A 43,614-nucleotide genomic window follows, 5' to 3' on the forward strand; every position below is an offset into this window, starting at 1 on the left:
GCCGACGGTAGGGGCGCCGCTCCCGCCGTTCTCGCCGGGAGGGCTCTCGCTGCCGGATCGTCACGGGATCGACAAGCGCGACCGCGCGCGGCCCGCCCGGTCGCCGGCCCCGCTCAGCGCGCGGCGGGGGTGAGCGTGCGCAGGAGCGAGCCGGTGAACCGGTGCGCCGCCGTGCGCCGCGCGGCCTCCAGGGCCAGCACGTCGTCGCCCGCCGCACGCGCGCGCGGCAGCAGGTCCTGCGTGGCGTCCAGCACGGCCGCGCGCAGCTCGGTGTTGACGTTGACCTTGCCCAGCCCGGCGGCACCGGCGCGGGCGAGGTCCTCCTCGGGCAGGCCGGAGGCCCCGTGCAGGGCCAGGGGGACCGGGCAGCGCTCGCGGACCGCGGCCACCAGGGGCCAGTCCAGCTGCGGCTCGCCCGCGTAGCGGCCGTGGACGTTGCCGACGGAGACCGCCAGCAGCTGCGCGCCGGAGTCCGCCACGAACCCGGCGACCAGCTCGGGGTCGGTCTTGCCGGTGGCGTGCACGCTCAGGGCGCGGTCCTCGTCCCCGGCGATGTCGCCCAGCTCGGCCTCCACGACGGTGCCGGAGGCGGCGGTGAGCTCGCGCACGCGCGCCACGAGGGCGGCGTTCTCGGCGGGGGGCAGCTTCGAGCCGTCCGCGAGCACCGCGTCCACGCCCGCTGCCACCGCAGCCAGCACCAGGTCCACGTCGGTGGCGTGGTCGAGCTGGACGCTGACGGGGACGCTCGCGGCGTCGGCCAGGCCCCGCAGGGCCGCGATGAACCGGGGGCCGTGCCGGCCGCCGGCCACGGTCGGCGGCACGAGCAGCGCCACGGGGGCGCCGGCGTCCTCGGCGGCCTCGACGACGGCCAGGGCGGTGCCGAACTCGTAGCAGCTCAGCGCCGGCAGCGCGGCTCCCACCGCGAGCCGGCCGGCGACGAGCTCGTCCAGGCGCGCCCTCACCCGGCGTTCCCGCGCCGGGGGGAGACGACCTCGATCACCGAGGAGTCGTCGTCAGCGCCCCGTCCCTGCGCGGCCCCCAGCAGGTACAGCTGCTCGGCGGCGGAGGCCACGGGGGTCGGCAGGCCCGCGGCGCGGGCGGCGCGGGTGACGATGCCCATGTCCTTGACGAAGATGTCGAGGCGGCTGAGGACCTCGGCGTCCTCCTCCTGCAGCGCCTGCAGCATGCGCGGGCCGCGGTTGGCGAGCATGAAGGAGCCGGCGGCGCCGGCCGAGAGGGTCTCCAGGGTGGCCGCGGGGTCCAGTCCGAGCCGTTCGGCCAGCGCGAGCGCTTCGGCGCCGGCGGCGATGTGCACTCCGCACAGCAGCTGGTTGACGGTCTTGAAGGCCTGGCCCTGGCCGGGCTCGTCGCCGATGACGCTGAGCGTGGAGGCGAGCAGGTCCAGCACCGGCGCCGCCTTCTCGCGGGCCTGCGGCGCGGCGCCGACCACGATCAGCAGGTCACCCGCGCCAGCGCGGGCGGGGCCACCGCTCAGGGGCGCGTCGACGAGGTGGACGTCGTGCTCGGCGAGGCGCCGGGCGACGTCGACGACGTCGTCGATGCCGACGGTGCTGGTCATGACGACCACGGCGCCGGGGGCCAGGACGCTCGCGACGCCCTGCTCGCCGAAGAGCACCTCGCGCAGCTGCGCGCCGTCGCGCACGGCCAGCAGGACGGCGTCGGCGCCGGCGGCGGCCTCGGGTGCGGAGGGGAAGGCCTGCACGCCGGCTCCGGCGGCGAGCTCGAGCCGCTCGGCGGAGATGTCGAAGCCGTGGACGGTCAGCCCCTCGGTCAGGCGGGTCGCCATGGGCAGGCCCATGGCGCCCAGGCCGAGGACGGCGACGGTGTAGCCGGGGGTGGCGGGCATCGGGTGCTCCTGGGTGTTCGCGGGGGTGTTCGCGGGGGTGTTCGCGGGGGTGGTCACGGTGCGGTGAGGGTGCGCACGACGGCGGCCAGGGAGCCGTCGTCGCCGACGTTGCCGGCGAACACCACGTAGGGGGTGCCCACCGCGGGGCCGTCGACGGGCTCCCACAGCGAGACGATGCCGGGCAGCATCGGCCCGCGCACGAGCGCGCGCCGGATGCCGAGGCCGTGGGCGGCCACGTCGCTGGAGGTGATGCCGCCCTTGGCGATGACGAAGCGCGGCGGGTGGGCGGCGAGCACGCGCTGCACGACCTCGACGACGGCCGCGGAGACGCGCCGGGAGATCCCCAGGCTCTCCGCCGGGTCGTCGGTGCGCCGCAGGTCGCGGCTGGTGTGCACGACGACGTCGCCGTCGGCCAGCAGGCGCGCGGCCTCGGCGGCGACCGCGGCCACGTGCTCCTCGGCGCGCGCGTCGTCGAGGACCTGCGCCACCTCGACCACGAGGGAGCGCACGTCGGGGCGCTCGGCCTGCAGCACGGCGAGCTGGCGGCTGGTCAGGCCCACGTGCGAGCCGACGACGACCAGCCCGCCGCCGGGACGCGCCGGGTGCTCGGCGAAGACCTCCGCGGCGGTCAGCGGGGGGTGCACCTCCTGCCCGGTGCGGGCGCGCACGAAGGGCGGGCCGACCCGGTACAGCAGCTCCTTGCCGGCCTCCTCGGCCCGCGCCAGGCCGAGGGAGAGCAGGCGCATGTCGTCCTCGGTGACGGCGTCGGCGACCACGGGGGTGGCGCCGGCGACGGGGGCCAGGGCGGCGGCGACGGCGGCGGGGCCGGCGCGCACGACGCCCAGGTCCAGCACGAGGACGTCCTGCGCGCGGGTGCGCCCGCCCGTCTTCTCCTCGACCCAGGCGCGCAGGTCGGAGCTGCGGTACCCGAAGGTGGCGTCGCGGGCGAACTCCGTCTCGCCCGCCGGCACCAGCCCCTCGGGGGTGCGCAGGTGGTGCACGCCGCCGACGGTGATCCGGCCGGCGTCGGGGAAGGCGGGCACGAGCACCACGCCGTCCACGGGGCGCTGCCCGTGCTCGGCGAGGGTGGCGGCGATGACGTCGGTCTCCAGCGGGAAGTGCCCGCGCAGGGTGGAGTCGCCGCGGCTGACGAAGCGGACGCGGGTGCCGGTGCGCTCGGCGGCGGCCAGCGCCGCCGTGACGACCTGCCGGTTGCGCTCGGCGGCCTCCCGGGGGTCGAGGCTGCGCGTGTTCGTGAGCACGTAGACGGCGCGGGCGCCGGTGCCCAGGGCCCAGGCGAGGTCGTCCTCCTCCCAGGCGGTCAGGACGGGCAGGTCCGCGACGGACTGGGTGCCGGTGGGGTCGTCGTCGAGGACGACCAGCACGGTGCCGGTGCGGTCTACGGCCTCGGCGACCCGCTCGGCGGGGACGGCGACCGGGGAGGGGTAGCGCTGGAGGAGGGTGCCCTCGTCCACCATGAGAACTCCTTCGTTGTCAGATGTCAGACATCTTAGGCTCCGGAGCGGCCCCTGTCGAGGGCGGGGCGCTCAGGAGGAGGGGTCGAGCACGTAGCGGCGCAGGTCCTCCGCGGTCTGCTGCAGGTGCGCGTCCATCGCCCGGCGCGCCCGCTCCGGCTCGCCCGAGCGCACCGCCGCCAGCACCAGGGCGTGCTGCTCGACGGCGTGCGCCTGGATCTGCGGGACGGCGGAGGTCTGCTCGCGCTTCTCGCGCAGCACCCGCGAGAGCGGGTCCAGCAGCACGGCGACGAACGGGTTGCGCGAGGCGCGCAGCAGCACGTCGTGGAACGCGATGTCCGCGTGCACGAACCCGTCCACGTCGCCGTGCCGGTGCGCGGTGCGCATCCGCTCCAGCGACTCCTCCAGCCGCTCCAGGTCGGCGTCGTCGCGGCGCGCGGCGGCCAGCGCGGCGGCGCCGGTCTCGATCATCCGGCGCACCTCGACGAGCTGCACGGACGTCGCGTCGTCCCCGACGCCGGCGGAGGTGGCCCGCAGCACCGCCTCCAGCCCCGTCCACCGCTCCACCGGGTTCACGTAGCTGCCCACGCCCGGCGCGGCGCGCACCACGTTCTGCGCCTGCAGGGTCTTCAGCGCCTCGCGCAGCGTCATGCGGCTGACGCCGTGCGCCTCGCAGAGCTCGGCCTCGGTGGGCAGCAGCTGCCCGGCGGGCAGCTCGCCGCGCACGACCTGCTCCAGGATCGTCTCGGCGACCTGGGTGACCAGCGACGTGCGCGCCAAGGAACGGACCCTCCCCACCCGGCGCCGCGGTCCGGCGACCGGGCGCCGGGCGACTCTACCGGCGCGGCCCGGGCTCAGCGGTCGGCGGCCAGGCCGTGCTCGAGGCGCTGCAGCAGGGTCAGCGCGCCCGCGACGCCGGTGCCGTCGCCGTCCAGCGCCCGGTGCAGCCGCCCGGCCCAGTGGGTGCGCAGCAGGCCGATGTTCCGCGCGGCCAGCGCGGTGGGGTGCAGCGCCACCGCGCGCCCGTCGTGCCCCTCGTGGGAGCGCTCGACGAGGCTCTTGGCCTCCAGGGAGCGCACGGCCGCGCTGAGGTTGCTGCGCTGCATGCCGGTGGCCGCGGCGGCGGCACTGGGGGAGGTGCCGGGGTTCCGGTCGAGGTGGCGCATCACGGTGGTCTCGGTGGCCGTCAGCGCGACGACGCCCTCGAGCGCCCCGTGCCGGTGCTGCAGGTCGCGCGCGACGGTCATCAGCAGGTCGGCGAGGTCGGCGAGGTCGGCGAGGTCGGCGTCCTGCGGTGGCGGCGTCGCCGCGGTCTGTTCCACGTCCCCAGGGTACGCAGGTGGTTGTGGGGTTATAGTTATGGAACCATCACCGACAGACGAGGAACCCCGTGCCCGCTCCCGCGCCCGCCGGCGTCACCGGCGCCCCCGCGCTCCCGCCCGTCGAGGGCCACCGCGGCCTGACCCGCGGTCTGCTGCTCGTGCTCGCCCTGCTGTTCGCGATCGCCCCCTTCGCCACCGACCTGTACCTGGCCGCCTTCCCGCAGATGACCGGCGACCTGGGCACCGACGAGACCGGGGTCCAGCTGACGCTGACGGCGTTCCTGGTCGGTTCCGCCGCCGGCCAGCTCGTCTTCGGCCCGCTGTCCGACCGGTTCGGGCGCGTCCGCCCGCTGATCGCCGGAGCCGCGCTGTGCGTGCTCGCCAGCGCCGCCGCGGTCTTCGCCCCCACCGTCGGGCTCCTCGTCGCCGCCCGCGTCGCCCAGGGCCTGGGCGGGGCGGCCGGCATGGTCATCGGCCGTGCCGTGGTCGCCGACCTCGTCACCGGCCAGGCGGCCGCGCGCGCCCTGAGCCTGCTGATGATCGTCGGCGGCCTCGCCCCGGTCGTCGCCCCGCTCGTCGGCAGCCTGCTCGTCGACCCGATCGGCTGGCGCGGCATCCTCGCCGTCGTCCTCGCCCTGGCCGTCGTGATGCTCGTCGCGGTGCTCGCCGTGGTGCGCGAGTCGCACCCGCCCGCCCGGCGCGCCGCCGCCCGCGAACTGCGGGCCCGCTCCGGCTCCACCGCGCGCGACCTGCGCTCGCGCACCTACGTCGGCAACACCGTCGCGTTCGCGTTCGGGTTCGCCGTGATGATGGCCTACATCTCCGCCTCGCCGTTCCTGTACCAGGAGCTCATGGGGCTGGGGGAGGTGCAGTACGGCCTCGTCTTCGGAGTCAACGCCCTGCTGCTCGCCGCCGTCAGCGGCGTCTCCGCCCGACTGGCGGGCGAGCACCCCGTGCACCGGCTGCTCGGTGCCGGCCTGGGCCTGTCCCTGGCGGGTTCCGCGGCGCTGCTGCTGCTCGTGCTGCTCGACGTGCCCGCCCGGTGGTTCGCGGTCCCCATCGCGGTCGCCGTCGCCGCCCTCGGCCTGGTGCTGGGCAACGGCACCGCGCTCGCGCTGGCCGCGGTGCCCCGCGCCGCCGGGTCCGCCTCCGCGCTTCTCGGGGCGCTGCAGTTCGCGCTCGCCGCGCTGGTCACCCCGCTGGTCAGCCTCGGCGGCGGCACCAGCCCGCTGAACCTCGCGGTGGTCATGCTCACCTCGGCCGCCGTGGCCCTCGGCGGTTTCGCCCTGGGCAACGCCGGGCGCCGCCGGGCCGGCGTGCCGGCGCAGCGGCAGCACGGCTGAACGCGGTGGCGGGGCCCCGCGCCGGGCCCCGCCACCGGGTGCTCACGCCCGCCCGGCCGCGCGCACCGCGAGCGGCAGCGCGCGCAGCACCGCCTCCACGTCCGCCTCCGTCGTCGACGGCCCCATCGAGAACCGCACCGCGGTGCGGGCGGTGTCGGCGTCCAGGCCGGTGGCCAGCAGCACGTGGGAGGCGTCCTCCGAACCCGCCGAGCACGCCGAGCCGCTGGAGCACGCGATCCCCGCGGCCTCCAGCTCCAGCAGCACCGTCTCCCCGCCCACGCCCGCGAAGCAGAACGAGGCGTGGTGCGGCAGGCGCCGCACCGGGTGGCCGGTCAGCCGCGCACCCGGCACGGCGTCGAGGACCCCGGCGACCAGCCGGTCGCGCAGCGCCCGCAACCGCGCCGACTCCTCCTCGCGGGCCGCCTCGGCCAGGCCCAGGGCGACGGCCGTGCCGACGGCACCGGCGACGTCCACCGTCCCCGAACGACGGCCCTGCTCCTGACCGCCGCCGTGCAGCAGCGGTTCCAGCGGCACGGCGCCCCGCACGAACAGCGCGCCGGACCCGCGCAGCCCACCGAACTTGTGCGCCGAGACGGACAGCGCGTCCACCCCCAGCTCACCGGTGTCCAGCGGCAGGTGCCCGGCGGCCTGCACCGCGTCGGTGTGCAGGGGGACCCCGTGCGCCCGGCAGATCCGCGACACCTCCGCCAGCGGCTGCACCGTGCCGACCTCGTTGTTGGCGTACATGACGGAGACCAGCGCGGTGCCGTCGTCGACGAGCCGCTCCAGCTGCTCCAGGTCCACGACGCCGAACCCGTCGACGCCCACCTCGTCCACCCGGAAACCCCGCTGCACGAGCGCGCGGGCCGTCTCCAGCACCGCCGGGTGCTCGATCGCGGAGACCACGACGCGCCTGCGGTGCGGGTCCGCGCCCGCGATCCCGGTGACGGCCAGGTTGTCGGCCTCCGTGCCGCCACCGGTGAACACCACCTCCCCAGGCCGGCAGCCGAGGACCTGCGCCACCCCGGAGCGGGCCGCGTCCAGCCCCGCCCTCGCGGCGCGGCCGGCCTCGTGGGCGCTGGAGGGGTTCCCCGTGACGCTGGTCAGGTACGGCCACACGGCCTCCAGCACCTCCCGGCGCGGCGGGGAGGTCGCGGCGTGGTCCAGGTAGATCACGGTGCGACCCCCGCCGGGGCCCCGGCGGCCACCTCGACGTCCAGGCCGAGGTCGAGCGTGCGCGAGTTCTGCGTCAGCGCCCCCACCGAGATCAGGTCGACGCCGGTGCGGGCGATCGCGGCGACCGTGTCCAGCCGGACCCCGCCGCTGGCCTCCACCAGCGCGCGCGAGACCGCGCGTACCCGGCGCACGCCCTCGGCGAGGTCCTCCAGGGAGAAGTTGTCCAGCAGCACCACGTCGGGGTCGGCGGCCAGCACGGCGTCGAGCTGGTCGAGGCGGTCCACCTCCACCTCCACCGCCGTGGTGTGCGGGACCCGCTCGCGCACCCCGCGCAGGGCCGTGGTCACGTCCACGCCCTCGGCCAGCAGCACCGCCAGGTGGTTGTCCTTCACGAGTACCGCGTCCGACAGCGACCAGCGGTGGTTGCGGCCGCCCCCGGCGCGCACGGCGGCGCGCTCCAGCGCGCGCAGGCCCGGGGTCGTCTTGCGGGTGTCGACGATCCGCGCGCCCGTGCCCGCGACCGCCGCGACGAACTCCGCGGTGCCGGTGGCGGTGCCCGACAGGTGCTGCAGGAGGTTCAGGGCGACGCGCTCGGCGCGCAGCACGCCGCGGGCGGTGCCGCTGACGCGGCCCAGCACGTCGCCGGCGGCGAACCGGGTGCCGTCACCGGAGAACTCGCAGCGCAGCAGCGCGCCGCCGCTGAGGGCGGCGGCCTGCTCGAACGCGGCGACCGCGCAGGCGGTCCCGGCCAGCACGCCGGGCTCGCGGGCGCGCAGCTCCGCGTGCGCGACGGCGCCGGGCGGCAGCAGCGCCTCGCTGGTGACGTCCCCCCAGGGGGCGTCCTCGGCCAGGGCGGCGGCGACGACCGCCGCGGGGTCGGTCGGGTGCGTCACGCGGTCCTCCGCAGGGTTCGCCGGCGCGGCGCGCCGGGGGTCTCGGGGTGGTCCTGGCGGTGGTGCGCGCCGAGGCTCTCCGCGCGCAGGGTCGCCGCCGTCACGAGCAGGCGGGCCACCAGCAGCAGGTTCGCGTCCTCGTGGGCGCGGCGGTCCGCGCCGGGCACGTCACCCAGGTCCAGGGGGTGCTCCTCGGGCGTGAGCAGCTTCGCGGCGACCTGCAGGCCGGCCTCGTCGCGGAACAACCCGGCGTGCTCCCACAGCGCCGCGCGCAGGTCCCGGCGGGCCACGTGCGAGGCGAGCACGCCGGCGTCGCCGGGCAGTCGCACCACCTCGTCGGCGGCGAACGACGGCGGTGCGCCGTCCGACCCGGCGGTCACCGCCGCGACGTCGGCGGCCACCCGGGAACCGGTGACCAGCGCCTCCAGCAGGGAGTTCGACGCCAGCCGGTTCGCGCCGTGCACGCCCGTGCACGCGACCTCGCCCGCGGCCCACAACCCCGGCACCCCCGTGCGGCCGCGCGCGTCCGTGCGCACCCCGCCCATGAGGTAGTGCGCGGCGGGGGTCACCGGCACCGGTTCGCGGTCCGGGTCGATCCCGGCCGCCGCGCACATCGCGGCGATCCCGGGGAAGCGCTGCGCGAAACCCCTCCCGGTGCGGGCGCGCAGCCCGGTGGCGTCCAGCAGGGCCGGGCGGCCCCCGTGCGCGGCCACCGCCCGGGCCGTGGCGCGGGCCACGACGTCGCGCGGGGCGAGTTCCGCGCGCGGGTGGAGCGCGGGCAGGAACCGGTGCCCGGAGGCGTCGAGCAGCACCGCGCCGTCGCCGCGCACGGCCTCCGAGACGAGGAACGGCTCGTCGACCGCTGCGACCGTGGGGTGGAACTGCACCATCTCCAGGTCCGCCAGGCCGGCGCCCGCGCGCCACGCGGCGGCCAGGCCGTCGCCCGTGGCGACGACCGGGTTCGTGGTGCGGCTGAACAGCTGCCCGGCCCCGCCGGTGGCGAGCACCACCGCGGCCGCCTCGACGCGGTGCGGCGCGTCCTGCCCGTGGGCGTCGCGCAGCAGCAGGTCGGCGCCCACCACCCGGCCCCCGCGCAGCACCAGGCCGACGAGGAACGCCTCCTCCCGCACGACGACGTCGCTGCGGCGCACGGCCGTGGCCAGCGCCGCAGACATCGCCGCGCCGGTGCGGTCCCCACCGGCGTGCAGGACGCGCGGGCGCGAGTGCGCGGCCTCCAGGCCGAGGGCGAGACCGCCGTCGCCGTCGCTGTCGAACCGCGCCCCGCGCTCCAGCAGCGCCCGCAGCGCCGCCGGCCCCGCCGCGCACACCGCCTCCACCGCGGCCGGGTCGCACAGCCCGGCGCCGGCGGCCAGGGTGTCGGCCACGTGCGCGGCGACGTCGTCCGCGTCCGCGGCCACGGCGATGCCGCCCTGCGCCCACCGGCTGCTGCCGTCGCCGAGGACCGTCTTGGTCGCCAGCACGACCGATCCCGTGCGGGCGGCGTCCAGGGCCGCGGTCATCCCCGCGACGCCGGCGCCGATGACGAGGACGTCGCAGGAGGAGGCCGCGGGGTTCACGGCCGGACGGCCAGCATGCGCTCCAGCGCGGTGCGGGCGTCGGCCGCCACCTGCGCCGGCACGCTCACCCGGTTCACCACCTCGCCGCGCACCAGCGACTCCAGCACCCACGCCAGGTAGGCGGGGTGGATGCGGTACATCGTCGAGCACGGGCACACCACCGGGTCCAGGCAGGTGACGGTGAGGTCCGGGCGGGTGTCGGCCAGGCGGCGCACCATGTTGACCTCGGTGCCGATCGCGAACGCGGTCCCGGGTTCGGCGGCGTCCACGACCCGCTGGATGTACTGCGTGGAACCGCTCTCGTCCGCGGCGTCCACGACCTCCACCGGGCACTCCGGGTGCACGACGACCCGCACGTCCGGGTTCGCGGCCCGGGCCGCCTCGATCTGCTGCACCGTGAACCGCTGGTGCACCGAGCACCAGCCGCGCCACAGCACCACGCGGGCGTCGGTCAGCGCCTCGGGGGAGTTCCCGCCGCGCGGCTTGCGCGGGTCCCACAGCGGCATGGCGTCCAGCGGCACGCCCATCGCCTTGGCGGTGTTGCGACCCAGGTGCTGGTCGGGGAAGAACAGCACCCGCTGCGCGCGCTCGAACGCCCACTCCAGCACCTCGCGGGCGTTGGAGGAGGTGCAGACGATCCCGCCGTGCGCCCCGCAGAACGCCTTCAGCGCGGCGGCGGAGTTCATGTAGGTGACGGGCAGCACGGGAACCCTGCCGTCGGCGTCCGGTTCCGTGCCGTACAGCGCGGTGAGCTGCTCCCAGCAGGCGTCCACCGCGTCGATGTCGGCCATGTCGGCCATCGAGCACCCCGCCGCCAGGTTCGGCAGGATCACCGGCTGCTGCGGCGTGGTGAGCAGGTCGGCCGTCTCGGCCATGAAGTGCACCCCGCAGAACACGACGGCCTCCGCCTCGGGGTGGCGCTGGGACTGCTGCGCCAGCTGGAAGGAGTCACCGACGAAGTCGGCGTACCGCACGATCTCGTCGCGCTGGTAGGCGTGCCCCAGGATCGTCACCCGGTTCCCCAGGTGCTCCTTCGCGGCGCGGATCCGGCGGTCCAGCTCCTCCGGCTCGAGCAGGCGGTACTCGGCGGGGATCTGCTGCTGCACCGGGGTGGTGGCCGGGGCCGGGTCCTGCCGTGAGGCGCCCGCGCCGTACGTCGGTGCGGGCAGCGGCAGGCCGGGGACGGCGTCGAACTGCCAGGGGCCGCTGGGCAGGTCGGGATCGCACGTCTCGCTGTCCACGCTCCCCGGGGTGCGGGTGAGCAGGGCGATCTGCGTGGGGACGGACGCCATGGCGAGCTCTCTCTCGGGGTCAGTGGTCACCGACGGGCGGGCCCGTGGGTCCCGGTTCCTCGGCGGGGTTTCGGGGGTCTGGTCAGGCGAGGGGGCCGGCGGTCTGCAAGGGGCCGGCGGAACCCTCGGGGACGACGGCGCGGTACAGCTTGGGCGGCCGGTGCCTGCCACCGGTCTGCCGCTCACCGGTCGGCACGATCGTCCCCGAGTGCTCCACCTGGCGGCGGAAGTTCGCCGGGTCCAGCGGGCGCTGCAGGATCGCCTCGTGCACCTCGCGCAGTTCCGCCAGGGAGAACCTCTCCGGCAGCAGGTGCAGCGCGACGTGGGCGTGTTGCACCTTGGTGCGCAACCGCCACAGCGCGTACCGGACGATCTCGTCGTGGTCGAACGCCAGGCCGGTGCAGTCGTCGGCGGCGGTCCAGCGCACGTTCTCGCCCTCCACGGCCGCGGCCGCCAGGTGGCTGCGCACCAGGGCGGAGTACACCACCGAGACCACGCGCCGGCCGGGGGATCGGTCGGGGCGCCCGAACGTGTACAGCTGCTCCAGGTAGCTGGGCCGCAGGCCCGTCGTCTCCGCCAGGGTGCGCCGGCCGGCGTCGCTGAGGCTCTCGTCGCCGCGCACCCAGCCGCCGGGCAGCGCCCACTGCCCGCCGAACGGGTCGCGCGTGCGGCGCACCAGCGGCAGGTGCACGCGCCGCTCGCCGTCGCGGTCGGGGAGCAGCGCGAAGATCACCGTGGAGACGGCGACGAGGATCGCCTGCTGGGACTGCGCCACCGTGGACCCGCCGCTCCCTCGTGCCCACCCGGCCCCGCCGCGGGGGAGTAAGGGTGGTTCTGACAACAACTGCGGCGAGCGTAGGGCAGCGCCCCGCCGGCTGACAAGCGCCCCGCGTCGCCGCCGTGTTCAGCCGTGCGGCTCCTCCAGCCGCAGGAACCGCCACACCGGGTCCTGACCCCCGGCCAGCTCGGCCAGCAGCCCGGTGCCCACCGGCAGCCGGTCCAGGTGGTGCACCCCCGCCGGGGCGTCCCCGGCGGCCAGCGCCAGCGCGGTGCGGGCGACGACCTCGGCCGTCGCGCGGGTCTGCTCCACGCCCGCCACCGCGAACGCGGCGTGCGCGCGCCCGTCCGGCGACCAGGCGTCGGCGCGCGCGGCGTACTCCCGGGTGCCCACGTGGACCTGCGACAGGGCGCGCACCAGCGCCGAGCGCACCCGCGGCGAGGTGCCGGCCCGGGTGCCGCGCAACCGGCCCAGCGCGAACAGGGCGGCCCCCGCGGCGGCCGGTTCCAGCACCAGGCGGGTCGTCACGTCCGCCACCCCCAGGCTCGCGCGCACCGCCGGGGCGTCGGCGACGGCGAACGGGCGGGCGGTGCGCACCCGCACCCGCCCGGACGGCGAGGCCGGCGGCAGGGCCGTGCGCCGCGCCGCTCCCGGTGCACCGTCCAGCAGCGTGTCCACCGTCCAGCGCACCCCCTCGCGGCCGTGGCGCTCCCCGGCGCCCAGCAGCACCGTGATCGCCACCCGCCCCGCGCCGCCGACCGCCTCGTGCGCGGCCCGTGCCAGCAGGTTGGTCGCCCCCGGTGCCAGCCCCACCGACAGCGCGGCCGTCGCGCCGGTGCGGCGGGCCAGCGGGTCCAGGGCCTCCAGGCGGGCCAGGTGCGCGGGGGTCGCCCCCACGTCGACGACGGAGACGCCCGCGCCCAGCAGCGCGCGCGCCGCCGCGTCGTCGCCCGCCTCCAGCGCGAGCACGGCGACCCGCGCACCCGCGGCCGCCCGCACCAGCGCCGCGGTGTCGCGCACGTCGACGACCGCGCCGCGCGCCCCGAGCTCGGCCGCCCGGGCGCGCACCCGTCCCGCGCCGCGACCGGCGACCACCAGGCGCCGCCCCAGCAGCGGGGCCAGCCTCCCGCTCACCCGTCGGCCCGCGGCGCCCAGCGCGCCCAGCACCACCACGTCCACCGGTCCGTCCTCGACGATCACGGACGTGATCGTGCCGCCCCGGTGGCGCTGCGGGGCAGGCGGTTCCGCGACCGGCGAAACCGGCGTGACAACCCGCGGGGGGCGGACGTACCGTCGAGGTACACGGGAGAGGAGGTGGTCCGGTACATGAGTTCTCATCGGACGCGTGAGGTGGCTGCCCGCTAGCAGCCGCGCGATGGACGCGGACCGCTCTGGTCGCCCCGCGCGGCGCGGCGAAACCACGGCAGTCACCGGGTCCCCGGGCGCCGGCCCGTCCAGCCGGCCCTCACCCCGCCACGCGGGGGAGGAAGCGCCCGGGGGCCTTCTCCTGTCCGGGGGCGGCGGGCGTGCTCACGGGCCCCCTCGGCCGTGCTCGGCGCGGCGTGCCCCCACCGTCCTGCGCGCCCCGCCGTTCGTCGGTGCCGGGGCGGTGGACCGGTGCGGGCGGGCGCGGCGATGGCCGATGATGGACGCCGTGAGCGACCTCATCGACACCACCGAGATGTACCTCAAGACGGTCTTCGAGCTGGAGGAGGAGGGCATCGTGCCGATGCGCGCCCGCATCGCCGAGCGCCTGCACCACTCCGGCCCCACCGTCTCGCAGACGGTGGCGCGCATGGAGCGCGACGGGCTGCTGCACGTCGGCACCGACCGCCGCCTGGAGCTCACCGACGCCGGCCGCACCAAGGCGATGCGCGTCATGCGCAAGCACCGGCTGACCGAGCGGCTGCTCACCGACGTCATCGGCCTGGAGTGGTCCCTCGTGCACGAGGAGGCCTGCCGCTGGGAGCACGTCATCTCCGAGGAGGTCGAGAAGCGCCTCGTCGACATCCTGGACCACCCGCACTCCTCGCCCTACGGCAACCCGATCCCCGGGCTGGAGGAGCTGGGGGAGACCGGCTCCGCGGAGGACTTCCGCGCCGGTGTGCAGCCCCTGACCGCGGCCGGCGCCGACGGTGGCGCCCTCGTCGTGCGCCGCCTGGGCGAGCCGCTGCAGACCGACGTGGCGCTGCTGGCGCGCTTCGCCGAGGCGGGCCTGCGGCCGGGGGCCGAGGTCGTCGTCAAGCCGTCCGCCGGGGGCTTCGGGGTGGCGCTGGGCGAGGTCGTCGTGGAGCTGAGCACCGCCGAGGCGTCGCACCTGTTCGTCGCCGCCCGGGACTGACCGCCGCAGCGCGTTCGTCGCCGGTTCGTCACGCGACTGCCACGCGGACGTCACCGGGTCGTGACATCGGGGGTCCGCAGGGGTTATGGTCCACCCGCTTCCGTGAACGCTCACGCGGGAGCCCTCGAGCGGACGCCGAGCCCTGCCACCGCGTCGAGGTCCCACGCACACGTGTGGCAGGGACGGGGGAACCAATTTCCCGGGCGCGATCCGACGGCCAGCCGGGCCGGGGTGAGCGTCCTTGGGGTGAAGCCGGTGAGAACCGGCCGGGCGATGCTCCCGCCCGAACCCGACAGCTCACCTCGCAGGCGTCGGAGAGGCACACCACCTTGACGACTCGTGTCCAGGCGCGCCACCGCGCCGACGTCCGTCCCCGCACGACCCTGACCGACCTCGGTGAGGCCCTCAGCCGGCACGCCGGCGGTGTCGGCCGCGCCGGCGCCGTCGCCGCGGCGACCGGTGGCCTCCTGGCCACCGTCGCCCTGCCGGCCGCGGCCGTCCCGGCCGCCGCCCCCGCCGCCGCCGTGGCGAGCGTGGGCACGGTCAGCACCGCCGTCAGCGCCGGGCTGACCACGGCCGTCGACTCCGCCTTCGGCACCACCGCCGTCGGCGTGGTCTCCGCGCCCGCCGGGGCGGCCGCCGTGACCACCCTGACGGCCTTCAGCACCGTGCCGACCCCGGCGCCCCCGCCGCCGCCGGTCGTCGTGGTCGAGCGCAGCGAGCGCAGCGCCGCCGACGCACCGGTCGTGGAGGCCTCGGTCCACCAGTCCGCCGTCGACGCGGCCCTGGCGGTCGAGGCCGTCCAGGCCGCCGCCCCGGCCCCCGCCCCGGCCCCCGCGCCCGCACCGGCTCCGGCCACCTCGCTGGGCCAGCAGATCCTCGCCGTGGCCGACGACTACGTGGGCGTGCCGTACGTGTACGGCGGCAGCACCCCCGCCGGCTTCGACTGCTCCGGCTACACCAGCTACGTCATGCGCCAGGTCGGCGTGTCCCTGCCGCGCACCGCGAACGCCCAGCTGGGCGCCAGCGCGCGCATCTCCCGCGGCGAGGCCGTGCCCGGCGACCTCGTCTTCTTCACCGACGGCGGCCGCGCCTACCACGTCGGCATCTACGCCGGCGACGGGAAGATGTGGGACGCCCCCCGCAGCGGCAAGCCCGTCCAGCTGCGCTCCGTGTGGAGCGACTCCGCGGTCTACGGCCGCGTCGCCCCCGTCGCCTGACGACGGCCCCCGACCGGGCCCGGCACCTCGAACCGAGGTGCCGGGCCCGTTCCACGTCCACCGGCACCCGCCGCGCACCGCGGCGAAACACGTGTCCTCGAGCCCCCGCGCGACGTACAGTGCGGTCACGACGGCGGGAGGAGCGGAGGCGAGCATGAGCAGTCCCACGACCGCGCGGTGCGCCGGCCCCGCAGCCCCCCGCCCGTACCTGCCCCCGATGACAGTGGGGGTACCCGCGGTGCGCCGGTGCGCGCACGTGCGTCAGCACGTGCATCCCGCCGCGCACGTCGTCGCTACCAGAGGCGTCGTCCCCACCGGGGACGGCGCCTCTCGTCGTCCGTGGAGGTGGATGTGCGCACCCTCGTGCTGAACGCCGGTTACGAGCCGCTCGCGGTGGTGTCCTTCCGGCGCGCCCTCGTCCTGGTCCTCGCCGGGAAGGCCTCGGTCGTGCTGGCCGACGCCGATCCCGTCGTGGGCGCGACCGTGAGCCTGGAACGCCCCTCGGTGATCCTGCTCACCCGCTACGTGCGGGTGCCGCGGGGCAGCGTGGTGCCGGTCAGCCGCCGCGGTGTCCTGCGGCGCGACCACCAGCGCTGCGCCTACTGCCGCGGCCACGCCGCCACGGTCGACCACGTCCTGCCCCGCAGCCGGCGCGGCCCGGACACCTGGGAGAACCTGGTGGCCTGCTGCGTGCGCTGCAACAACGCCAAGGGCGACCGCACCCCGGAGGAGATGGGCTGGACGCTGCCGTTCCGCCCGGCACCGCCGCGCGGCGCGTCGTGGGCGGTGCGGGGCGCGGAGCAGGCCGACCCGCGCTGGGACGAGTACCTGGCGCAGGCGGCCTGAGGGGCCCGGGCGGCGCCCGGCGGAAAAGGGCGGGCTGCCCACCGCCGCGCGCCGCTAGCGTCGAGCGGTGCCCACCCCGGTCCCGGTCCGTCCCCGGCGCGCCCGTCCCGCGCGCCCGTCGCCCCCGGGGCGCCCCGCCGCGGCCGCCCGCCGCGCCCCGGACCCGCGCAGCCTGACCGCGGCGCGGCTCGCCGGGCCGCGCGTGGTCGTCGCGACCGCCCTCGCCGTGCTCGCCGCCGCCGGGGAGACCCTCGCGAGCGTCGTGACGGGCCGCCTCGCCGCCGGGCCGACCACCGGCCTCGTCACTGCCCTGGGCGTGCTGCTCGTCGGCGCCGCCCTGCTCGACACCGCGGGCCGCACGGTGTTCGCCACCCGCGTCGGCCGCGCCGAGGGGCGGCTGCGCGCCGACCTGCTCGACGCCGCGCTCGCCCAGCCGCTGCCGGTGCTGGCCGAGCAGGCCGTCGGCGAGGTCATCGACCGCGTCGACGACGACCCGCGCCAGCTGGCCCGGCTCCTGCGCGAGACCGGGTGGTTCCTGGGGCGCGCCCTGCTGCGCTCCGCGCTGGCGTGGGTGGTCGCCGGGCTGACGTGGTGGCCGGCGTGGTTCGCCTTCCCCCTGGTGGCGGTCGCCGCGCTGCTGGTGGCCCGGCCGCTGACCGCGGAGGTCGCCCGCCGCAAGCTGGCCGAGGAGGCCGCCTGGACCGAGCACGCCGCCCAGCTGGAGGAGGCCGTCGCCGCCCGCGACGACGTGCGCGCCGCCCTGGGGCGCCCGCACGTGCTGCGCCGCTACGCCGAGGGCGCCGCGGTCGTGCTGCGCGCCGTGGGCGCGACCAGCCGCACCGCCTCCGCGGTCGGGCTGCGCACGGCCCTGGTGCTCTCGCTGCTGCTGGTGGCGCTGGTGCTGGGCGGGGTGGTGCTGGTGCGGCGCGGTGACCTGGGCGTCGCCGACCTCGTGACCACGTGGCTGCTGCTGGCCGGGTTCGTCGGCGCGCTCACCCAGGTCAGCGACCGCCTGCCGGAGGTGCAGGCGGGGCTGGGGGCCCTCCAGCGCACCCGGGCGCTGCTGACCTCGCCGCCGGAGCCGGCCGGCGGGGACCCGCTGCCGGCCGGGCCCCTGTCCCTGGAGGTGAGCCGGCTCGACTTCGCCCACCCCGGCGGGTTCGCGCTGCGCGGGGTGGACCTCACGGTGCCCGCCGGCACCACCTGCGCGCTCGTCGGGCGCAGCGGCTCGGGCAAGTCGACCCTGGCGGCGATGTTCTCCCGCGCGGTCGAGCCGCCGCCCGGTGCCGTGCTCGTGGGCGGGCGCGACGTGCGGGAGCTGGACCTGCACCAGCTGCGCCGCGCCGTGGGCGTGGTCACCCAGCGCACCGAGCTGCTGGCGGCGACGCTCGCCGAGAACGTCGCGCTGGCCGCCGACGTGCCGCGCGCCGCCGTGGAGGACGCGGTGGACGCCCTGGGCCTGCGGGAGTGGGTGGACGCCCTGCCGCAGGGCCTGGACACCCCCCTCGGCCCCGGCGGCACCACCCTGTCGGCGGGTGAGGAGCAGCTGGTGGCGTTCGCCCGGCTGCTCGTGCGGGACGTGCGGGTCGTCGTCCTCGACGAGGCCACCGCCCGCATGGACCCCGTCACCGAGCACCGCGTCACGGCCGCCGCCGAGCGGCTCCTGGCGGGCCGCACCGGCCTGCTCATCGCCCACCGCCTGGGCACCACCGCCCGGGCGGGCTCCGTCGCCGTCCTCGACGGCGGCCGCCTCGTGCAGCGGGGGCCGCGCGCCCGGCTGGCCGCCGAGCCCGGTCCCTTCGCCGACCTGCTGGCCGCCGCCGGCTCCACCAGCCACCCCGACCACCCCGACCACCCCGGCCCCGCGGAACCCGCTGGGCCAGCCGGACCCGCCGACCCCGCGCTGCGGCGCCCCGCCTCCGCACCCCGACCGCGCCCGGCCCCGCCCGTGCCGGCGCCGCGCCTGGCCCGGGCCGTGCTGCGCGCCGTGCGCGTGCACCCGGGGTGGGGGCTGCGCGGCGCCCTCCTGTTCCTGCTGGTGTCGCTGCTCGGCGCCCACGGCGCGGTGACCGGCAAGCTGTGGGGCGAGGTCGTCGCCGGGGTCTCCGGGCCCGGCCCGGCGTCCCCGGGCGGTGCGTGGCCGTGGGCGCTCGCGGTGTGCGCCGCCCTCGTCGCCGGGCCGTTCGCGCTGCGCGGCGCGCTGCGGGTGTACTTCTCCTGGTGGAACGCGGTCGCGCTGCGGACCCGCTGCGCGGTGCTGGCCGGGCAGACGCGCCCGCACCGGCTGCCGCGCGTGCCCGCCGGGGAGGTCACGGCCCGCTGCCTGGACTCCGACCGCTTCGTCCTCTACGTGGACCGCTGGGTCGACGTCGTCATCGGCGGCTGCGTCGTGCTCGTCACCGCCCTCCTGGCGGGCAGCGCCGCGGCGGGCGGCGTCGTCGCGGGGGTCATGGCCGTCTCGGCGCTCGTGTCCGTCGCCGGCGCCGGGACCGCCGGCCGCAGCGCCACCCGCGCCGGCGACACCCGCGTGCGCTTCGGCCGCTCGCTGGGCTCCGCCGTGGACGCCGCCCGCACCGTCAAGCTGGCCGCCGCGGCGCCGGACGTGCTCGCGCACCTGCACCGCGTGGACGACGCGCGGGTGCGCGCGTCGCTGCGGGAGTTCCGGGTGCGGGCCGTGCTGGACGGCGTGCCCGTCGTCCTCGTCCAGCTGGGCCTGGTCCTCACCTGGTGGCTGCACCTGCGCGGCACCTGGGACCTGGCGACGGCGCTGCTGGTGTCCACGGCCGTGGCCGGCTCCACTTACTTCGGGCAGGTCGCCGGCGCGGTCGTGACCGAGGCGCCGGTGGCGCGCGGGTGGCTGCGCGCCGTCGCCCAGCTCGCCGGCACCGCCGACGTCCTGCACCCGCCCACCGGCGTGGACCTGGTGGCCGGCACCGCCCCCGCACCGCCTCCGGTGGCCCGCACCCGGCTGCGCGCGCTGGAGCTGCGGGGCTTCACCGCCGTCCACGACGACGGCACGGTCGGTGTCGAGGGGGTGGACCTGCGCGTGGCGGCCGGGGAGCTGGTGCTGCTGACGGGACGGGTGGGCTCGGGCAAGTCCAGCCTGCTGGCCGCCCTGGCGGGTCTGGTGGATCACGAGGGGGTGCTGCGCTGGAACGGCGAGGAGGTCGCCGACCCGCAGGACTTCCTGCGCCCGGCGCGGGTCAGCCACGTCGCGCAGCTGCCGCGCGTGCTGTCGGGCTCGTTCGCGGACAACGTGGCCCTCGACCACGCGGGGGCCGCCCGGCGCCTGCCGGAGGCGCTGGCCGACGCCCGGCTGGCGCCGGACGTGTCGGCCGCGGGCGGTCCGGGCGCCCTCATCGGGCACCGGGGGGTGCGGCTGTCGGGCGGTCAGGTGCAGCGGCTGGCGCTGGCCCGCGCCCTGGCGTCGGGAGCGGACCTGCTCCTGGCCGACGACGTCTCCTCCGCGCTGGACGCGCGCACCGAGCTGGAGCTGTGGCAGGCCCTGCGGCACCGGGGCACCACGGTCCTCGGGGCCAGCTCGAAGCGCGCGGCGCTCGCCGTGGCGGACCGCGTCGTCGTCCTGGCCGACGGGCGGGTCGCCGGCTGCGGGCCGTGGCGCGACCTCGCGCCGCGCTGGGGCCACCTCGCCGGCTGACGGCCGGCTGACGGGCCGGCGCCCGCCCGCCGCCACCCGGCGGCGGGCGGGACGCCCTCAGGCCTGCTCGGCGACGAGCGTCACCGGCACGTTGCCGCGGGTGGCCTTGGAGTACGGGCACAGCTCGTGGGTGCGCTCCAGCAGCCGCTGCAGCTCCTCGGTGCCCATGCCCTCCACGCTGGCGCGGATGGTGGCGGTGACGGCGTAGCTCTCGCTCTCCGGCCCGAAGCCGACCTCGACGTGCAGGGTCGACCCCGAGGCGTCCACGCCCATCTCCTTCGCCGCCAGGCCCATCGCGCCCTGGAAGCAGGCGCCGTAGCCGGCGGCGAACAGCTGCTCCGGGTTGGTGCCGCCGCCGGGGCCGCCGACCTCCTTCGGTGCCTGCAGCACCACGTCGAGGGCACCGTCGTCGGAGACGGCGCGTCCTCCGCGCCGGCCGCCCGTGGTGGTCACGCGCGCCGTGTAGACGATCTTCTCGGGGGTGTTCACCATGCCCGCGACGTTAGGTCGATCCGCTCCGGGCCGCACGGGGGAGGCCGGCGCCGTTCCGGGGTGCGAGGGTGGGGGCCACCACGACGGTGGACGTGCGGTGGACACGACGAGCAGGGGGAGGCCTCCGTGGGCGACGGCAGGGACGAGAGCAGGAGCAGGCAGAGCGCCTCGATCGACGCGGTGCTGCGCGAGGTGCTGCGCCAGGGGCGCCTGGACCCGGGCGCCGAGCGGCTGGCCGCGCAGGGCGTGGACCGGCTGCGCACCTTCCTCGCCGGCGACGCGTCGGTGAACGACGGGACCGGGCGGGCGGCAGCGGCGGAGGCCACCGCGGAGGCGGTGGACGCGGAGGCGGTGGACGCGGAGGTCGTCGAGGAGGCGGGGGGCGTCGGCGCGCCGGAGCAGCGGCTGCGCCACGTGGTCCCGCTGCGCGGCGGTGAGCGCGTGGAGGTGGTGGTGCCCGAGCGCTTCACCCGCGCCGACGCCCGGCGCGTCGCCGCGGTCCTGGAGGCGCTGGCGCTGGACGACGACGAGGAGGAGGCGCAGGCGTGAGCGCCCAGCGCGACGTGGAGGTCACCGGCACCGTGCGGCTGGGGCAGTTCCTCAAGCTCGTCGGCGCCGTGGACTCCGGCGGTGAGGCCCGTGAGGTGCTGGCGGCCGGTGAGGTCAGCGTCAACGGCGAGGTCGACGACCGCCGCGGCCGGCAGCTCTCCGACGGTGACGTCGTCGAGCTCGGCGGGCAGGAGTGGCGGGTCCTCGTCGGCTGACGGGCGGAGCCGTCGACCGGTCTCACCGCCCGGGCAGCCGCCACGCGGACACGTGGGAGGTGCTCGCGGCGGTGAACGGCGACTCGTCCCAGTCCGCCCACCGCCCGGCCGGTTCCATCCCGGCCAGGCGGGCCATGAGGTCCAGCTCCGAGGGCCACACCCAGCGGTGCGGGGAGCGGAACAGCGACCCCGCGCCGTCGCGCACCCGGTAGTGGTGCGACACCAGCCGCTGGTTCAGCACGTCGATGGTGTCGACGCCGACGTGGTGCTCGCCGACGTGGAAGGGGATCGCCGTCTGACCCGGCGGCAGGCGCTGCAGCGGCGGGACGAACACCTCCACGACGAACACCCCGCCGGGTTCCAGGTGCCGTGCGGCGTTGCGGAAGCACGCGACCTGCTCGTCCTGCGTGAGCAGGTTCGTGATCGTGTTGTAGACGAGGTAGACGAGGCGGAAACCCCCGCAGCCGGGGGCGGTGGCGCTCGCCATGTCCCCGATCGCGACGGGGACCGCGTCGGCACCGGGTTTCTCCCGCAACCGCGCGGCCATGTGCTCGGACAGCTCGACGCCCGCCACCGGCACGCCCCGCGCGCTCAGGGGGAGGGCGACGCGCCCCGTCCCCACCGCCAGCTCCAGCGCGGCGCCGTCGGCGGCGCGCCGGGCGAGGAAATCCACCGTCGGCCCGAGGACCTCGGGGGTGGACGTGAACGCCGACGCCTCGTCGTAGTCCCGGGCCACCTCCGGGCCCCACAGCTGCTCGGTCGCGCTCACGCCCCGACGCTCCCACCGGGCGGCGGCGGACCACCAGAGGTTTTCCGGGGGCGGCCGCGGGGGGTACGCCCGCGGGGCCCGAGGGGCTAGCGTGCGCGGTGCAGGAACCGCGCCGCACACGCCCGGCGCGGGCCTCGAGGACGAGGGAGGAGGACCGGTGCACGCGCACGTCCAGCCCGCGGTCACCACCGGGAGCGCCGCCGCCGAGGAGGTTCCCGCGTGAGGGAGCACACCGTCCGCGTCCGCCGCAGCGCCGAGGAGTTCGGCCGCGAGGAGGAACTGGCCTGGAAGCTCGCCGAGGTGGCCACCGACCCGGTGCCAGTGGACGACGAGGTGGTGGCGATGGTCGTCAACCGGGTCCTCGACGACGCCGCCGTCTCGGCGGCCGCGCTGCTGCGCGGGCCCGTGGTGGCCGCCCGCGCGCAGGCCCTGTCGCACCCGCCCTCGCGCGGCGGGCGCGGTGGCCTCGTCGCCGGCACCCGCGAGGCCGTGTCGGTGGAGTGGGCGGCGTGGGCGAACGGCGTCGCGGTGCGTGAGCTGGACTTCCACGACACGTTCCTGGCCGCGGAGTACTCCCACCCCGGCGACAACGTCCCCGCCCTCGTGGCGGTCGCCCAGCACGCCGGGTGCGACGGTGCCGCCCTGCTGCGGGGGATCGTCACCGCCTACGAGGTGCAGGTGGACCTGGTGCGCGCGATCAGCCTGCACCGGCACAAGATCGACCACGTCGCCCACCTGGGGCCCTCGGTGGCCGCGGGGCTGGGGACGATGCTGGGCCTGAGCACCGAGGTGGTGCACCAGGCGATCGGGCAGGCCCTGCACACCACGACAGCCACCCGCCAGTCCCGCAAGGGCGCCATCTCCACCTGGAAGGCGCACGCCCCCGCGTTCGCGGCCAAGGCCGCGGTGGAGGCGGCGGACCGCGCGGTGCGGGGGCAGACCAGTCCCGCGCCGATCTACGAGGGGGAGGACGGGGTCATCGCCCGGCTGCTCGACGGCCCGGACGCCGTCTACGAGGTGCCGCTGCCGGAGCGCGGCGAACCCCGCCGGGCGATCCTCGACACGTACACCAAGGAGCACTCCGCGGAGTACCAGGCGCAGGCGCTCATCGACCTGGCCCGCCGGCTGCACCGGGAGCACCCCGAGCTGCGCGAGGCCGCGAACGTCGCCTCGATCGTGCTGCACACCTCGCACCACACCCACACGGTCATCGGTTCCGGGGCGAACGACCCGCAGAAGCACGACCCCACCGCCAGCCGGGAGACGCTGGACCACTCGGTGCCGTACGTCTTCGCCGTGGCGCTGCAGGACGGCACCTGGCACCACGAGCACTCCTACGCCCCGGGACGCGCCGCCCGCCCGGACACGGTCGCGCTCTGGCGGCGGGTGAGCACCGTCGAGGACCCGGAGTGGACCGCCCGCTACCACGAGAGCGACCCGGCGCGGAAGGCGTTCGGGGCGCGCGCGGTCATCACCCGCACCGACGGTTCCACCCTCGTCGACGAGATCGCCGTCGCCGACGCGCACCCGCTGGGGGCGCGCCCGTTCGGCCGCGAGGAGTACCTGGCGAAGTTCCGCACCCTGGCCGCCGGGGTCCTCGACGGCGCCGAGGTGGAGCGGTTCGCGGGCCTCGCGCAGCGCCTGCCGGAGCTGGACGCCGCCGGTGTGCGGGAGCTCGGGATCGTCGCCCCGCCCGGGTACCTGGAGGCCGTACCGCTGCCGGAGGGGCTGTTCTGATGCTGTACTCCACCACCACCCCGGCCGCGAAGCGGAAGGCGCTGCGCGCCGGCCTCGCCTCCGGGGGACTGCTGCGGTTCCCGGGGGCCTTCAACCCGTTGTCGGCCAGGTTGGTGCAGCGCAAGGGGTTCGAGGGGGTGTACGTCTCCGGTGCGGTGCTCTCCGCCGACCTGGGGTTGCCGGACATCGGGCTGACGACGCTGCCGGAGGTCGCGGGTCGCGCCGCCGAGGTCGCCCGGCAGACCGACCTGCCCGTCCTCGTCGACGCCGACACGGGTTTCGGTGAGCCGCTGAACCTGGCGCGCACCGTGCAGGCGCTGGAGGACGCCGGGGTCGCCGCGTTCCACGTCGAGGACCAGGTGAACCCCAAGCGGTGCGGCCACCTGGAGGGCAAGTCCGTCGTCGACGACGCCGCGGCCGTGCGCCGGGTCAAGGCCGCCGTCGACGCCCGCCGCGACGGCGACCTCGTCGTCGTCGCCCGCACCGACGTGCGCGGGACGATCCCCGGTCCGGAGGGCCTGCGGGCCGCGGTGGAGCGTTCCCGGATGCTCGTGGACGCCGGCGCGGACGTCCTCTTCCCCGAGGCGATGGCCGACCTCGCGGAGTTCGAGGCGGTCTGCTCCGCCGTCGACGTGCCGGTCCTGGCGAACGTGACGGAGTTCGGCCGCAGCGACCTGTTCACCCACGAGCAGCTGCGCGACGCCGGCGTGCGCCTGGTCATCCACCCCGTCTCGCTGCTGCGGCTGGCGATGGGCGCCGCCGACCGCGCCCTGGACGCCCTGGCCGCCGAGGGGACGCTGGCGGGCCGGATCGGGCAGATGCAGACCCGGGCGCAGCTGTACGACCTGCTCGACTACGCCTCCTACGGCGAGTTCGACTCCGGGGTCCACGACTTCAGCCTGGAGGGCAACAGGGACGGCTGACCTCCCGGGTCGGCGCGGGCGACGCGAAGGGGCGTGGCGTGAGCACGAGGGAACAGGGCGGGCCGGAGGTCCGCAAGGGGCTGGCGGGCGTGGTGGCCGACACCACGGCGATCTCGAAGGTGAACCCGGAGACGAACTCACTGCTCTACCGGGGGTACCCGGTGCAGGAGCTGGCGTCCTCCTGCTCGTTCGAGGAGGTCGCCTGGCTGCTGTGGCACGGCGAGCTGCCCTCGCCCCAGGAGCTGGCCGGCCTGCGCGAGCGGGAACGCGCGCACCGCGCGCTGGACGCGCCGGTGGCGCGCGTGCTGGGGGAGCTGCCGGTCGACGCGCACCCGATGGACGTCGTGCGCACGGCCGTCAGCGCGCTGGGCGCCCTCGCCCCCGACGCCGCCGACTCCTCCCCGGGGGCGGAGCTCGCCAAGGCCGAGCGGCTGTTCGCCGCCCTGCCGGCGGTCGTGGCGCTCACCCAGCGCCGCAGGCACGGCCTGGCAGCGGTGGCGCCCCGCGACGACCTCGGGTACGCCGCGAACTTCCTGTGGCAGGTGCTCGGCGAGGAACCCGCACCGGAGGTCGTACGGGCGTTCGAGGTCTCCCTCGTCCTGTACGCGGAGCACTCCTTCAACGCCTCCACGTTCACCGCGCGCGTGGTCGCCTCCACGCTGTCGGACCTGCACTCGTCCGTCACCGCAGCGGTGGGGGCGCTCAAGGGGCCGCTGCACGGCGGGGCCAACGAGGCGGTGTGGGACGTGTTCGAGCGGATCGGCCCGGGGGAGGGGGCCGGTGAGCGGGCCCGCCGCTGGCTCGCGGACGCCCTCGCGCAGCACCGCAGGATCATGGGGTTCGGGCACCGCGTCTACCGCCACGGCGACTCCCGGGTCCCCACCATGCGTGCCGCCCTCGGCGAGCTGGCCGCCCACCTGGGGCGGTCGGACGTCCTCGACCTCTACGACGCGCTGGAGGCGGCGGTGCGCGAGGAGAAGGGGATCGAGCCGAACCTGGACTTCCCCGCCGGGCCGACCTACCACCTCGTCGGGTTCGACACCCCCGTGTTCACGCCGGTCTTCGTCGCCGCCCGGGTCACCGGCTGGACGGCGCACGTGGTGGAGCAGCGCGCGGCCAACTCCCTCATCCGCCCGCTGTCGGCCTACGACGGGCCCGCCGAACGGCACCTGACGGGCTGACCCGAGGCGGCGACGTGCGGCGGCGCGGTCCCCACCGCCGGCGGGACGGTGCGGCTCAGGCCCGTGCGGCGCGCTGGACGATCTCGACGGCGGTGCCGCGCAGCTCGCGGTCGGCGTGCTGCGACGGCGACGGCGACGGCGCAGTGCGTCGACCGCACCCCTGTCCGCATCGGGAGCCGGCCGCGAGCACGGGGCTCGACGGGGCTCGACGGGGCCCGACGGGGCCCGACGTGGCCCGGCACGCCTGCGCGGGCGCCGTCTGCTTCGCCGGGGCACCCTCCGGGAGCCGTCCGTGCGGCGGCACGGGCCCGTGAGCGCGCCGGGTCGAGGCGCGGCGGGCAGCGCCCCCGGCAGGATTCGAACCTGCGACCGTCGGATTAGAAGTCCGGTGCTCTGTCCGCTGAGCTACGGGGGCCCGGGCCCGTGCCGGGCCCGGGGGCACCCTACCGAGGGCGGAGCGCGCCCGGCGACGACTCGACTAGCCTGGGGCCGTGCCGGAATTCATCTACGTCATGTCGAAGGCGCGCAAGGCGCACGGGGACAAGGTCATCTTGGACGACGTCTCCCTCTCCTTCTACCCGGGGGCCAAGATCGGGGTGGTCGGCCCCAACGGCGCCGGCAAGTCGAGCGTCCTGAAGATCATGGCGGGCCTGGACCAGCCCTCCAACGGCGAGGCGCGACTGGCGCCCGGCTTCAGCGTCGGCATGCTCATGCAGGAGCCGCCGCTGGACGAGTCGAAGACGGTCCTGGAGAACGTGCAGGACGGCCTGGGCGACCTCAAGAAGAAGATGGACCGCTACAACGAGATCACGGCGTCCTTCGAGGACCCGAACGCCGACTACGACGCCCTGATGGAGGAGATGGGTCGGCTGCAGGAGGACCTGGACCACGCCAACGCGTGGGACATGGACTCCCAGCTGGAGCAGGCGATGGACGCGCTGCGCTGCCCGCCCGGCGACGAGCAGGTCACCCACCTCTCCGGTGGGGAGAAGCGCCGCGTGGCGCTGTGCAAGCTGCTGCTGGAGGCGCCCGACCTGCTGCTGCTGGACGAGCCCACCAACCACCTGGACGCCGAGTCGGTGACGTGGCTGGAGCAGCACCTGGCGAAGTACCCCGGTGCCGTGCTGGCCGTCACCCACGACCGCTACTTCCTCGACAACGTCGCCCAGTGGATCCTCGAGCTGGACCGCGGCCGCGCCTACCCGTACGAGGGCAACTACTCCACCTACCTGGAGAAGAAGGCCGCCCGCCTGGACGTGCAGGGCAAGAAGGACGCCAAGCTGCAGAAGCGGCTGAAGGACGAGCTGGAGTGGGTCCGTTCCAACGCCAAGGGCCGCCAGACGAAGTCGAAGGCGCGCCTGGCCCGCTACGAGGAGATGGCCGCCGAGGCCGAGCGCACCCGCAAGCTCGACTTCGAGGAGATCCAGATCCCCGCCGGGCCCCGCCTGGGCAGCGTGGTCATCGAGGCCAAGGACCTCAAGAAGGGCTTCGGGGAGCGCACCCTCATCGACGGGCTGTCCTTCTCGCTGCCGCGCAACGGCATCGTCGGCGTCATCGGCCCCAACGGTGTCGGCAAGACCACGCTGTTCAAGACGATCGTCGGCCTGGAGCCCCTGGACGGCGGTGACCTGAAGATCGGCGACACCGTCAAGCTGTCCTACGTGGACCAGTCCCGCGGCGGCCTGGACCCGAAGAAGACGCTGTGGGAGGTCGTCTCCGACGGCCTGGACTTCATCCAGGTCGGCAACCAGGAGATGCCCTCGCGCGCCTACGTCTCCGCGTTCGGCTTCAAGGGACCGGACCAGCAGAAGCCCGCCGGTGTCCTCTCCGGTGGTGAGCGCAACCGCCTGAACCTGGCGCTGACGCTCAAGGAGGGCGGCAACGTCCTGCTCCTGGACGAGCCGACCAACGACCTCGACGTCGAGACCCTCGGCTCGCTGGAGAACGCCCTGCTGGAGTTCCCCGGCTGCGCCGTGGTCGTCAGCCACGACCGCTGGTTCCTCGACCGCGTCGCCACCCACATCCTCGCCTACGAGGGCACCGAGGAGGACCCGGCGAACTGGTACTGGTTCGAGGGCAACTTCGCCGGCTACGAGGCCAACAAGGTCGAGCGCCTCGGCCCGGACGCGGCCCGCCCGCACCGGGTGACGTACCGCAAGCTCACGCGCGACTGACGGAGGTGCTCGTCGCGTCGTCGCCGGCCACCGGCGCCGTCGCGGCGGGCACCACCCTGTCGCGCCCGCCCTCCTTCGCGGCGTAGAGGGCGGCGTCGGCCCGCCCGAACAGCTCCACCGGGCTCTCCAGCCCGCTCCACTGCGCCACCCCGGCCGAGAAGGTCTGCCCCGCCGGTGTGCTGGTGCGCAGGGCGTCGACGAGGTCGACGGCCTCCTGGAGGTCGTGGCCCAGCAGCAGCAGGACGAACTCCTCGCCGCCCCAGCGGCCCAGCATCGCCCCGCGGCCCGGGCCCACGCCGGCGTGCGCGGCGTCCAGCCGACCGCGCCACGCGCCCGCCGCCGCGACGAGCAGGCTGTCGCCGGCCTGGTGGCCGAAGGTGTCGTTGAAGGCCTTGAAGCGGTCCAGGTCGAGGACCGCCACGCACAGCGGTGACCCCTCGCCCCGGGCGCGGGTCTGCATCCGCTCCAGCTCCGCGTCGCTCGTGCGGCGGTTCGGCAGCCCCGTCAGGGCGTCGGTGCGGGCCATGTCCGCCAGCCGCGACGCCTGCTGCTCCAGGTGGCGCAGCAGCCCGGACATGCGCGCGACGACGAGCAGGAAGAGCACCACCGACGTCAGCGCGACGGCCCACGCCTCCAGCCGGACGCCCAGGGCGAGCTGGACCAGCAGCGTGCAGGGCGACAGCAGGCTGGCCAGCGTGAGCGCGGCGAGCCGGCCGCGGGTGAAGCGGGTGTCGGCCTCGGGGGCGGCGTCCGCGTCGGTGAGCCGGCGCATCGAGGGGTGCACCGCCGCAGCGGCGAAGCTCACGTACGCGAGCAGGAACGGCAGGTCGCTGAGCCTGTCGTCCAGGGAGTGCATCGTCGTGTACTGGTAGGTGCAGTCCGCCGCCAGCAGCAGCGCGTTCGCCGCCACCAGCCAGCGGAAGGCCACCGCCCGCGCGCCGGCCGTCGTCAGCAGCCGCACCAGCAGCGCGAGCAGCAGCACGTCGCCCAGCGGGTAGGCCGCCGCCAGCGCCCGGGCCAGCGTCGAGGAGTCCGCCGACTCCAGCCCCGGTCGCATCAGCAGGACCCAGCTCATGAGCAGGAACCCGACGGTGAAGATCAGCGAGTCGATCACGCCCTCGCGGTCGCCCTCGCCGCGGCGCGCGTGCACGAACCGCGCGAACCCGGCGGCGAGGAGGACGTAGCTGGCCAGGTACAGCGCGTCGGCGGGGGAGGGGAAGGGGTCCGTGTCCAGGACCCACGTGTAGACCACCCACAGCAGGTCGGCCAGCGCCCACAGGCCGACGCCGGCCGTCGTCAGCCACCACCCGCTCGCCGCCAGCGGCCGGTGCCGCCGGACCCCGACGACCATGGTGGCCACGCACCCGAACGCGATCGCCGAGTACAGCGCGTCGCTCCACGCGCTCTCCGGGAGCGCGACGCAGGCCACCGACAGCACGCCACCGACGACCAGGTGCAGCCGGAACAGCGTGTCGCCGCGGAAGATGCCCACGCGTACCCATCGGCCGGGTCCCTGCCGCGGCTGAACCCGTCCCACCCGTTCGGCCGGTCACCGCGACCGGCGGGTGCCCCCGGTCGCGGTGCCGTTCAGCGGCTCCGGCGCTGCGTGCGCCGGGCGTGGCGGCTGACGACGCGGTCGGCCCAGGCGGCGGCGGCCGCGACCCGGCGGGAGCCCGCGCAGTGCCGCGGCACGCACGGTGGTCCGAGCGCGTGGTGCGGGTGGTGCCGGTGGTGCTGCAGGACGTGCATCGCGGTGACCATGACCCAGCCCTCCTCAAGAGCTCCGTCGCCCTGTGATGCACGTCACACTATCTCGCGGTCGTCGCGCCGGCGCCACCCGGAGCGGGGTTCACGGCAGCCGCAGCATCCCCTCCTGCGCCACCGAGGCCACCAGCCGCCGCTGCCGGTCGTACACGCGCGCCGTCGACAGCCCCCGCGCGCCGCCCGCGTTCGGGCTCTCGGCCACGTACAGGAACCACTCGTCGGCGCGCGCCGGCCGGTGCCACCACATCGCGTGGTCCAGGCTCGCCACGCTCAGCCCCGGGGTGGCCCACACCAGCCCGTGCCGTCGCAGCACCGGCTCCAGCACGGTGAAGTCCGAGGCGTACGCCAGCGCCGCCCGGTGCACCCCCTCGTCGTCCGGCAGCACCCCCTCCAGCCGCATCCACACCGCCTGCCGCGCGGTGCGCTCCTCGCCCGGGCGCAGGTAGATCGCCGGTTCCACGTGCCGCACGTCGGTCAGGCGCCCGCGGCCGAGCTGCCGGGCCGCCGGGTGGTCCACGGCGTCCAGCAGCTCCAGGTCGCTCGTCAGCTCCTCGGGCTCGGGCACCCGCGGCGCCGGCTCGGCGTGGTCCAGCCCCTCGGCCGGCGCCTGGAAGGACGCGATGCCCGACAGGATCGCCACGCCGTTCTGCAGGGCCTGCACCCGCCGCGCCGAGAACGACCTGCCGTCGCGCAGCCGCTCCACCGCGAAGTGCACCGGCACGTCCGGGTCGCCCGGGCGCAGGAAGTAGGCGTGCAGCGAGTGCACCGGCCGGTCCCCGGGCACGGTCCGGGAGGCCGCCACCGTCGCCTGCCCCAGCACCTGCCCGCCGAACAGCCGGGGCCGCCAGCCCGGCAGGTTCGGTGCGGTGAACACGTCGGCGGCGTCGGGGACCGGCCGGACGTCCAGGACGGGCAGCAGGGGGCTGGGCTCGCTCACGCCCGGAGGCTACCCAGCCGGGCACCACCCCCGTGCCGGTGCGCGCCCACGGCGCTAGCGTCGCGACCGTGCTCGCCGCCCGCGCCGTCCGCAGCTCACCCGACGACCCGCTGTCCGCGCTGGAGGTCGCCGAGCGTCCCGCCGCCGAACCGCCCGCCGGCTGGGTGCGGGTCGCGGTGCGCGCCGCCGCCCTGAACCGGCACGACCTGTGGAGCCTGCGCGGGGTCGGCCTGCCCGCCGACCGGCTGCCGATGGTCCTCGGCTGCGACGCGGCCGGCACCACCGACGACGGCACCGAGGTCGTCGTGCACGCCGTCGTGTCCAGCGACGACCACCGCGGCGACGAGACCCTCGACCCGCGCCGCACCCTGCTCTCCGAGCTGCACCCCGGCACCCTCGCCGAGCACGTGTGGGTCCCGCGGCGCAACCTCCTGCCCAAACCCGCCGGGTGGTCCTTCGAGCGCGCCGCGTCCCTGGGCACCGCGTGGCTGACCGCCTACCGGATGCTGTTCACCCAGGCGCGCGCCGTGCCCGGGCAGACGGTCCTCGTGCAGGGCGCCGCCGGCGGGGTCTCCAACGCGCTGGTCTCGCTCGGCGCGGCGGCGGGCCTGCGGGTGTGGGTGACCGGGCGCTCGCCGGAGCGCCTCGCGAAGGCCGCCTCCTGGGGCGCCGCGGCGACGTTCCCGGCGGGGGAGCGGCTGCCCGAGCGCGTCGACGCCGTGCTGGAGACCGTGGGGAAGGCCACCTGGCAGCACTCGGTGCGCTCGCTGCGGCCGGGCGGCACGATCGTCGTCTCCGGCGCCACCACCGGCGGCGACGCCCCCGCGATGCTGGAGAACGTCTTCTTCCGGCAGTTGCGCGTCCTCGGCTCCACCATGGGCACCCGCGAGGAGTTCGAGCGGCTGCTGCGTCTCTGCGAACTGGCCGACCTGGCGCCCGAGGTGGACTCGGTGCACGCGCTCGCGGACGCGCACGAGGCGTTCGCCCGGCTGGAGTCCGGCGAGGCGGTCGGCAAGGTCGTCGTCACCGTCTGAGCCGGCGACCCGCAGCGGGTGCGTCCGCCGCGGGTCGCCGGAGCGCTCCGGGCGTGGCAGTGTCGCGGCAGGTGGACCTTCCGCCGACGCGTCGCGCTGGAGGTCCGGGAAGTGGTCCAGGGGACGCACCAGGCGGTGAGCAGGCGCTTCGACCGCGTCGTGGCCCTCTACAACCCCCGCAGCACGGGAGACGGTCCCGGGAACGCCCGCGCGCTGCGCGAGCAGCTCGAGGCCCGGGCGCGCGGCACGACGGTGGAACTGCACGAGACGCAGCACGCCGGGCACGCCGAGGAGCTCGCCGAGCGGGCCGTCACCGAGCACCCCGCCACCCTGGTGGTCTCCGCCAGCGGCGACGGCGGTTACCACGAGGTCGTCAACGGCGTCGTGCGCGCCCGGCGGCGGTGCCCGGGTGCCGGGGTGTGCGCGGTGCTGGCCTCCGGCAACGCCAACGACCACGCCCGCGCCGTGCAGGACCGGCCCCTGGTCGACGCGATCGTCGCGGGGGCGACCTCGGAGATGGACCTGCTGGAGGTGCTCGTCGACGGGCGGGAACCGCGGTACGCGCACTCCTACGTCGGGTTGGGCATCACGCCGGTGGTCGCGGTGGAGTTCAACCAGCACGATCTTGACGCGGTGAAGGAGAGCGCGCTGGCGGTGCGCAGCGTCTGGCGGTACCGGCCGCTGTCCATCGTCCACGACGGTCACCGGATCGAGCTCGACAGCCTGGTGTTCGCCAACATCGACAGGATGGCCAAGTACGCCACCCTGTCCCGGGTCTCCTCCCCGACCGACGGCACCTACGAGTCGCTGCTGATCCGGCACCGGAGCAAGCTGAAGCTGCTCGCGAGCGTCCTGCGGGTCGTGCGGGGCACGCACGAGGTCGCCTCGAGGGACGAGCCGTACACCTTCACCACGGGGACGCCGATGCCGCTGCAGATGGACGGTGAGGTCCACCGGGTCGACGCCGGCGCGACGGTCACGGTCCGCTGCGTCGCCGGGGCGCTGACCGTCGTCCGGTGAGGCGCCACCGCGCCCGGCGCGTGCGCCGGCCGTCCCGCCTCCCGCCGGTGCGGTCCCCGGGGCGGGTCGGTCGCACTCGCGCAGGCTGCTCCGCTCGTGGAGCTCTTCGATCCGGGGAACCCGAACCGGAGCGAGGCGGCCCGGCGGCTCTGCGCCGCTCTCGAGGTCTGGTACACAGCGGTCGACTTCGCGGCGGCTGCGCTGTTCGTCGTCGGCAGCGTCCTGTTCCTGTGGGAGCGGACGACGACCGCGGGCACCTGGTCGTCCATCGCCGGGTCGGTGTGCTTCGCGCTCGAACCCACGCTGCGCCTGGTGCGCGAGCTGCGGATGGCCGAGGTGGGCGACACGGAGGACCTGGCGCAGCGCGCGCCGTGAGGAACCCTCGCAGCGGTCCGCGAGGAGTCGCCCGGGCCCCGCTCCGGCGAGCGGGGGAGCACCGCCGGCACCGCTGACGCGGCGTGCGGGGTGCGGGGTGCGGGCGGCGCAGCAGCGGGAACGGAGGGAGACGGTGGCGTGACGCAGGTGGAGAGCCCGGCGCAGGTGCTGCGGGGGCTGGGGCGGGCGTTCGCGGGAGCGGTGCTGTTCGCCCTGCCCATCTTCATGACGATGGAGGTGTGGTTCCTGAGCGCGACGATCCCGCGCTGGCGGCTGGGGCTGCTGGTGGTCCTCACCGTCGTGCTGGCGATCGGCATGGCGCGCTACGTCGGCTTCATGGGCGGGCAGCGCACCGGCGTGAAGGACGCCGTCGTCGATGCCGGGGTGGCGTTGCTGGCAGGGGTGGGGGCGGCCACCCTGGTGCTGGCCGTGCTGGCGGTCGTGCTGCCGTGGGAGGGCTGGCGGTTCTGGGTCTCCGTCGTCGCCCTGGAGGCGTTGCCGGCGACGCTGGGGGCGTGCTTCGCGCGTTCCCAGCTCGGGAGCTCCAGCCAGCCCGGTGAGCAGGAGACGGCGTACCGACGTGAGGTGTTCCTGATGTGCGCGGGGGCCACGGTGCTCTGCGCGAACATCGCCCCCACGGAGGAGGTCGTCCTCATCGCCGCCAGGATGACCCCGCTGCACGGCGTCGCCCTGGTGGTCCTGGAGCTGGCCCTCATGCACGCGTTCGTCCACGGCGTCGGGTTCAAGGGTGGATCGCCCAGCCGCCCGGGTTTCATCTCGGTGTTCTTCCGCTTCACCGTCATCGGTTACGTCGTCGCCACCGCCGTCAGCGCCTACCTGTTGTGGACCCTGGGCCGCTACGACGGCACGGGGCTGCTCCCAGCGCTGATGCAGGTGGTCGTCCTGGCCCTCCCAGCCAGCCTGGGTGCGGCCGCAGCCCGGTTGATCGTGTGAGGAGAACGCCGTGAGTCCGGATCACGACGACGGCGGCGGCGGCCGGTCCGCCGGTCAGCGGCTGGAGTGGGCGCTGGGGGCCGCGGGGGCCGCCCTGGTGCTCACCCTCCTGGGCTTCCTCGGGTACCAGGGGACCGCCCGCGACCACGGTCCCCGGCTGCAGGTCCGTGTCGTGGACGTCCAGCGGACACCGGCCGGCTTCGCCACCACCGTCGACGTGCTCAACGAGGGCGGTGGCACCGCGCGCAGCGTCCAGCTCTCCGGCGAGGTGACGAGCGGCGGCACGACCCTGTCGCAGGCGAACGCCACCGTCCCCTACGTGCCACCGCAGAGCCACCGCCGCGCCGTGCTGGTCTTCGGCACCGACCCCTCCCGGGGAGAGGTGCGGGTCCGGGCGGTCGGCTACACGGTCCCGTGAGCCGGCGCGGTGGGGGCCACCACCCACGCACCCCGGCGTCCGTCAGGCGGCCGCGGGCGCCGGCACGCCGAGGGGTGCGTGCGGGGCGGCCGGTGGCTCCGGCGAGCCGGTCCGCTCGACGGGGGGAGGAGGTCCGCCGATCGCTGCCCGGCACTCGGCGGCGACGTCCCGGTCCCCGCCGAGGACGCCGTGCAGGTCGAGGACGGTGAACACCCGCTGCGCCTGGTCCGACAGCGCCGCCACCCGCAACCGCCCGCCGCGCCGGTCGGCGTCGCGCTGCGACCGCACCAGGGCACCGATCGCGTGGCAGTCCACGAAGGTGACGCCGGACAGGTCGACGACGACGCTGCGGGACCGGGCCAGGGCGGCGGCGACCCCGGCGGTCAGGGGCTCGACGGCCGCGGCGTCCAGCTCACCGCTGACGCTGACGACGCTGACGACCCCCACCCAACGGCGACGGACGGAGAGGACGGGGAGAGGGTGCAGGGGGTTCCGATCGGTCGCGGGCGGTCTCGGCCCGCTGATGGACCCGCCGGCACGTAGAACGACCCCTGCGGGAGCGGAATTCCCGCCCCCCCGACCGTCCTCGTCCGGTACCCGGCGGCGGGCGCATGGTCCGACCGCCGCCGGGTACCGCCCCGGGTGCGGGCGCGGACGCGCCCGGCACCCGACGACAGGGAGGGAACACGCGGTGGACCACTCGCGCGCCCCGGTGCTGGAGGCGCTGGCCGCCTTCCAGGAGCGCAGGGACGTCGTCTACGGCCCGCCCGGCCACAAGCAGGGCCGCGGCGCGGACCCGCGCCTGGTCGAGCTCACCGGTGAGGGCGTCTTCGCCTCCGACGCGCTGAGCCTCAACGGCCGGGACGACCGGCGCGAGTCGCAGGGAGTGGTCTCGCAGGCCGAGGACCTCATGGCCGACGCGGTGGGCACGAGGAAGGCGTTCTTCTCCACCTGCGGCAGTTCGCTGTCCGTCAAGGCCGCGGTGATCTCCGTCGCCGGGCCGGGGGAGAAGCTGCTGATCTCCCCGACCGACTGGGGCACCTGCGCCGACATCGCCGGCACCGCCGAGGTGTGCCACGCGTTCGGCGTCCCGCTCATCGTCGACGAGGCGTGGGGCGCGCACCTGCCGTTCCACCCCGACCTCCCCTCCTGGGGCACGGACGCCGGAGCCGACGTCGTCGTCACCAGCGTCCACAAGACGGGCGGCGCCATCGAGCAGAGCTCCGTGTTCCACCTGCAGGGCGACCTGGTGAACCCCGACGTCCTGAAGGAGCGCGAGGACCTGCTGGGCACCACCAGCTCCTCCGCGCTGGTCCACCTCACCCTGGACGGCTGGCGCCGGCAGGTGGTGGAGCAGGGCCGCGAACTCCTGGGGAGCGCCCTCGAGCGTGCCGCGCGGGTGCGTTCCGCCGTCGACGGCATCGACGGGCTGGACCTCGTGGGCCGCGAGGTCGTGCGCCCGCAGGGCGCGTTCGACCTCGACCCGCTCGCCCTGACGATCGACGTGCGCCCGCTGGGCATCAGCGGCTACCAGGCCGGCGACTGGCTGCGCGCGAACTGCCACGTCGACGCCGGTTCCGCCGACGCCTGCCGCATCGGGGTGCGCCTCACCCACGCCGACGACGACGAGACCGAGCGGCGGCTCGTGGAGTCGCTGCGGCGCCTGACCGCCGAGAGCGGCGAGATCGAGCGCCAGCCGGAGACCGGGCTGCCGCAGCCGGGTGCGCTGGAACCGCGCACCGCGATGACCCCCCGGGACGCGTTCTTCGCCCGCGCCGAGCGGGTACCCATCCAGGGCGCCGTCGGCCGGGTCGTCGCCGAACTCTTCTCGCCCTACCCGCCCGGCGTGCCCGTGCTCGCGCCCGGCGAGGTCGTCGACCAGCAGGTGGTGGACTACCTCACCACCGGTGCCGCCGCCGGGATGCTCGTGCCCGACGCGGCCGACCCCGTCGATGAAGGCGCTGCGCGTGGTCGCCGGGTGAGCGCGCGGTGAACGCCGAGGAGGCCGAGGAGCTGCTGCGGGAGGCCGTCGGGTTCCTCGTCACGCTCGTCGAGGCGTGCGGGGCGATCGTCATCGCCGTCGGCGCCGTGTGGGCGTTCATCCGCTTCGTCGCCGTGGCGGTGCGCGGCGGCGGCGCGCGGCGGTTCGTGCCAGTGCGCCTGACCCTGGGCCGGTTCCTCGCGCTGGGCCTGGAGTTCCAGCTCGCCAGCGACGTGCTGCGCACCGCCGTGGCGCCCAGCTTCGAGGAGCTCGGCAAACTGGCGGTGGTGGCGGCCATCAGGACGGCCCTGAACTACTTCCTGTCCAAGGAGATCGCCGAGGAGCGGCGGCAGGTCGCCGAGGACCGGGAGCACGCCGGGCACGACGACCCGCCCGCGGGGCGGACGGCGCCGGAGCACGGGCGGTGAGCTGGCCGCCGGGGGAACTCCCGGTGCTGCTGTCCCTGGGGCTGGCCGGGGCCGCGCTGGTGGCGGCGGCCGCGGTGCTGCTGCGCACCCGCCGCCCCGCGCTCGCCCTCGGCGTCGGGCTGGACCTGCTGCTGGCGGCCGGCCTGCTGCGCCTGAGCGCCGACCAGACGTGGCGGCAGCTGGCCACCGCGGCCGCCGTGGTGGCCCTGCGCCACCTGATCAGCCGGGGCCTGCGGACCGGTGGCGACGCCTGGCGCGGACCCCGGCCGGCGCAGGCCGGGGCCCGCGACGCCGGCCGCTGACGGCGCGGGCACCGGCAGCGGTCGGTACGGTGCGGACGACGGGGGAGGACACGTGGACGCCGCTGGGCTGGACGCGCTCATCACCGAGCTGAGCGGGGTGGGCGACCCGCTCGCCGACGCGCTCGTCGACGAGCTCACCGCCCACCCGCAGCAGCGCCACCTGCTGGAGCGGGGGTTGCGCGAGGGGCGCGAGGCGCTGGGGGAGCTGCCCGGCGCGCCGGCCCTCGCCGCGTTCCTCGCGGAGCTGGAGGCCCTCACCGACACCGCGCCCGACCACCTGCTCGAGCGCGCGTCCCTGCCGCACTTCACGATCAGCCCCGCCGAGCACGTCCTCGACCTCGGGGCCGCGGCGTTGATCCACTCCTACGCCCCGCCGCGGACCGCCGCCGTCCTCGTCGGCACCGGTGAGCTCACCGGACGCGCCCTGGAACGGGTCACCGACACCGGGCGGTGGAACGCCGCCGCCCTGGTGCCCGGCTGGCTGCGCCGCGGGGAGCCCGGCTACGTCGCCACCGCGCAGGTGCGGCTCGTCCACGCCCGGGTGCGCCGCTCGGTGCGCCGCACCGCCGGCGGCGCCGGTCCCGTGCCGCTGCACCAGGTGGACCTGGCGCGGACCTGGCTGGACTTCACCCTCGTGACGATGCGCGCCGACGCCGCCCTCGGCCTGGACCTCACCGGCGCCGAGGAGGACTCGCTGTACGCGTACTGGCGGCACCTCGGGCTGCTGCTCGGCATCGACCGGCGGCTGCTGGCCGGGGCCGTCGACCGCGCAGGTGCGGAACTGCTCGCCGAGCGCATCGCCGCCGTCACCGGGCCGCCGAGCGAGGACTCCCGGCGCCTGACCCGCGCCGGGCTGGACGCGCTGGCCGGGGCGCTCGCCGACCTCACCCCCGTCCCGGGGCGCCTCGCCGGACCGATGGTGCGCGCCGCCTGCCGCGCGATGCTGGGGGACGACCTGGCGGACCAGCTCGGCGTGCCCCGCTCGGCCACCGCCGCAGCGGCCCTGCGCCCCCTGGTCGCCCTGACCCGCGTGCGGCGGCGGCTGCTGCGGCGGGACGCGGTCGCCTGGGACCGGGTCGTGCGGGCCAACGTCGAGGCCACGCGCGCCTTCGCGCTGGACGGCGGACCGGCAGGGTTCGCCCGCTGAGGCGGCCGGGGACGGGCACGTCCCCGGCCGCCCCGCCGGGCGGCGTCGCGTCAGCCCAGTGCGAACCAGGCGGCGGTGTCGGTGGGCACCGACCCGTCCGCGAGCTCACCGCTGACCAGCAGCGGGTGCGCACCCGGCGGCACCGCGACCGGCTCCGCCGACAGGTTCAGCACCACCAGCACGCCGCGGGTGCGGAACGCCAGAACGTCTCCGCCGGTCAGCTCCGCCTCCCACTCCAGCTCACCGCGGCCCAGCGCACGCTCGCGCCGCACCGCCAGCGCGCTGCGGTACAGCTCCAGGGTGGAACCGGCCACCCCCGTCTGCGCCGCCACCGACAGCTCCGCCCACTCCGGCGGCTGCGGCAGCCACGACGCGGTTCCCGGCCCGAACCCGTACGACGGCGCGTCGCCCTCCCACGGGATCGGCACGCGGCAACCGTCGCGGCCGCGGTCCTCACCGCCCGTGCGCGCGAACGCCGGGTCCTGGCGGACCTCCGCCGGCAGGGTCGTCACCTCCGGCAGCCCCAGCTCCTCGCCCTGATACACGTACGCCCCGCCCGGCAGCGCCAGCATGAACAGCGTCGCCGCGCGCGCCCGGCGCAGCCCCAGCTCCGCGTCCGGCTGCGGGTCGTCCGGGCCCACGCCCGAGGTCGGCTCGCCACCGGCCGGGTACCCCAGCCGGCTCGCGTGACGCACCACGTCGTGGTTCGAGAGCACCCAGGTGGCCGGCGCACCGACGACCTCGTGCGCCTGGAGCGTGGCGTCGATGACCCGCTTGAGCTCACCGGACCGCCACGGTGCGCGCAGGTAGTCGAAGTTGAACGCCTGGTGCATCTCGTCGCCGCGCACGTAGCGCGCCAGCCGCTCCGGCGGCGTCACCCACGCCTCGGCCACGAGGATGCGCTCGCCGTCGTAGGAGTCCAGCACCCGCCGCCACTCGCGGTAGATCTCGTGCACGCCCTCCTGGTCCCACATCGGCGGCCGCTCGCCGGAGGCCGCGGAGCCGTTGAGCAGCTCCTGGTCGTGGTCCCACTCGGGCAGGCCCTCGGCCTTGATGAGCCCGTGCGCCACGTCCACGCGGAAACCGTCGACGCCGCGGTCCAGCCAGAACCGCAGCACGTCCTCGAACTCGGTGTGGACCTCCGGGTTCGACCAGTCCAGGTCCGGCTGGCTGGAGTCGAACAGGTGCAGGTACCACTGCCCCGGGGCACCGTCCGGTTCCGTCGCGCGCGTCCACGCCGAGCCGCCGAACACCGAGCGCCACGAGTTCGGCGGCAGCTCGCCCGACGCCCCGCGCCCGTCCCGGAAGACGTACCGGGCGCGCGCGGGGGACCCCGGTGGGGAGGCGAGGGCCTCGCGGAACCAGGCGTGGTCCGCGGAGGTGTGGTTCGGCACCAGGTCCATGACCACGCGCAGGCCCAGCTCGTGGGCGCGCGCCGACAGCGCCTCGAAGTCCGCCAGGGTGCCGAAGACGGGCTCGATGCCGCGGTAGTCGGCGACGTCGTACCCGGCGTCCTTCTGCGGTGAGGGGTACACCGGGGACAGCCAGACGGCGTCGACCCCGAGGTCGGCCAGGTGCGGCAGGCGGGACGTGATGCCCGGCAGGTCGCCGAGGCCGTCGCCGTCGCCGTCGGCGAACGAGCGCGGGTAGACCTGGTAGATGACGGCGTCGCGCCACCACGGCGCGGCGGGGGTGGTGTCGGTATCGCTCACCGTCCCCATCATGCCGACGCGCGCGGGGAGGTGCACCGCCGTCGCGCCCCACCGGCGAGCCCGGTGCCCGGCGGGGCGCGACGGCGGTGGGTCAGACGGCCTGCCCGGCGGACAGGCGGTACCGCAGCAGGGCCAGGTGGCCGGTGATCTCGTCCGGCAGGCGGGCCCCGAAGCGCGCGAAGTACTCCTCGAGGTGGTCGACCTCGGCCAGCCACGCCGCCGGGTCGAGGGCGAACAGCTCCGCGACGTCCTGCTCGGCCAGGTCCAGCCCGTCGAGGTCCAGCGCGCCGTCGGCGGGCACGTTGCCCAGGGGGGTGTGCCGCGCGCCCGCCGTCCCCTCCAGCCGGCGGCAGATCCACTCGACCACGCGGGAGTTCTCCCCGAAGCCCGGCCACAGGAGCCGGCCGTCCCCACCCCGGCGGAACCAGTTCACCGAGTACACGCGCGGCAGGCCCGCCGCCGCCACGCGGTCGCGCATCGACAGCCAGTGCGCGAAGTAGTCGCCCATGTGGTACCCGGTGAAGGGCAGCATCGCGAACGGGTCGTGGCGCAGTTCGCCCACCGCGCCCTCGGCGGCGGCGGTCCGCTCGCTGGAGACGGTGGCTCCCATGAACACGCCCTGGCCCCAGTCCAGCGCCTCCGCCACCAGCGGCACGTTGCCGGCGCGCCGGCCCCCGAAGAGGATCGCGTCGACGGGGACGCCGTCGGGTGCGTCGATCTCCTCGGCGATCGAGGGACACCGCTTCGCCGACACCGTGAACCGGGCGTTCGGGTGGGCGGCGGGACGGCCGCAGTCCGGCGTCCAGTCCCGGCCCTGCCAGTCCGTCAGGTGCGCGGGCGGCTCGTCGGTCATGCCCTCCCACCAGACGTCGCCGTCGTCGGTGAGCGCGACGTTGGTGAAGATGACGTCCTCGCGCAGCATCTCCATGGCGGCCGAGTTCGTGGACCACCCGGTGCCCGGTGCCACGCCGAAGAACCCGGCCTCGGGGTTGAGCGCACGCAGCCGGCCGTCCGGGCCGGGGTGCATCCAGGCGATGTCGTCGCCGATCGTCTCCACGCGCCAGCCCGGCAGCGTGGGGCGCAGCATCGCCAGGTTCGTCTTGCCGCAGGCCGAGGGGAACGCCGCCGCCAGGTGGAAAACCTCCTGCTCCGGGCTGGTGACCTTCACCAGGAGCATGTGCTCGGCGAGCCAGCCCTCCTCGCGGGCCATCGCGGAGGCGATGCGCAGTGCGAAGCACTTCTTGCCCAGCAGCGCGTTGCCGCCGTAGCCGGAACCGAAGGAGAAGATCTCCCGGGTCTCGGGGAAGTGGGCGACGTACTTCAGGTCGTTGCACGGCCAGGGAACGTCCTCGCGGGAGCGGCCGATGGCGTCCACCAGGGGGAACCCGACGCTGTGCACGGCCGGCACGAACGGGGTGCCGGGCGTGATCGCCGCCAGCGCCCGGGAGCCCATCCGCGTCATCGTGCGCATGCTGGCCACGACGTAGGGGGAATCGGTGATCTGCACCCCCAGGCGCGAGAACGGTCCGCCGACGGGCCCCATGGAGAACGGCACCACGTACATGGTGCGCCCGCGCATGGACCCGGCGAACACGCCCGCCAGTTCCTCGCGCAGCGCTTCCGGTTCGCGCCAGTTGTTCGTCGGGCCGGCGTCCTCGCGGCGGCGGGAGGCGATGAACGTCCGGCTCTCCACCCGGGCCACGTCACCGGGGGCGGAGCGGGCCAGGAAGCTGCCGGGACGCTTCTCGGGGTTCAGCGGGACCAGCGTTCCCGATCGCACCATGAGGGCCGTCAGCCGGTCGAACTCCGCCTGCGAACCGTCGCACCAGACGACCTCGTCCGGCTGCGTGAGGCGGGCGGTGTCGCGCACCCAGCTCAGCACGGCGCCGTTCCGCGTCGGGAGACCCTCCAGGCGCGGGTCGCCCGCCGCGCCCGTTCGCTCTCGCGCTGCCGGCACCGGCGGCTGGGGGGTGCGGTCCCGGGTCGGGTCCACGGTCACGCCAGGGGTCATCTCGGTCGTCACGGCGGCGGCTCCTCGCGATCGGCGGTGGTGCGGTGGCTTGCCTCGTGACTTCACGATGGAGCTCTCGTCCAAGGCCCCACAAGGAGCGGTTCCCGTGAAGATCGGGCCTTCTTCACCTATGGTGAAGTCCGTGTCCCCGTTGCGCGTCGCGGCGCTGGAGCCGCTGTCCGAGACGTCCGCCGGCGAGCCCCCGGGCCGCCGGGGCCTGGACGCCCTGTCCGTGGGGCGCCGCATCCGTCACCACCGCCGCGCGCGCGGCCTGACCCTGGCTCAGCTGGGTGAGGCCGTCGGCACGGCGCAGTCCCTGCTCTCGCAGGTGGAGAACGGCAAGCGCGAACCCCGCCTGTCCCTCATCGCCGCCGTCGCCGAGGCCCTCGGCACCACCCCCGCCGACCTGCTGGACCCCGCGCCGCCGCCCAACCGGCGGGCGGCGCTGGAGATCGAGCTCGAGCAGGCCCAGCGCAGCCCGCTGTTCCGCTCCCTGGGACTGCCGCGCGTCGCCCCCAGCAGCAAGCTGCCGACCGAGGCGCTGGAGGCCCTCGTCGCGCTGCACGGTGAACTGGCCCGCCGCCACGACGCCTCCAACGCCACGCCGGAGGAGGCGCGCCGCGCCAACACCGAGATCCGGCTGCTGATGCGGGCCGTCGACAACCACCTCCCGGAGATCGAGGAACTGGCGGAGGAGATGGTCCGCGCCGCCGGGTACACCGTCGGTGCCCTCACCCACCGGCAGGTGGCCCGCATGGCGCAGGAACTCGGTTTCTCCATCATCCACGTCGATGACCTGCCGCACTCCACCCGCACGGTCACGGACCTGGCGCACGGGCGCATCTACCTGCCCCCCGCCTCCATCCCCGGCGGCCACGGCCTCAGGTCGCTGGCCCTGCAGGCGATCGCGCACCGGATCCTCCAGCACGAGCGCCCCGCCAGCTACACGCAGTTCCTGCGCCAGCGCCTGGAGATCAACTACTTCGCCGCCGGCTGCCTGCTGCCGCGCAGCGCCGCCGTCGAGTTCCTCTCTGCCGCCAAGGCGGACAAGGACCTGGCCGTGGAGGACTTCCGCGACGCCTTCGGGGTGACCCACGAGGCCGCCGCGCACCGGCTGACGAACCTGCTCACCTCCCACCTGGGGATCCCCGTGCACTTCCTGCGCGTCGGTGACGACGGTGCCCTGTACCGGGGCTACGAGAACGACGGGGTCCCGTTCCCGCAGGACGCCTCCGGTGCGATCGAGGGGCAGCCGGTGTGCCGGGAGTGGACGGCGCGCACCGTGTTCGACGTCCGCAACCGCACCACCGAGAACTACCAGTACACCGACACCCCGGCGGGGACGTTCTGGTGCTCCAGCCAGACGGGTTCCACCGAGCACGGCGGGTTCTCCATCACCGTCGGGGTGCCGTACGCGCACGCCAAGTGGTTCCGCGGGCGCGACACGCGCGTGCGCCGCCGCAGCAGCTGCCCCGACGCCTCGTGCTGCCGCCGGCCGGCCGCGCAGCTGGAGGAGCGCTGGGCCGACGCCGCCTGGCCCAGCGCGCGCCTGCACGCCCAGACCCTCGCACCCCTGCCGTCGGGCCGGTTCCCCGGCGTCGACGACGTCGAGGTGTACGAGTTCCTCACCTCCCACGCCCCCCGCCCGGACGCCACCGGCTCCCCGGGCTGACCCCGCCCCTCCCCACCGTGATCTTGCACGG

41 protein-coding genes, 1 tRNA gene and 1 riboswitch are annotated in these 43,614 nt (G+C 76.2%); of the genes, 22 read left to right on the plus strand and 20 right to left on the minus strand.

What is annotated here, in order from left to right:
* Window positions 1-113 precede the first annotated feature (113 nt).
* The 5 genes from MN205_RS15980 to MN205_RS16000 all read right to left on the minus strand — a co-directional run bounded on the left by MN205_RS15980 (window position 114) and on the right by MN205_RS16000 (window position 4,664).
* A complete protein-coding gene (locus MN205_RS15980) occupies window positions 114-962 on the minus strand; it encodes a class II fructose-bisphosphate aldolase (RefSeq protein WP_242129050.1) in 849 nt (282 codons plus the stop codon).
* Window positions 959-1,867 (minus strand): NAD(P)-dependent oxidoreductase, encoded by a 909-nt coding sequence (locus MN205_RS15985; RefSeq protein WP_255820336.1) that lies wholly within the window; start codon window positions 1,865-1,867, stop codon window positions 959-961. Before MN205_RS15985 ends, MN205_RS15980 begins: the two co-directional genes overlap by 4 nt.
* Window positions 1,868-1,920: 53 nt before the next feature.
* The gene (locus tag MN205_RS15990) at window positions 1,921-3,345 is read right to left on the minus strand and encodes a four-carbon acid sugar kinase family protein (protein ID WP_242129054.1); all 1,425 of its coding nucleotides are present in this window, start codon (window positions 3,343-3,345) and stop codon (window positions 1,921-1,923) included.
* 69 nt (window positions 3,346-3,414) lie between these two features.
* A complete protein-coding gene (locus MN205_RS15995; protein ID WP_242129056.1) occupies window positions 3,415-4,122 on the minus strand; it encodes a FadR/GntR family transcriptional regulator in 708 nt (235 codons plus the stop codon).
* A 74-nt stretch (window positions 4,123-4,196) separates the two neighbouring features.
* The gene (locus MN205_RS16000) at window positions 4,197-4,664 is read right to left on the minus strand and encodes a MarR family winged helix-turn-helix transcriptional regulator (protein ID WP_242129057.1); all 468 of its coding nucleotides are present in this window, start codon (window positions 4,662-4,664) and stop codon (window positions 4,197-4,199) included.
* Window positions 4,665-4,732: 68 nt separating this feature from the next.
* Between MN205_RS16000 and MN205_RS16005 the strand changes: the two genes are divergently transcribed.
* Entirely contained in the window at window positions 4,733-6,007 is a 1,275-nt protein-coding gene (locus MN205_RS16005; RefSeq protein WP_242129059.1) for a multidrug effflux MFS transporter, read from the plus strand.
* Window positions 6,008-6,049: 42 nt separating this feature from the next.
* On the opposite strand, the gene MN205_RS16010 is transcribed toward MN205_RS16005, so the two are convergent.
* The 6 genes from MN205_RS16010 to MN205_RS16035 form a co-directional block, all read right to left on the minus strand.
* Entirely contained in the window at window positions 6,050-7,183 is a 1,134-nt protein-coding gene (locus MN205_RS16010) for a cysteine desulfurase family protein (RefSeq protein WP_242129062.1), read from the minus strand.
* Window positions 7,180-8,076 (minus strand): carboxylating nicotinate-nucleotide diphosphorylase, encoded by an 897-nt coding sequence (gene nadC, locus MN205_RS16015; RefSeq protein ID WP_242129064.1) that lies wholly within the window; start codon window positions 8,074-8,076, stop codon window positions 7,180-7,182. The genes MN205_RS16010 and nadC overlap by 4 nt, the downstream gene beginning before the upstream one ends.
* Window positions 8,073-9,653: an L-aspartate oxidase gene (gene nadB, locus MN205_RS16020; protein WP_242129066.1), complete on the minus strand. Its 1,581-nt coding sequence runs from the start codon at window positions 9,651-9,653 to the stop codon at window positions 8,073-8,075. The genes nadC and nadB overlap by 4 nt, the downstream gene beginning before the upstream one ends.
* Window positions 9,650-10,945, minus strand: a complete 1,296-nt coding sequence (gene nadA, locus MN205_RS16025) for a quinolinate synthase NadA (protein WP_242129068.1) — start codon at window positions 10,943-10,945, stop codon at window positions 9,650-9,652. The genes nadB and nadA overlap by 4 nt, the downstream gene beginning before the upstream one ends.
* A gap of 82 nt (window positions 10,946-11,027) precedes the next feature.
* Window positions 11,028-11,720: an NUDIX domain-containing protein gene (locus MN205_RS16030; RefSeq protein WP_242129070.1), complete on the minus strand. Its 693-nt coding sequence runs from the start codon at window positions 11,718-11,720 to the stop codon at window positions 11,028-11,030.
* 129 nt (window positions 11,721-11,849) lie between these two features.
* Complete coding sequence (locus MN205_RS16035) at window positions 11,850-12,923, minus strand: hypothetical protein (protein ID WP_242129072.1); 1,074 nt, start codon at window positions 12,921-12,923, stop codon at window positions 11,850-11,852.
* A 454-nt stretch (window positions 12,924-13,377) separates the two neighbouring features.
* Between MN205_RS16035 and MN205_RS16040 the strand changes: the two genes are divergently transcribed.
* From MN205_RS16040 to MN205_RS16055, 4 genes are all read left to right on the plus strand, one after another.
* Window positions 13,378-14,064: a metal-dependent transcriptional regulator gene (locus MN205_RS16040; protein WP_308220292.1), complete on the plus strand. Its 687-nt coding sequence runs from the start codon at window positions 13,378-13,380 to the stop codon at window positions 14,062-14,064.
* 123 nt (window positions 14,065-14,187) lie between these two features.
* Window positions 14,188-14,388, plus strand: a riboswitch (cyclic di-AMP (ydaO/yuaA leader).
* Between the two features lie 5 nt (window positions 14,389-14,393).
* Window positions 14,394-15,284, plus strand: a complete 891-nt coding sequence (locus MN205_RS16045) for a C40 family peptidase (RefSeq protein WP_242129074.1) — start codon at window positions 14,394-14,396, stop codon at window positions 15,282-15,284.
* A 351-nt stretch (window positions 15,285-15,635) separates the two neighbouring features.
* Window positions 15,636-16,130: an HNH endonuclease gene (locus MN205_RS16050; RefSeq protein WP_242129076.1), complete on the plus strand. Its 495-nt coding sequence runs from the start codon at window positions 15,636-15,638 to the stop codon at window positions 16,128-16,130.
* Window positions 16,131-16,197: 67 nt separating this feature from the next.
* Window positions 16,198-19,788 carry an ATP-binding cassette domain-containing protein gene (locus tag MN205_RS16055; RefSeq protein ID WP_242129078.1) on the plus strand — a complete coding sequence of 1,197 codons (3,591 nt, stop codon included), beginning with the start codon at window positions 16,198-16,200 and terminating at the stop codon, window positions 19,786-19,788.
* Between the two features lie 57 nt (window positions 19,789-19,845).
* Here MN205_RS16055 and MN205_RS16060 read toward each other — a convergent pair whose 3' ends face one another.
* Window positions 19,846-20,277: an Ohr family peroxiredoxin gene (locus MN205_RS16060; protein WP_374115958.1), complete on the minus strand. Its 432-nt coding sequence runs from the start codon at window positions 20,275-20,277 to the stop codon at window positions 19,846-19,848.
* A 129-nt stretch (window positions 20,278-20,406) separates the two neighbouring features.
* Between MN205_RS16060 and MN205_RS16065 the strand changes: the two genes are divergently transcribed.
* On the plus strand, window positions 20,407-20,829 hold the full coding sequence (locus MN205_RS16065) for a hypothetical protein (RefSeq protein WP_242129081.1): 423 nt from the start codon (window positions 20,407-20,409) through the stop codon (window positions 20,827-20,829).
* Complete coding sequence (locus MN205_RS16070; protein WP_242129083.1) at window positions 20,826-21,044, plus strand: RNA-binding S4 domain-containing protein; 219 nt, start codon at window positions 20,826-20,828, stop codon at window positions 21,042-21,044. Before MN205_RS16065 ends, MN205_RS16070 begins: the two co-directional genes overlap by 4 nt.
* A 22-nt stretch (window positions 21,045-21,066) precedes the next feature.
* Here the strand turns inward: MN205_RS16070 and MN205_RS16075 are convergent, their stop codons facing one another.
* Complete coding sequence (locus MN205_RS16075; RefSeq protein ID WP_242129085.1) at window positions 21,067-21,813, minus strand: class I SAM-dependent methyltransferase; 747 nt, start codon at window positions 21,811-21,813, stop codon at window positions 21,067-21,069.
* A 91-nt stretch (window positions 21,814-21,904) separates the two neighbouring features.
* On the opposite strand from MN205_RS16075, the gene MN205_RS20885 reads away from it, so the two are divergent.
* Genes MN205_RS20885 through MN205_RS16090 form a run of 4 tightly spaced genes read left to right on the plus strand, consistent with a single transcriptional unit; the run spans window position 21,905 to window position 25,654 of the window.
* Window positions 21,905-22,036, plus strand: a complete 132-nt coding sequence (locus tag MN205_RS20885; protein ID WP_255820031.1) for a hypothetical protein — start codon at window positions 21,905-21,907, stop codon at window positions 22,034-22,036.
* Entirely contained in the window at window positions 22,033-23,550 is a 1,518-nt protein-coding gene (locus MN205_RS16080; RefSeq protein WP_242129088.1) for an MmgE/PrpD family protein, read from the plus strand. Before MN205_RS20885 ends, MN205_RS16080 begins: the two co-directional genes overlap by 4 nt.
* Window positions 23,550-24,473: a methylisocitrate lyase gene (gene prpB, locus MN205_RS16085; RefSeq protein WP_242129089.1), complete on the plus strand. Its 924-nt coding sequence runs from the start codon at window positions 23,550-23,552 to the stop codon at window positions 24,471-24,473. Before MN205_RS16080 ends, prpB begins: the two co-directional genes overlap by 1 nt.
* A gap of 38 nt (window positions 24,474-24,511) precedes the next feature.
* Complete coding sequence (locus MN205_RS16090) at window positions 24,512-25,654, plus strand: bifunctional 2-methylcitrate synthase/citrate synthase (protein ID WP_242129091.1); 1,143 nt, start codon at window positions 24,512-24,514, stop codon at window positions 25,652-25,654.
* Window positions 25,655-25,996: 342 nt separating this feature from the next.
* Here MN205_RS16090 and MN205_RS16095 read toward each other — a convergent pair.
* Window positions 25,997-26,069: transfer RNA gene (locus tag MN205_RS16095), tRNA-Arg, on the minus strand.
* Window positions 26,070-26,145: 76 nt separating this feature from the next.
* Between MN205_RS16095 and ettA the strand changes: the two genes are divergently transcribed.
* A complete protein-coding gene (ettA, locus tag MN205_RS16100; RefSeq protein ID WP_242129093.1) occupies window positions 26,146-27,828 on the plus strand; it encodes an energy-dependent translational throttle protein EttA in 1,683 nt (560 codons plus the stop codon).
* Here ettA and MN205_RS22025 read toward each other — a convergent pair.
* The 3 genes from MN205_RS22025 to MN205_RS16115 form a co-directional block, all read right to left on the minus strand.
* Window positions 27,815-29,320, minus strand: a complete 1,506-nt coding sequence (locus MN205_RS22025; protein WP_242129096.1) for a diguanylate cyclase — start codon at window positions 29,318-29,320, stop codon at window positions 27,815-27,817. The genes ettA and MN205_RS22025 overlap by 14 nt on opposite strands.
* A gap of 95 nt (window positions 29,321-29,415) precedes the next feature.
* A complete protein-coding gene (locus MN205_RS16110) occupies window positions 29,416-29,589 on the minus strand; it encodes a hypothetical protein (protein ID WP_242129098.1) in 174 nt (57 codons plus the stop codon).
* Window positions 29,590-29,677: 88 nt separating this feature from the next.
* Window positions 29,678-30,529, minus strand: coding sequence for an acyl-CoA thioesterase II (locus MN205_RS16115; RefSeq protein WP_242129100.1), 852 nt, complete (start codon window positions 30,527-30,529; stop codon window positions 29,678-29,680).
* Between the two features lie 68 nt (window positions 30,530-30,597).
* On the opposite strand from MN205_RS16115, the gene MN205_RS16120 reads away from it, so the two are divergent.
* The 5 genes from MN205_RS16120 (at window position 30,598) to MN205_RS16140 (ending at window position 34,330) form a co-directional block, all read left to right on the plus strand.
* Window positions 30,598-31,563: a zinc-binding dehydrogenase gene (locus tag MN205_RS16120; RefSeq protein ID WP_242129102.1), complete on the plus strand. Its 966-nt coding sequence runs from the start codon at window positions 30,598-30,600 to the stop codon at window positions 31,561-31,563.
* Between the two features lie 135 nt (window positions 31,564-31,698).
* The gene (locus MN205_RS16125) at window positions 31,699-32,583 is read left to right on the plus strand and encodes a diacylglycerol kinase family protein (RefSeq protein ID WP_242129104.1); all 885 of its coding nucleotides are present in this window, start codon (window positions 31,699-31,701) and stop codon (window positions 32,581-32,583) included.
* A 96-nt stretch (window positions 32,584-32,679) separates the two neighbouring features.
* On the plus strand, window positions 32,680-32,958 hold the full coding sequence (locus MN205_RS16130) for a YrhK family protein (RefSeq protein WP_242129106.1): 279 nt from the start codon (window positions 32,680-32,682) through the stop codon (window positions 32,956-32,958).
* A gap of 138 nt (window positions 32,959-33,096) precedes the next feature.
* On the plus strand, window positions 33,097-33,912 hold the full coding sequence (locus MN205_RS16135) for a TIGR02587 family membrane protein (protein WP_242129108.1): 816 nt from the start codon (window positions 33,097-33,099) through the stop codon (window positions 33,910-33,912).
* 10 nt (window positions 33,913-33,922) lie between these two features.
* On the plus strand, window positions 33,923-34,330 hold the full coding sequence (locus MN205_RS16140) for a hypothetical protein (protein ID WP_242129110.1): 408 nt from the start codon (window positions 33,923-33,925) through the stop codon (window positions 34,328-34,330).
* Between the two features lie 42 nt (window positions 34,331-34,372).
* Here MN205_RS16140 and MN205_RS16145 read toward each other — a convergent pair whose 3' ends face one another.
* Window positions 34,373-34,777 (minus strand): STAS domain-containing protein, encoded by a 405-nt coding sequence (locus MN205_RS16145; RefSeq protein ID WP_242129112.1) that lies wholly within the window; start codon window positions 34,775-34,777, stop codon window positions 34,373-34,375.
* Between the two features lie 244 nt (window positions 34,778-35,021).
* On the opposite strand from MN205_RS16145, the gene MN205_RS16150 reads away from it, so the two are divergent.
* The 4 genes from MN205_RS16150 to MN205_RS16165 are packed head-to-tail and all read left to right on the plus strand — an operon-like array spanning window position 35,022 to window position 38,188.
* Entirely contained in the window at window positions 35,022-36,323 is a 1,302-nt protein-coding gene (locus MN205_RS16150; RefSeq protein WP_242129114.1) for an aminotransferase class I/II-fold pyridoxal phosphate-dependent enzyme, read from the plus strand.
* A complete protein-coding gene (locus tag MN205_RS16155; RefSeq protein ID WP_242129117.1) occupies window positions 36,320-36,739 on the plus strand; it encodes a DUF1622 domain-containing protein in 420 nt (139 codons plus the stop codon). The genes MN205_RS16150 and MN205_RS16155 overlap by 4 nt, the downstream gene beginning before the upstream one ends.
* A complete protein-coding gene (locus MN205_RS16160; protein ID WP_242129119.1) occupies window positions 36,736-37,041 on the plus strand; it encodes a DUF1622 domain-containing protein in 306 nt (101 codons plus the stop codon). Before MN205_RS16155 ends, MN205_RS16160 begins: the two co-directional genes overlap by 4 nt.
* Before the next feature lie 52 nt (window positions 37,042-37,093).
* The gene (locus MN205_RS16165) at window positions 37,094-38,188 is read left to right on the plus strand and encodes an oxygenase MpaB family protein (protein WP_242129120.1); all 1,095 of its coding nucleotides are present in this window, start codon (window positions 37,094-37,096) and stop codon (window positions 38,186-38,188) included.
* Between the two features lie 50 nt (window positions 38,189-38,238).
* Here MN205_RS16165 and MN205_RS16170 read toward each other — a convergent pair whose 3' ends face one another.
* Both MN205_RS16170 and MN205_RS16175 read right to left on the minus strand, forming a co-directional pair.
* Window positions 38,239-39,909, minus strand: coding sequence for an alpha-amylase family glycosyl hydrolase (locus MN205_RS16170; protein WP_242129492.1), 1,671 nt, complete (start codon window positions 39,907-39,909; stop codon window positions 38,239-38,241).
* Between the two features lie 82 nt (window positions 39,910-39,991).
* Window positions 39,992-41,911 carry a phosphoenolpyruvate carboxykinase (GTP) gene (locus MN205_RS16175; RefSeq protein ID WP_374115959.1) on the minus strand — a complete coding sequence of 640 codons (1,920 nt, stop codon included), beginning with the start codon at window positions 41,909-41,911 and terminating at the stop codon, window positions 39,992-39,994.
* 130 nt (window positions 41,912-42,041) lie between these two features.
* On the opposite strand from MN205_RS16175, the gene MN205_RS16180 reads away from it, so the two are divergent.
* The gene (locus MN205_RS16180) at window positions 42,042-43,583 is read left to right on the plus strand and encodes a helix-turn-helix domain-containing protein (protein ID WP_255820034.1); all 1,542 of its coding nucleotides are present in this window, start codon (window positions 42,042-42,044) and stop codon (window positions 43,581-43,583) included.
* Window positions 43,584-43,614 lie beyond the last annotated feature (31 nt).

Source organism: Kineococcus sp. TRM81007 (genome assembly GCF_022669155.1).
GTDB lineage: Bacteria > Actinomycetota > Actinomycetes > Actinomycetales > Kineococcaceae > Kineococcus.

Bases quoted from the DNA above. Each gene is read 5' to 3' on its own strand.
- MN205_RS15985 (WP_255820336.1), bottom strand. From the start codon at position 1,867: ATGCCCGCCACCCCCGGCTACACCGTCGCCGTCCTCGGCCTGGGCGCC.
- MN205_RS15990 (WP_242129054.1), bottom strand. From the start codon at position 3,345: ATGGTGGACGAGGGCACCCTCCTCCAGCGCTACCCCTCCCCGGTCGCC.
- nadA (WP_242129068.1), bottom strand. From the start codon at position 10,945: ATGGCGTCCGTCCCCACGCAGATCGCCCTGCTCACCCGCACCCCGGGG.
- prpB (WP_242129089.1), top strand. From the start codon at position 23,550: ATGCTGTACTCCACCACCACCCCGGCCGCGAAGCGGAAGGCGCTGCGC.
- MN205_RS16110 (WP_242129098.1), bottom strand. From the start codon at position 29,589: ATGGTCACCGCGATGCACGTCCTGCAGCACCACCGGCACCACCCGCAC.
- MN205_RS16170 (WP_242129492.1), bottom strand. From the start codon at position 39,909: ATGGGGACGGTGAGCGATACCGACACCACCCCCGCCGCGCCGTGGTGG.
- MN205_RS16175 (WP_374115959.1), bottom strand. From the start codon at position 41,911: ATGACCCCTGGCGTGACCGTGGACCCGACCCGGGACCGCACCCCCCAG.
- MN205_RS16180 (WP_255820034.1), top strand. From the start codon at position 42,042: ATGGTGAAGTCCGTGTCCCCGTTGCGCGTCGCGGCGCTGGAGCCGCTG.